The organism is Streptomyces sp. NBC_00249, assembly GCF_026342355.1.
GTDB lineage: Bacteria > Actinomycetota > Actinomycetes > Streptomycetales > Streptomycetaceae > Streptomyces.
In genome coordinates this window covers 562,101-619,771 of the sequence record NZ_JAPEMV010000001.1, presented here as the reverse complement: position 1 = coordinate 619,771, position 57,671 = coordinate 562,101, and the positions used below count along the sequence as shown (strand labels likewise).

Annotated in this window: 47 protein-coding genes and 1 riboswitch (2 of these 48 cut by a window edge); of the genes, 25 read left to right on the top strand and 22 right to left on the bottom strand. The window is 73.6% G+C overall.

Going from position 1 to position 57,671, the window contains the following annotated elements; translation table 11 throughout:
* From OOK31_RS02890 to OOK31_RS02865, 6 genes are all read left to right on the top strand, one after another.
* Positions 1 to 66, top strand: the final stretch of a protein-coding gene (locus OOK31_RS02890) for an agmatine/peptidylarginine deiminase (protein ID WP_267010726.1). It extends 948 nt beyond the left edge of the window; only the last 66 of its 1,014 coding nucleotides appear in the window; its start codon lies off the left edge, out of view; its stop codon occupies positions 64 to 66.
* A gap of 104 nt (positions 67 to 170) precedes the next feature.
* Positions 171 to 1,838 (top strand): ABC transporter substrate-binding protein, encoded by a 1,668-nt coding sequence (locus OOK31_RS02885; protein ID WP_267010725.1) that lies wholly within the window; start codon positions 171 to 173, stop codon positions 1,836 to 1,838.
* Entirely contained in the window at positions 1,835 to 2,794 is a 960-nt protein-coding gene (locus tag OOK31_RS02880; RefSeq protein ID WP_267010724.1) for an ABC transporter permease, read from the top strand. Before OOK31_RS02885 ends, OOK31_RS02880 begins: the two co-directional genes overlap by 4 nt.
* Positions 2,791 to 3,645 (top strand): ABC transporter permease, encoded by an 855-nt coding sequence (locus tag OOK31_RS02875; RefSeq protein ID WP_267010723.1) that lies wholly within the window; start codon positions 2,791 to 2,793, stop codon positions 3,643 to 3,645. The genes OOK31_RS02880 and OOK31_RS02875 overlap by 4 nt, the downstream gene beginning before the upstream one ends.
* Positions 3,642 to 4,622: an ABC transporter ATP-binding protein gene (locus tag OOK31_RS02870; RefSeq protein WP_267010722.1), complete on the top strand. Its 981-nt coding sequence runs from the start codon at positions 3,642 to 3,644 to the stop codon at positions 4,620 to 4,622. Before OOK31_RS02875 ends, OOK31_RS02870 begins: the two co-directional genes overlap by 4 nt.
* Complete coding sequence (locus OOK31_RS02865; protein WP_267010721.1) at positions 4,612 to 5,409, top strand: ABC transporter ATP-binding protein; 798 nt, start codon at positions 4,612 to 4,614, stop codon at positions 5,407 to 5,409. Before OOK31_RS02870 ends, OOK31_RS02865 begins: the two co-directional genes overlap by 11 nt.
* 7 nt (positions 5,410 to 5,416) lie before the next feature.
* On the opposite strand, the gene OOK31_RS02860 is transcribed toward OOK31_RS02865, so the two are convergent.
* On the bottom strand, positions 5,417 to 6,064 hold the full coding sequence (locus OOK31_RS02860; protein ID WP_267010720.1) for a TetR/AcrR family transcriptional regulator: 648 nt from the start codon (positions 6,062 to 6,064) through the stop codon (positions 5,417 to 5,419).
* 158 nt (positions 6,065 to 6,222) lie between these two features.
* Between OOK31_RS02860 and OOK31_RS02855 the strand changes: the two genes are divergently transcribed.
* The 5 genes from OOK31_RS02855 (at position 6,223) to OOK31_RS02835 (ending at position 10,540) form a co-directional block, all read left to right on the top strand.
* Positions 6,223 to 7,371 (top strand): agmatine/peptidylarginine deiminase, encoded by a 1,149-nt coding sequence (locus tag OOK31_RS02855; RefSeq protein WP_267010719.1) that lies wholly within the window; start codon positions 6,223 to 6,225, stop codon positions 7,369 to 7,371.
* Positions 7,372 to 7,605: 234 nt separating this feature from the next.
* Positions 7,606 to 8,202 carry a hypothetical protein gene (locus tag OOK31_RS02850; RefSeq protein ID WP_267010718.1) on the top strand — a complete coding sequence of 199 codons (597 nt, stop codon included), beginning with the start codon at positions 7,606 to 7,608 and terminating at the stop codon, positions 8,200 to 8,202.
* A 98-nt stretch (positions 8,203 to 8,300) separates the two neighbouring features.
* On the top strand, positions 8,301 to 8,786 hold the full coding sequence (locus OOK31_RS02845; protein WP_267010717.1) for a hypothetical protein: 486 nt from the start codon (positions 8,301 to 8,303) through the stop codon (positions 8,784 to 8,786).
* A gap of 50 nt (positions 8,787 to 8,836) precedes the next feature.
* A complete protein-coding gene (locus tag OOK31_RS02840; protein WP_267010716.1) occupies positions 8,837 to 9,445 on the top strand; it encodes a hypothetical protein in 609 nt (202 codons plus the stop codon).
* Between the two features lie 114 nt (positions 9,446 to 9,559).
* On the top strand, positions 9,560 to 10,540 hold the full coding sequence (locus tag OOK31_RS02835; RefSeq protein ID WP_267010715.1) for a serine/threonine-protein kinase: 981 nt from the start codon (positions 9,560 to 9,562) through the stop codon (positions 10,538 to 10,540).
* Positions 10,541 to 10,677: 137 nt separating this feature from the next.
* On the opposite strand, the gene OOK31_RS02830 is transcribed toward OOK31_RS02835, so the two are convergent.
* The 10 genes from OOK31_RS02830 to OOK31_RS02785 all read right to left on the bottom strand — a co-directional run bounded on the left by OOK31_RS02830 (position 10,678) and on the right by OOK31_RS02785 (position 28,771).
* A complete protein-coding gene (locus OOK31_RS02830) occupies positions 10,678 to 10,908 on the bottom strand; it encodes a response regulator transcription factor (protein WP_267010714.1) in 231 nt (76 codons plus the stop codon).
* 203 nt (positions 10,909 to 11,111) lie between these two features.
* Positions 11,112 to 13,121, bottom strand: a complete 2,010-nt coding sequence (locus OOK31_RS02825; RefSeq protein ID WP_267010713.1) for a SpoIIE family protein phosphatase — start codon at positions 13,119 to 13,121, stop codon at positions 11,112 to 11,114.
* A 120-nt stretch (positions 13,122 to 13,241) separates the two neighbouring features.
* Entirely contained in the window at positions 13,242 to 13,928 is a 687-nt protein-coding gene (locus OOK31_RS02820; protein ID WP_267010712.1) for a 4'-phosphopantetheinyl transferase superfamily protein, read from the bottom strand.
* A 10-nt stretch (positions 13,929 to 13,938) separates the two neighbouring features.
* Positions 13,939 to 18,699, bottom strand: a complete 4,761-nt coding sequence (locus tag OOK31_RS02815) for a type I polyketide synthase (RefSeq protein WP_267010711.1) — start codon at positions 18,697 to 18,699, stop codon at positions 13,939 to 13,941.
* 101 nt (positions 18,700 to 18,800) lie between these two features.
* Entirely contained in the window at positions 18,801 to 20,975 is a 2,175-nt protein-coding gene (locus OOK31_RS02810) for an MMPL family transporter (RefSeq protein WP_267010710.1), read from the bottom strand.
* Between the two features lie 163 nt (positions 20,976 to 21,138).
* A complete protein-coding gene (locus OOK31_RS02805) occupies positions 21,139 to 22,302 on the bottom strand; it encodes a substrate-binding domain-containing protein (RefSeq protein WP_267010709.1) in 1,164 nt (387 codons plus the stop codon).
* Between the two features lie 42 nt (positions 22,303 to 22,344).
* Positions 22,345 to 23,352: an ABC transporter permease gene (locus OOK31_RS02800; protein WP_267010708.1), complete on the bottom strand. Its 1,008-nt coding sequence runs from the start codon at positions 23,350 to 23,352 to the stop codon at positions 22,345 to 22,347.
* On the bottom strand, positions 23,349 to 24,917 hold the full coding sequence (locus OOK31_RS02795; RefSeq protein WP_267010707.1) for a sugar ABC transporter ATP-binding protein: 1,569 nt from the start codon (positions 24,915 to 24,917) through the stop codon (positions 23,349 to 23,351). The genes OOK31_RS02800 and OOK31_RS02795 overlap by 4 nt, the downstream gene beginning before the upstream one ends.
* A 97-nt stretch (positions 24,918 to 25,014) precedes the next feature.
* On the bottom strand, positions 25,015 to 27,744 hold the full coding sequence (locus OOK31_RS02790; RefSeq protein ID WP_267010706.1) for a SpoIIE family protein phosphatase: 2,730 nt from the start codon (positions 27,742 to 27,744) through the stop codon (positions 25,015 to 25,017).
* A gap of 91 nt (positions 27,745 to 27,835) precedes the next feature.
* Positions 27,836 to 28,771: a cyclase family protein gene (locus OOK31_RS02785; protein WP_267010705.1), complete on the bottom strand. Its 936-nt coding sequence runs from the start codon at positions 28,769 to 28,771 to the stop codon at positions 27,836 to 27,838.
* Positions 28,772 to 28,925: 154 nt separating this feature from the next.
* Here OOK31_RS02785 and OOK31_RS02780 point away from each other — a divergent pair, with 154 nt between their 5' ends.
* The 3 genes from OOK31_RS02780 to OOK31_RS02770 are packed head-to-tail and all read left to right on the top strand — an operon-like array spanning position 28,926 to position 30,974.
* Positions 28,926 to 30,071 carry a PP2C family protein-serine/threonine phosphatase gene (locus tag OOK31_RS02780; RefSeq protein ID WP_267010704.1) on the top strand — a complete coding sequence of 382 codons (1,146 nt, stop codon included), beginning with the start codon at positions 28,926 to 28,928 and terminating at the stop codon, positions 30,069 to 30,071.
* 58 nt (positions 30,072 to 30,129) lie between these two features.
* Entirely contained in the window at positions 30,130 to 30,504 is a 375-nt protein-coding gene (locus tag OOK31_RS02775) for an STAS domain-containing protein (protein ID WP_267010703.1), read from the top strand.
* A 14-nt stretch (positions 30,505 to 30,518) separates the two neighbouring features.
* Positions 30,519 to 30,974, top strand: a complete 456-nt coding sequence (locus OOK31_RS02770) for an ATP-binding protein (protein ID WP_267010702.1) — start codon at positions 30,519 to 30,521, stop codon at positions 30,972 to 30,974.
* 21 nt (positions 30,975 to 30,995) lie between these two features.
* On the opposite strand, the gene OOK31_RS02765 is transcribed toward OOK31_RS02770, so the two are convergent.
* On the bottom strand, positions 30,996 to 31,919 hold the full coding sequence (locus OOK31_RS02765) for a SigB/SigF/SigG family RNA polymerase sigma factor (protein ID WP_267010701.1): 924 nt from the start codon (positions 31,917 to 31,919) through the stop codon (positions 30,996 to 30,998).
* 134 nt (positions 31,920 to 32,053) lie between these two features.
* Positions 32,054 to 32,557 (bottom strand): DUF6328 family protein, encoded by a 504-nt coding sequence (locus OOK31_RS02760; RefSeq protein ID WP_267010700.1) that lies wholly within the window; start codon positions 32,555 to 32,557, stop codon positions 32,054 to 32,056.
* 212 nt (positions 32,558 to 32,769) lie between these two features.
* On the opposite strand from OOK31_RS02760, the gene OOK31_RS02755 reads away from it, so the two are divergent.
* The gene (locus tag OOK31_RS02755; RefSeq protein ID WP_267010699.1) at positions 32,770 to 32,925 is read left to right on the top strand and encodes a DUF6131 family protein; all 156 of its coding nucleotides are present in this window, start codon (positions 32,770 to 32,772) and stop codon (positions 32,923 to 32,925) included.
* Between the two features lie 121 nt (positions 32,926 to 33,046).
* On the opposite strand, the gene OOK31_RS02750 is transcribed toward OOK31_RS02755, so the two are convergent.
* The 6 genes from OOK31_RS02750 to OOK31_RS02725 all read right to left on the bottom strand — a co-directional run bounded on the left by OOK31_RS02750 (position 33,047) and on the right by OOK31_RS02725 (position 38,448).
* Positions 33,047 to 33,412 (bottom strand): hypothetical protein, encoded by a 366-nt coding sequence (locus OOK31_RS02750; protein ID WP_267010698.1) that lies wholly within the window; start codon positions 33,410 to 33,412, stop codon positions 33,047 to 33,049.
* A 24-nt stretch (positions 33,413 to 33,436) separates the two neighbouring features.
* Positions 33,437 to 33,790 (bottom strand): PRC-barrel domain containing protein, encoded by a 354-nt coding sequence (locus tag OOK31_RS02745; protein ID WP_267010697.1) that lies wholly within the window; start codon positions 33,788 to 33,790, stop codon positions 33,437 to 33,439.
* A 355-nt stretch (positions 33,791 to 34,145) separates the two neighbouring features.
* Positions 34,146 to 34,739, bottom strand: coding sequence for a DUF2087 domain-containing protein (locus OOK31_RS02740; RefSeq protein ID WP_267010696.1), 594 nt, complete (start codon positions 34,737 to 34,739; stop codon positions 34,146 to 34,148).
* Entirely contained in the window at positions 34,736 to 36,259 is a 1,524-nt protein-coding gene (locus OOK31_RS02735) for an MFS transporter (RefSeq protein WP_267010695.1), read from the bottom strand. The genes OOK31_RS02740 and OOK31_RS02735 overlap by 4 nt, the downstream gene beginning before the upstream one ends.
* Positions 36,256 to 36,945 (bottom strand): TetR/AcrR family transcriptional regulator, encoded by a 690-nt coding sequence (locus OOK31_RS02730; RefSeq protein WP_267010694.1) that lies wholly within the window; start codon positions 36,943 to 36,945, stop codon positions 36,256 to 36,258. The genes OOK31_RS02735 and OOK31_RS02730 overlap by 4 nt, the downstream gene beginning before the upstream one ends.
* A gap of 78 nt (positions 36,946 to 37,023) precedes the next feature.
* The gene (locus OOK31_RS02725; protein WP_267010693.1) at positions 37,024 to 38,448 is read right to left on the bottom strand and encodes a short-chain fatty acyl-CoA regulator family protein; all 1,425 of its coding nucleotides are present in this window, start codon (positions 38,446 to 38,448) and stop codon (positions 37,024 to 37,026) included.
* A gap of 336 nt (positions 38,449 to 38,784) precedes the next feature.
* Here OOK31_RS02725 and aceA point away from each other — a divergent pair, with 336 nt between their 5' ends.
* The 7 genes from aceA to OOK31_RS02690 all read left to right on the top strand — a co-directional run bounded on the left by aceA (position 38,785) and on the right by OOK31_RS02690 (position 49,699).
* Positions 38,785 to 40,074: an isocitrate lyase gene (aceA, locus tag OOK31_RS02720; protein ID WP_267010692.1), complete on the top strand. Its 1,290-nt coding sequence runs from the start codon at positions 38,785 to 38,787 to the stop codon at positions 40,072 to 40,074.
* Between the two features lie 93 nt (positions 40,075 to 40,167).
* Positions 40,168 to 41,784 (top strand): malate synthase A, encoded by a 1,617-nt coding sequence (gene aceB / locus OOK31_RS02715; RefSeq protein ID WP_267010691.1) that lies wholly within the window; start codon positions 40,168 to 40,170, stop codon positions 41,782 to 41,784.
* Positions 41,781 to 42,665 carry a 3-hydroxybutyryl-CoA dehydrogenase gene (locus OOK31_RS02710; protein WP_267010690.1) on the top strand — a complete coding sequence of 295 codons (885 nt, stop codon included), beginning with the start codon at positions 41,781 to 41,783 and terminating at the stop codon, positions 42,663 to 42,665. The genes aceB and OOK31_RS02710 overlap by 4 nt, the downstream gene beginning before the upstream one ends.
* 194 nt (positions 42,666 to 42,859) lie before the next feature.
* A riboswitch (cobalamin riboswitch) is annotated at positions 42,860 to 43,085 on the top strand.
* Positions 43,086 to 43,261: 176 nt separating this feature from the next.
* A complete protein-coding gene (metE, locus tag OOK31_RS02705; RefSeq protein WP_267010689.1) occupies positions 43,262 to 45,586 on the top strand; it encodes a 5-methyltetrahydropteroyltriglutamate--homocysteine S-methyltransferase in 2,325 nt (774 codons plus the stop codon).
* 297 nt (positions 45,587 to 45,883) lie between these two features.
* Positions 45,884 to 46,213, top strand: a complete 330-nt coding sequence (locus tag OOK31_RS02700; RefSeq protein WP_267010688.1) for an SAV_915 family protein — start codon at positions 45,884 to 45,886, stop codon at positions 46,211 to 46,213.
* Between the two features lie 12 nt (positions 46,214 to 46,225).
* Entirely contained in the window at positions 46,226 to 47,566 is a 1,341-nt protein-coding gene (lysA, locus tag OOK31_RS02695; protein WP_267010687.1) for a diaminopimelate decarboxylase, read from the top strand.
* A 144-nt stretch (positions 47,567 to 47,710) separates the two neighbouring features.
* Entirely contained in the window at positions 47,711 to 49,699 is a 1,989-nt protein-coding gene (locus OOK31_RS02690) for a calcium-binding protein (protein ID WP_267010686.1), read from the top strand.
* On the opposite strand, the gene OOK31_RS02685 is transcribed toward OOK31_RS02690, so the two are convergent.
* Both OOK31_RS02685 and OOK31_RS02680 read right to left on the bottom strand, forming a co-directional pair.
* Entirely contained in the window at positions 49,696 to 51,063 is a 1,368-nt protein-coding gene (locus OOK31_RS02685; RefSeq protein ID WP_267011807.1) for a cell wall metabolism sensor histidine kinase WalK, read from the bottom strand. The two genes, OOK31_RS02690 and OOK31_RS02685, sit on opposite strands and share 4 nt — an antisense overlap.
* An 88-nt stretch (positions 51,064 to 51,151) precedes the next feature.
* Positions 51,152 to 51,829, bottom strand: a complete 678-nt coding sequence (locus OOK31_RS02680) for a response regulator transcription factor (RefSeq protein ID WP_267010685.1) — start codon at positions 51,827 to 51,829, stop codon at positions 51,152 to 51,154.
* 136 nt (positions 51,830 to 51,965) lie between these two features.
* Between OOK31_RS02680 and OOK31_RS02675 the strand changes: the two genes are divergently transcribed.
* Both OOK31_RS02675 and OOK31_RS02670 read left to right on the top strand, forming a co-directional pair.
* Positions 51,966 to 52,559, top strand: a complete 594-nt coding sequence (locus OOK31_RS02675; RefSeq protein WP_267010684.1) for a hypothetical protein — start codon at positions 51,966 to 51,968, stop codon at positions 52,557 to 52,559.
* A 615-nt stretch (positions 52,560 to 53,174) separates the two neighbouring features.
* Complete coding sequence (locus OOK31_RS02670; protein WP_267010683.1) at positions 53,175 to 55,229, top strand: SpoIIE family protein phosphatase; 2,055 nt, start codon at positions 53,175 to 53,177, stop codon at positions 55,227 to 55,229.
* Between the two features lie 44 nt (positions 55,230 to 55,273).
* Here the strand turns inward: OOK31_RS02670 and OOK31_RS02665 are convergent, their stop codons facing one another.
* Positions 55,274 to 56,899 (bottom strand): AMP-binding protein, encoded by a 1,626-nt coding sequence (locus OOK31_RS02665; protein ID WP_267010682.1) that lies wholly within the window; start codon positions 56,897 to 56,899, stop codon positions 55,274 to 55,276.
* Positions 56,900 to 57,083: 184 nt separating this feature from the next.
* Here OOK31_RS02665 and OOK31_RS02660 point away from each other — a divergent pair, with 184 nt between their 5' ends.
* A protein-coding gene (locus OOK31_RS02660) for an alpha-ketoglutarate-dependent dioxygenase AlkB (protein ID WP_267010681.1) crosses the window boundary here: on the top strand, positions 57,084 to 57,671 show its 5' portion. It continues 39 nt past the right edge of the window; the window shows 588 of its 627 coding nt (coding positions 1-588); the start codon lies at positions 57,084 to 57,086; its stop codon lies off the right edge, out of view.

Here is a 57,671-nt window from a genome sequence, read left to right as displayed (position 1 = left end):
GCCTTCGGCGGGGGCGGCGTGCACTGCATCACCCAGCAGATCCCCGCGGCGCCCACCGCCGGCTGAGCAGGGCACGCACCACCGACCGCCCCGGCGGACCGCACCACCGACCGCCCCAGCGGTCCGCCCGCTCCTCCCCCCGCATCCCTCACGGAAAAGAGAGCGCGACGATGACCACCTCCCCACCCCGCACCGGCAGACGCCCCCACCGCCGGCCCGGCCGCCGCGCCGCAGCCCTCACCACCGCCGCCCTGACCTCCCTCGCCCTGCTCACGGCCTGTGCGGGCCCGCCCAAGGGCAAGGCCGGCGAGGTCACCGAGGTCCGCCTCTCCGCCTCCACACCCCCGGCGCGCGGCGAGATCGACTCCTTCAGCTGGGCCGTCTACGCCGAACCGCCCACCCTCGACTACACGGTGGCCTTCGACTACCCGCAGAACACGGTCCTGTCCAACGTGTGCGAGAGCCTGATGCGCTGGACCCCGGCCCTCACCACCGAACCGGGCCTCGCCCAGAAGGCGTCCAACCCCGACCCCACCACCTGGGTCTACGACCTGCGCCCCGGCGTGCGCTTCCACGACGGCAAGGAGATGACCGCGGACGACGTGGTCTTCAGCCTCGGCCGGCAGATGGACCCCGACAACGCCGCCGCCTGGGCCCAGGTCTTCCAGAACGTCGCCTCCGTCACCGGCACCGGCCCCCTCCAGGTCACCGTCAAACTGAAGAAGCCCGACTCCCAGTTCCCGCAGTACATGGCGACCGCCGCCGGAGTGGTGGCCTCCAAGGCCGGCGTCGAGGCGGCCGGCAAGGACTACGGCACCACCGGCGGCCTCGCCTGCACCGGCCCCTTCGCCCTCGGCACCTGGAACAAGGGCCAGTCGATCGAGCTCGACCGCTTCGACGGCTACTGGGGCACCAAGGCCAAGGCGAAGAAGGCCGTCTTCCGCATCCTCACCGACCCCTCCGCCCGCACCAACGCCATGCTCAGCGGCGAGGTCGACGGCGGCTACCTCATCCCCACCGAGAGCTACGCCCGCCTGCGCGACAGCGGCGCCGGAACCCTCTTCTTCGGCGAGGGCCTGAGCACCGTCAACGTCAACGTCACCGACATGAAGGGCCCCCTCGGCGACCTCCGCGTCCGCCGGGCCCTGTCCCTGGCGCTCGACCGCACCGGATTCGTCAAGGCCGGACTCGCGGGCGCCGGCACCGTCACCAACTCCCTCACCACCAAGGCCGCATGGGCCGCGGCCCCCGAGCAGACCCGCAAGGCCGCCTTCGACGGACTCCCGCCCACCGGCCAGGACATCGAGCAGGCCAAGGCCCTCGTCAAGGAGGCCGGGGCCACCGGCAAGACCCTGACCATGGCCACCAGCTCCATCGGCCAGGACGTCTCCCTCCTCGCCACCGCCGTCCAGGCCGCCGGCACCCGCATCGGCCTCGACATCCGGCTCAAGACCATCGCCCCCAACGCCTTCACCGCGCTGTTCACCGACCCCGAGGCCCGCCAGGGCATCGACATGTTCCCGCTGACCTACTACGACTCGATCACCGACCCCCTCGACCTGCTGTCGAACTTCAAGACCGGCGCCTACATGAACTTCGCCGGCTACAGCAACCCCCAATACGACCAGCTCGTCGACCAGGCCGCCGCCCTCTACCCGGCCGAGGAACGGACGGCCGTCGAGGCGAAGCTCCAGCGCCACGCGTCCGAGCAGCTCCTGTGGATCCCCGTCGCCGAGTGGCCGACCGCGCTGTTCCAGGGCAAGCGGATCACCGGAGCGCCCACCACGATCTCGTACATGTACTACCCGTGGGCCGCCGACGTGGGGGCCGCGCAGTGAGCTTCGTCCGCTTCGCCGTACGACGGGTGGCGGAAATGGCCGCCACCCTGCTCGCCGCCTCGTTCGTGGTCTTCGGCGCCATGTACCTGGCGCCGGGCAACCCGGCGAGCTTCCTGCTCGCCGGCCGCTCGGCCTCCCCGGAGGCCCTCGCCGCGATCAACGCCCAGTACCACCTGGACGACCCGTTCCTCGTCCGGTACTTCCGCTGGCTCGGGGACGTACTGCACGGCGACTTCGGGCGGTCGATCACCTACCGCACCGACGTCTCGCGCCTCCTCGCGGACCGGCTCCCCGTGACGCTCCTGCTGATCGCCATGGCCCTCGTCGTGGTCGTCGCGGTCGGACTGCTGCTCGGCCGGATCGCCGCCGTCCGCGGCGGAGCCACCGACTCCGCCATCCTCGTCACCACGACCTTCGCGGTGGGCACCCCGTCCTTCGTCGCGGCCGTCCTCCTCCAGGGACTCTTCGCCGTGCAACTCGGCTGGTTCCCCAGCAGCGGCGGCGGCGAAGGCCTCGCCGACATGCTCTGGCACCTCACGCTCCCCGCGGTCGCCCTCGCCCTCTACCTGATCGGCATGCTGGCCCGGGTCACCCGCTCGGCCATGCTCGAAGCCCTCGACAGCGAACACGTCACCGTCGCCCGCAGCCGCGGCGTCCCCGAACGCCAGGTCATCCGCCGCCACGTCTTCCGCAACTCCCTCGGGACGGTCCTGACCACCGGCGGACTGATCGTCTCCACCCTCCTGGTGTGCACCATCCTCGTCGAGACCGCCTTCAGCATCGGCGGGATCGGCCAGCTCCTCGAACTGTCCACCACCACCAAGGACTTCCCGACCGTCCAGGCGATCTCCCTGATCATCGTGGCCCTCTTCATGACCGTGAACCTGGTCGTGGACCTGGTCCTGCCCCTGGTCGACCCCCGGGTCACCCTCGGATCCAGGAAGGCCGCCGCATGACCGCCGTCCTGACGCGCCGCCCCGGCCTCGCCCGGATCCGCGCCAACGGCTCCGCCCTCCACCTCGTCTGCCTGGCCCTCGTCGCCCTCGTCGTCCTCGCCGCGCTCCTCGCGCCCTGGCTGGTGCCCGAGGACCCCAATGCCGTCGACCTGGGCGACGCCCTCGCCGGACCCTCCGCCACGCACCCGCTCGGCGTGGACGCCGCCGGCCGCGACACCCTCTCCCGGCTGCTGCTCGGAGCGCGCACCTCCCTGCTCGGCCCGCTGGGCGTCGTCGTCTTCTCCACCGTCGCCGGCATCGCCATCGGTACGGCCGCCGCCTGGCGGGGCGGCTGGATCGACTCCGTCCTGTCCCGCAGCACCGAGCTGGTCTTCGCCTTCCCCGGCATGCTGCTGGCCATCCTGATCATCTCGGTCTACGGCGAGGGGCTGCTCGCCCCCGTCCTCGCGCTCGCCGTCGCCTACCTGCCCTACGTCAGCCGGCTCACCCGCTCCCTGGTCCTGGCCGAGCGGGCCCGCCCGTACGTCAGCGCCTACCAGGTCCAGGGCCACTCGGCCCTGCAGATCTGCCTGCGCCACATCCTGCCCAACATCGCCCCCGTCGTCCTCGCCCAGTCCACCGTCAACTTCGGCTACGCCCTGATGGACCTCGCCGGCCTGTCGTTCCTCGGCCTCGGCGTCCCCGCGCTCACCCCCGACTGGGGCCGCATGGTCTTCGACGGGCAGACCGCCATCCAGCACGGCTACCCGCTGTCCGCGATCCTGCCCTGCGCCTTCATCGTGCTGACCGTGGTCGCCTTCAACGTCGTGGGCGAGCGCTGGGCCGACCGTGTCGCCAGGAGAGACAGATGAACACCCTCGACATCCAGGGCCTGCGGATCACCCTGCCCGGCACCGCCCGGCCCGTCCTCGACGGCGTCGACCTCACCGTCGCCGCCGCCGAGACCGTCGCCCTCGTCGGCGAGTCCGGCTCCGGCAAGACCCTCACCTCCCGCAGCGCGCTGCGACTGCTGCCGCCCGGCGCGGCCGTCGAGGGCACGGTGCGGGTCGGCGGCCACGACGTGCTCGCCATGGACCCCGGCCGGCTGCGCGACGTACGCGCCGGCACCGCCGCCATGGTCTTCCAGGACCCGCGCGCCGCCGTCAACCCGCTGCGCCGCATCGGCGACTTCCTCACCGAGAGCGTCACCCTCACCGGGGCCATGGACCGCCCGCGGGCCACCACCCGGGCGACCGAGCTGCTGCGGGCCGTGGGCCTGGACGGGTCCGTGCTGCGCAAGTACCCCGGCCAGGTGTCCGGCGGCATGCTCCAGCGCGTCGTGATCGCGGCGGCCCTCATGGGGGACCCCGTGCTCCTGCTGGCCGACGAGCCCACCACGGCCCTGGACGTCACCAGCCAGGCCGAGGTGATCGCCCTGCTGGCCGCGCTCCGCGAGCGCTTCGGCACCGGCCTGCTGTTCGTCACCCACGACCTGGAACTCGCCGCCGCCATCAGCGACCGCGTCTACGTCATGTACGCCGGACGGATCGTGGAGACCGGCCCCGCCGAGGTCCTCTTCGCCCGCCCCCGCCACCCGTACACGGCCGCCCTCCTCGCCTCCACCCCGCGGATGGACGGCCCCCCGGGCCGGCTCGCCGCCATCGAGGGGCAGCCGCCGGACCTGCGGGAGCCGCTGCCCGGCTGCGCCTTCGCCGCCCGCTGCCCCCTCGCCACGGAGGTCTGCGACGAGCGGGCCCCGCTGCCGTCCCCGGCCCCGGACCGGCCCGACCACCACGCCGCCTGCCACCACAGCGACCTGCTCGAAGGGAGCGCCGTCGATGCCCGATGACGTACTGGAGGTCAGGGGCCTGCGCCGGTCCTTCGGGGCCGTCCGCGCGGTCGACGACGTGTCCTTCACCCTCCCCGAGGGCGGCTCGCTGGGCATCGTGGGGGAGTCCGGCTCCGGCAAGACGACCACCGCCCGCATCGTCGTCGGCCTGGAGCACGCCGACGAAGGGGAGGTCCTGGTCCGCGGCCGGTCCCGGACCGGCCGCACCCGGGGCCGGGCCGCGCGCCTGGCCCGCGCCCGCGAGATCCAGATGGTCTTCCAGGACCCGTACCTCTCCCTCGACCCGCGCACCAGCGTCGAGGCGACCCTCCGCGAGAGCCTGAGCCTGCACTTCCCGGGCCGCGACCACGCGAAGCGGGTACGGGAACTGCTCGACCAGGTGGGCCTGGGCACCCGGGCCGCCGACGCCCTGCCGCGCCGCCTCTCCGGCGGCCAGCGCCAGCGCGTCGCCATCGCCCGGGCCCTCGCCGTCGAACCGGCCGTCCTCATCCTGGACGAGGCCGTGGCCGCGCTCGACGTCTCCGTGCAGGCGCAGATCCTCAACCTGCTGGCCGACATCAGGGAGCAGACCGGGATCGGGTTCCTCTTCATCACCCACGACCTCGGGGTCGTCCGGTGCGTGACCGACGAGATCGTCGTGATGCGGCACGGGGCCGTGGTCGAACAGGGCGGGACGCGGGAGGTGCTCGCCTCGCCCCGGCACCCGTACACCCGGCTGCTGCTGGAATCCGTCCCCCGGCCCGGCTGGGACCCGGAGGCGATCGCCGCGGCCCGGCGGGCGCTCTAGCCGGAGGTCAGCCGCCGGGGCGGGTCCCGGCGGCGAGCGTGCTGATCAGCGTACGCAGCACCGCACCGGAGTCGACCTCGGAGCCCAGTGACTCGGCGGCGGCCAGGCCGTCCACGGCGGCGGCGACGGCCTCGCCCAGCGGGCGCGGGTCCACGCCCCCGCCCCGCTCCTGGGCCAGCACCTGGAACAGCGCGACGAAACAGGCCCGCCAGCGCCGGTACTCCGCCTCCAGGCTCTCCCGGACCCGGGAGTCGTTCAGGGCGTGCCAGTGCAGTGCCGAGTGGAGCTGGGAGAGCTCCGCGCCCTCGGGCCGGCCGAGCAGCTCGACGACCCGCTCGGCCCGCTCCGCGAACGGCCCGGGAGCGGAGACCGCCTCCTCCAGGGGGTGGATCCACTCCGGGCGGATGTCCGCGACGACCGCCAGGACGAGATCGGTCCGGTCCTGGAAGTGGTAGTGGCACATCCCGTGCGAGACCCCGCACAGCGCCGCCACGTTGCGGGTGGTGAACCGTTCGCTCATCCCGCCGGACAGGAGGGTCCGCGCGGCGGCGATCAGCCGCGCCCGGGTCTGTTCGCCCTTCGCCGAGGCCCGGGGCCGCCGGGCGGGGACCGGGGGAGCGGACAGGTCAGGGGAGTCCTGCGCGGAAGCTGCCATGGCGTCACCCTAACGAGCCCGCCCGCCTCCACCTGCGGCTTTCCCCGATCCTGTGAAACACCTCCGTCCACACTATTGACCGAGCGCTTGGCCAGTTCTAGCTTTCCGGTCAACTCCGCATTCCCTGCGGTGAGTTGGAACCCCCAAGGAGACCCCTCGTGAACGATCACGCAGTGAACCCGGCCCCCGCGGGCATGGGCAGACGCAGGTTCCTGGCAGCGGCGGGCCTCACCGCCGCCGGCGCCGCCCTCGCGGCGGCCGAGGGGCGGGCACGGGCCGCGGGCCGCCCCGCCGCGGCGGGCGCCCTCCGGGTGCCGATCGAGGACGTACGCCACACCCGCACCTGGATGGCCTGGCCCGACAGCACCGCCATCTGGGGCGGCAAGCTCGGCGGCGTCCAGTCGGACATCGCGCTCATCGCCCGCACCATCGCCACGTACGAGCCCGTCTACCTCTGCGCCAACTCCGCCAGCGCCGCGAAGGCCCGCTCGATGTGCGGCCAGGCCGTCACCGTCGTCACCACCGTCCCCGTCGACGACTGCTGGATGCGCGACACCGGCCCGGTCTTCCGCACCGACGGCGCCGGCGGTCTCGACGCGGTCGGCCTGAACTTCAACGGCTGGGGCAACAAGCAGGCCCACGCCAAGGACGCCCTGGTCGCGGGCCGGATCGCCGCGTACGTCGGCGTCCCCTTCACCTCCGCCGCCCTGGTCGGCGAGGGCGGCGCCGTCGAGCAGGACGGCGCGGGCACCCTGATGGCCACCCGCAGCAGCCTGATCAACCGCAACCGCAACCCCGGCATGTCGCAGGCACAGGTCGAGGCCGCGCTGCGCACCGCCTACGGCGCCTCCAAGGTCATCTGGTTCGACGGCGTGACCGGCCAGGACATCACCGACGACCACGTCGACGCGACCTCCCGCTTCCTCGCCCCCGGCAAGGCCCTGGTCCAGATGCCGCTGGCCTCGGACACCGACGTGTACGCCAAGGACGCGCGCAAGCAGTACCAGGTCCTCTCCGCGGCCACGACCGCGGGCGGCGCCCGGATGGCCGTCGAGCAGCTCCAGGGCCCCGACTACTACAAGATCCGCTCCACCCACCGGGACTTCCTCGCCTCCTACGCCAACTACTACGTCTGCAACGGAGCCGTCATCAGCGGCCAGTTCGGCGACACCCGGGCCGACACCGCGGCCAGGGCCACCCTGGCCCGCCTCTTCCCGGGCCGGGTCGTCGAACAGCTCGACATCGACCGCCTCGGTACGGGGGGCGGCGGGATCCACTGCGTGACCCAGCAGCAACCGGTGCCGTAGCCCTGCCCGTGCGGTGACAGCACCCGACCCTGGCCTCCTTCCCGGAGGCCGGGGTCTTTTACTTTGCGCTCACGGGCGTGTCAAGTCCCGAATCTCCGGAACATGACCCGCCCCCACCCCCCGGGGCTTACTTGTGGTGCGGGCCTCACCGGAAACAAAACGAGGCGAAACCACCGCACCGACCCGGAACTCCGGATCGGAACACATATCCCTTTCAATCGGTAGGAGAAAGTCATGAACCGCAAGATTCGCACCAACAAGGTCGTCCGTCCCCACCGTCGCGGTTTCCGCCTCGCCACGCTGATCGCATCGGCCACGGTGGTTGCGGGAGGCGTGGTCCTCCCGGCCTCGATGGCATCGGCGGCCCCCATGCCGGCATCGGTCTCCTACGCCTTCCCCTCCGGGGGCGGCGCCGGCGGTGACGGCGGGGAAGGCGGCGGCGGGCTCGTCGGCGGCGGCGGTGGCTCCGGCGGCTCCGGTGGTGCCAGCGTCACCGGTGTCGGCGGCAACGGCGGCAACGGCGGCAAGGGCGGCGCCGGCATCCTCTCCGGCGGTGGCGGCGGCGGGGGCGGCGGCGGCGGTGAGGGCGTGATCGGCGGCGACGGCGGCAAGGGCGGAGACGGTGGTACCGGCCTCTTCGGCGGCAGCGCCGGCAACGGCGGCGGCGGCGGTGACGGCACCCTGGTCGGCGGCAACGGCGGCAAGGGTGGCAAGGGCGGCAACGGCGTCTTCCAGGGCGGCAACGGCGGCAAGGGCGGGAAGGGCGGCTTCGGCGGCATCTTCGGTGGCCTCGGCGGCGGTGGCGGCGCCGGAGGCACCAGCATCTTCTAAACCGCACGCAGCCTGACCAGTCCAACCGGGTGGAGGCCCCCAGGGGCCTCCACCCCCCCCCCCCAGCAACACCCTGATCAAGAAAACGGAGAAACCCCATGTTCACGAACACCTGGCAGCGTCCGCTCATCCTGGCCGCGGTCTCCCTGGCTTTCGTCACCGGTACGGCGTGCGCCGCGCAGGCTTCGCCGTCCCACACCCCGGCCGGCGTCAGCTCCTCGGTCCTGGCCGACCAGTCCGGGCACTGCACGGCGGGCGGCGCGGGCGGCGAAGGCGGCGAGGGCGGCAAGGGCGGAGCGGGCGGCAGGGGCGGTGAGCCCGGTCAGCCCGGTGAGCCCGGCAAGCCCGGCGGAGTGGGCTGCTTCCGGTTCGACGACCTGCCCGACAAGCCCAAGGCCGAACTGACCGTGGTGGACAAGGTCCACATCGTGATGGCCCTGCTGGCCGACGACTCGGACAAGACGAAGGACAAGCTCGTCAAGAAGTACAAGATCTCGCAGGACCAGATCGACACCTGGAAGAAGTACTACCTGGAGCGCAACTGGTTCGCCCTGATGGAAGGCAGCTACCCGCTCAACCCGTGACCCGCGGAAAACCGGCCAGCAATTACCCGCAGAAGTCGAAGGAGAATCCCATGAGCGTGCGATCCCGGTCCTGGAAATTCAGTCTCGGTTTTGTCATATCGACCACGGTGATCGGTGCCGCCGCGATGACTCCGGCCGCCATGGCGGCGCCGTCCGCCCTCCCGGGCCAGGCCGTCCACCAGTCGCTCGGCGGCGGGCACCAGGGCTACGGCGGCGGAAGCGGCGGCAGCGGACCCGGTACGGGCCGACTCGGCAGCGGAGTGCTCGGCGGCCTCAAATCGGGTACCGGCAGTGTGAAGGTGGGCAACGGCAGCGTCCGCGTCGGTGACAAGGTGTGCGCGGGCAACTGCAACGGAACGGTCAACGGCACGAACGGCGGCAACGGCGGAATCTGCGCCGGCCTCTGCAACGGCAGTGCCAACGGAGGCAACGGCACCAACGGCGGCCCGGCCGGCAACGGCCAGAACGGCGGCAAGGGCGGCATCTGCGCCGGGGTCTGCAACGGCAGTGCCAACGGAGGCAACGGAGGCAACGGCGGGGCCGCTCCGCCCGGCGGCGACGGAGGCAACGGCGGCAACGGTGGAGGCGGCGGCACCTGCGCCGGCACCTGCGGGGGCAGCGGCCAGGGCGGCCGCGGCGGCGACGGCGGCGACGGCTGACCGGCACCGGCCGGAGCCGAGAAGGCCCGGCCGGTGTCCCGCGGACCCGTGACGAACGGGCATACGTGTGGATCACTGGTTAGACTTTCAGGTACGGAAAGGCGGGGTCGCCTGATGGGAACGTCGTCGAACCTGCGCCCCTACGCGGGACGGCCCTCCGGCCTGATCGGGCAGCAGATCGCGGGCTATCGGATCGAGCGCCTGATCGGTCGCGGCGGCATGGCCGTCGTCTACTGCGCCAAGGACCTGCGCCTGGACCGTACGGTCGCCCTCAAGCTGATCACCCCTGAGCGGGCCAGTGACGAGACCTTCCGGGCCCGCTTCACCCACGAATCGCGCGTCGCGGCGAAGATCGACCACCCGCACATCGTGCCGATCTTCGAAGCCGGTGAGACCGACGGCGTCCTGTACATCGCCATGCGCTACGTCTCCGGGCTGGACCTGCGCGCCCTGCTGGACCGGGAGGGACCCCTCCCCGTCGCGACGGCGCTGCGCATCGCCGCCCAGGTGGCGTCCGCGCTCGACGCGGCCCACGAGCACGATCTCGTCCACCGGGACGTCAAGCCCGCCAACATCCTGGTCGCCGCGGGCACCGACAGCGACCACCCCGAACACGTCTACCTCACGGACTTCGGCCTGACGAAGAAATCGCTGTCGCTCAGCGGGTTCACCACGGCCGGCGAGTTCGTCGGCACCCTCGACTACATGGCCCCGGAACAGATCTCCGGCCGTCCCGTGGACGGCAGGTGCGATCTCTACAGCCTCGCCTGCGTGGTCTACGAGTCCCTCGCCGGCGGGCCGCCCTTCGTACGCGACGAGGACATGGCGCTGCTGTGGGCGCACCAGTACGACCAGCCCCCTCCCCTGACCGAGCGGCGGCCGGGCATCGAGCCCGCCGTCGCCGACGTGCTGACGAAGGCCCTGTCGAAGCTGCCCGAGGACCGCTACGACTCCTGCCTGGAGTTCGTGGCGGCCCTGCGCGCCGCCGTCGGGAACGGCAACGGCGCCGCCCGGTCCGCCGACGCGACGCCCCGTGACGACTCCGCGGCGCAGCCGCCCGCCGAGCCGCCGGCCTGGGCCCGGCCGGTCTTCTAGTGCCGTGCCGGGCGCCGTGACACGGTGAACCTTTCCGGTCACAGCACTAGAGTGCGCCCCGGCACGCAGAAGACCCGGTATCCGCTCCTCGGAAGCGGATACCGGGTCTTCTGCGTGCCGGGTGAGGGGGCCGGGGGTCACAGGCCCATGGAGACGGCCAGTCGGGTCATCTCGGCCGTGGTGTTGATGCCCAGCTTGGCCCGGATGCGGCGCAGGTACGCGTCGACGGTGTGCTTGGAGAGTCCCATGGAGCGCGCCGCCTGGGCGTAGGTGCAGCCCGCGGCGATGTGGCGCAGGGCCTCCTGCTCACGCGGGGCGAGAGCGGTCGAGGGGGCTTCGACGTGCGGCATGACGAGTGTGAGGCTCATGGGATTTCCTCCGACGTATCGGCTCGGTCATCTCTGCTCACGACCTCGGAAGCAGTGGGGACAAATCCAGGAATGTGGATGTATGTCCGTGTTAAAGAGCCTGTCGGGGGGAGTTCATGAAGGTGTCCGTCGACTGTCACGGGCGTGTCACAGGGGACGTCGCACGCGTGTCAGCGGCGCACATGGAGGTAGGGCGGGGCTCCTCAGAAGTCGACGAGGGACTGCTCGGCCCAGATGGTCTTGCCGATCGCGGCGTGCCGGGTGCCCCAGCGCTTGGCCAGCTGGGCGACCAGCAGCAGGCCCCGGCCTCCCTCGTCGAAGATCCGGGCCCGCCGCATGTGCGGGGCCGTGTTGCTCGCGTCGGAGACCTCGCAGATCAGGGTGGTCTTGTCGTGGATCAGCCGCAGCTGCACGGGTGGGGTGCCGTAGCGGATGGCGTTGGTGACCAGTTCGCTGACCACGAGCTCGGTGACGAAGGCCGCCTCGTCCAGTCCCCAGGCCGTCAGCTGCTCGGTGGCCAGCCGGCGGGCGTCGGCGACGACGGAGGGGTCGGACCGCAGGTCCCAGACGACGACCTGGTCGGAGTGCAGCGTCTGGGTCCGGGCCACGAGCAGCGCGACGTCGTCCTCGGGAACGTGCGTCAGCAGGGCCGTCAGGATCCGGTCGCACACCGCGTCCAGCGAGGACGCGGGCCGGGCCAGGGCCGTGAACAGGCTGTCCAGCGCCTCGTCGATGTCGTGGTCGCGGGCCTGCAGCAGGCCGTCGGTGTACAGGGCGAGCACACTGCCCTCGGGAAGCTCGACCTCGGCGGTCTCGAAGGGCAGGCCGCCCAGGCCCAGCGGAGGCCCGGCCGGGACGTCGAGGAGGTACACCGAGCCCTCCGGGGAGACCACGGCGGGCGGCGGGTGACCGGCCCGGGCGACGGTGCAGCGGCGGGTGACCGGGTCGTAGACCACGTACAGGCAGGTGGTGCCGATGCCCCCGCTGGATTCCCCCGCGGCATCCGGATCGGCCTCGTCGGCGGCCAGGTGGATGATGAGGTCGTCGAGGTGGGTGAGCAGCTCGTCGGGCGGCAGGTCGACATCGGCCAGGGTGCGTACGGCCGTCCGTACCCGGCCCATGGTGGCGGCGGCCCGCATGCCGTGGCCGACGACATCGCCGACCACCAGGGCCACCCGGGCCCCCGACAACGGGATCACGTCGAACCAGTCGCCGCCGACCCCCGCCTCGGTGGCGGCGGGCAGGTAGCGCGTGGCGATCTCCAGCGCCGTCTGCTGGGGCAGCGTGTGCGGGAGCAGGCTGCGCTGCAACGCCATCGTGCTGGTGTGCTCCCGGGCGTGGTGGCGCGCGTCGTGGACGCTGACGGCCGCCGTGGCCGCCAGTTCCCCGGCCGGCTCCTGAGCGGTGCGGGCACCGTCCAGCTCCCGCGCGGTGCGGTCGCCGTCCAGGAGCACCCGCTGCCGGTCCTCCCCGGTGGCCGTCCGCTCGTGCGCGGTCAGGAACACCGCGCGCACCCCGCCCTCCGGGTCCCGCACCGGGGTCAGCGAGGTGGCCCAGCCCTGCTGCTCCGTGCCCGCACCGGGCGCGTGGAAGAAACCGTCCACGTGCTGCGGCTCACCCGTCTCCCGTACCAGGCGCATCCGGCGCTGGATCTCCTCGCTCAGGGGATCCGGCACGATCTCCGGCAGGCGCAGCCCGCGCATCTCGGCCTCGGTGAGGGACAGCGCGTGCTCCGTGCAGGTGTTCGCCCGCACCAGCCGCAGGTCCGCGTCGAAGACCGCCTGGACGCAGGGGGACTGGGTGAACGCCCATTCCCGCAACGGTTCGGCCCGGTCCGTACGCGCCCCGCCCGCCACGGCCGACACCACGAACCACTTGGCGTTCCCGCCGGTGGACGTCCAGCGGTGCGCGAGCAGCCCCACCTCCAGCGGCCGCCCGTCCCGGTGCCGCAGGACCGCCGTGCCGCTCCACCGCTCCTGGCCCGGGGGGATCCGCGACGCCGCGTCGCCCGCGCCGTCGGCGAGCAGGCGTACGGCGGGAGTGCCCACGATCTCCTCGGGGACGTACCCGAGCAGCCGCCGGGCGTCCTCGCTCCACTCCGTCACGATGCCCTGCTCGCTGATGGTGGCCGTGGCCGTGTACGCCGCCTCGGGTTCGGCGGAGGCGTCCGACTCCTGCGGCCGCTCACCGGGAGAGGTGGGAAGTTGCTGCATCGCCGCTCATCTCGCCCTCGCTAGTTCCTGTGCAGCCGTCCACGGCAACCACCCGCACGGCCAGGGGTTCCACTGACAAGCATGATCCGGCGGGGCGAGGAGCACCAACGCAGTGCCGTCTCAGCCGGCCGGGGCCGCCAGGACCAGGGCGAGGACCGCGTCCCCGGCCCGCCACACCATCGCGCGGCGCCCCCCGCCGAGTACGGGCGGCCGCAGGCCCAGGATCGGTATGCCGCGCGGCGCGGAGCCGAAGATCCCGCTCCGGTCGGCCTTGACCGCGGCTTCCTTCAGCGCCCAGGCCCCCGCCATGACCTCCGGCCGGTCCGCATCGAGGAGGGCGAGTTCCCCAGGAGTGAAGGCGTGGTCCGCGACGCGGCGTACGGCGTCGGCCGAGGCGGTCTCGCAGAGGTCGACGCCGACCGGCTGCGGGGCGAGGGCCGCGGCGACGTAACCGGCGGTGTGGCTGAGGGAGACGACCGCGCCGGGCATCGGGATGCCGCTGACGGCGACGCGGGGGCTGCCGTCGTCCCGCGGGAGGATCTCCACCTCCTGCGCCGGAACCCCGAGGGCCTCGCCGACCAGGCGCTTGGCGAGCAGCCGGCCGGCCAGCCATTCGGCCTGCCGCCGGGCCGGCAGCGCGTCGGCCACCCGCTGTTCGGCCGGCGAGAGGTGCGGCGCCCGGCACAGACCCGAGCGGTGGGCCACGACGATCCCGGCTCCGCCCCACCGGTGGGTGCGCCCCGGGGTGATCGACGGGAAGGCGGCGTCCATGACGGGGTCCATGGCGTAGCGCACGACGGTGTCCATGACGGGGTCCTCAGGCGGCGGCCGGAGCCGTGTCCAGGAGCCGCAGCGCGCTCTCCAGCACGGTCACCGTGTGGCGGATCTGCTCGGGCGTGTGCTCGGAGGTGATGAAGAACCGCAGCCGGGCCAGTTCCTCGGGGACGGCCGGGTACAGGATCGGATTGACGCTGATGCCCTGCTCGAACAGGGCCTCCGCCAGACGCAGGGCCTTCAGCGAGTCCCCGACGATGCACGGGACGACCGGTGTGCCGTGGCTGTCCCCGATGTCGATGCCCGCCTCCCGCGCGAGGCGGACGAACAGCGCGGCGTTCTCCGCGAGACGGTCCACCCGCTGCGGCTCCGCGCGCAGCAGCCGCAGCGCGGCCAGCGACGCCGCCGTGTCGGCCGGGGTCATGCCCGCGCTGTAGACGAAGCCGGGAGCGGTGTAGCGCAGGTACTCGACGACGGAGCGGTTCCCCGCGACGTACCCGCCACAGCTGGCCAGCGCCTTCGACAAGGTGCCCGACCACAGGTCCACGTCCGAGCGGTCGACGCCGAAGTGCTCGCCGATGCCGCGCCCCGTCGCGCCGATGGTGCCGACGCTGTGCGCCTCGTCGATCATCAGCAGCGCGCCGTGCCGCCGCTTGACCTCGACGAGGGCGGGCAGGTCGGCGATGTCTCCGTCCATGCTGTACACGCCCTCGACGACGACGAGGACCCGCCGGTACTGGTGGCGGACCTGGGCGAGGACGGCGTCCAGGGCGGCCGCGTCGTTGTGGGGGAAGGGCCGCCGGGTCGCGCCGGACAGCTTGCAGCCCTGCAGGATGCTGTCGTGGGCCAGGGAGTCGTGGATGACGAGGTCCCCGGGGCCGACGAGGTGCCCGATCACGGTGACGTTGGTGGCGTGCCCGTTGGCCAGGGTGAGTGCGGACTCGCATCCGAGGAGACCGGCGAGCTCCGACTCCAGCTCCAGGTGGAGCGGGCGGCTGCCGGACAGCAGCCGGCTGGCGGACACCGAGGTGCCGCAGCGGTCGACCGCTTCCTTCGCCGCACCCGTCACTTGCGGGTCCGTCGCCATGCCCAGGTAGTTGTAGCTGGAGAAGGACAGGAGTTCCCGGCCGTCGACGACGGTCGTGTCCGTCATACCGCCCTCGTGGACGAGGAAGTACGGATTGGAGAGCTCCGTCTGCGCCAGGGCGGCGATCCTCTCGCCGTGGGCGGTGACCTCGGGGAAGCACTCGATCCGGGTCTGCTCCTCGGGCAGCGGGGCGGGGGCTTCGGCGACGGCCGGCCCGGCGGGCTCGGGGACCACGCTCAGGTGGACCGGCGGGGACTGCGGGGCCTCCTCGGCGCTCTCGGCGCGGGGTGCGGGGACCGCCGCCGGTGCCACGTCCGCGATCATCGCCGCGATGCGCGCGGTGGTCGGGCGGTCGGCGGCCCGCTCGTCGAACCTCCACTGCGGCCACTGTCGCTTGAGCGCGACGAACAGGTCGGTCAGCATCAGCGAGTCGAAACCGAGGTCGTCGACCAGCAGCTGGTCCGCGCGCAGGGAGTTCACCGGGAACGCGCTGATCCGGGCCACGTGCGCGAGCACGGCCTCGGTGACCTCCTCGAGGCTCCCGGTCGGCGCGGGGCGCTCGGCGGCGGGCGCGGGAGCGGCGGGCGTGGCGGCAGGGGCAGGGGCAGGTGTGGTGACCGGGGCGACGGGCGCAGGTGTGGTGACTGGGGCGGCGGCCGCCGGGGCGGTGACCGGGGCGGCAGCCTCTTCGGCGGGGGCAGCCGTAGCGGCCGGTGCGGCGGGGCTCGCCGCGGTGAGTGCGTCGCCGAGGGACTTCAGCAGGGTGGCCTGCTGCTGGACCAGCTGGAGCAGTTCGTTCATGGAGCCGTTCACCGCGTCGTTCGTGGGGGCGTTCATCGGGGTCTCCTCGGGCAGTGCGGGGGATGCCGGCCGGGGCCGGGGGGAGGTGGGCGGGGTGGGCGAGGCGGCCTTCTTCGCGGGGCGCTTGTCCGTCACCCAGTACGAGCGGGCGTCGAGCCTGGCCACGGGCAGGTCCAGCAGCCGTCGGTCCTCCTGGGGGACCAGGGCGCGCGGGTCGACGGGGGCTCCGAGGACCGCGAGCCGGGCGAGGGCCAGGACGAGGCTGCGGCCGTCGTCCGGCGCGGCCCCTTCGACGGGGACGACGTGCACGTCGCCGTGGCCCGCGAGGTTGCGGCGGACCGAGGTGAGGAGCGAGTTGCCGCCGGTCACCTGGAGGAAGACGCGGGCCCCCTCGTCGTAGGCGGTGCGGACGGCGTCGCTGAACCGGACCGGCGCCGACGCGTGCCGGGCCCACAGTTCGCGCAGCTGCTCGGGGTCGGTGACGGCCTCCGCGTTCACCGAGGACACGAACGCCACGGCGGGGCCGCTGATGCGGCGGGCGGCGAGGGCCGTGCGTACGGCCTCCTCGGCGCCGGCCAGCTGCGGCGAGTGGAAGGCGTTGGACACCTCCAGTGCCACCGTGACGATCCCGGCACCGGCGCAGGCCTGCCGCAGGGCGGCCAGTCCGTGCGGGGTGCCGCTGACCACGACCTGACGCGGCTGGTTGAAGCAGGCGAGCCACACGTCGTCGATGCCGTCCATGAGCTGGCGGCAGGTGTCCTTGTCGGTCTGGACTGCGAGCATCCCGCCCTCCAGGCCCTGCTCGGCCTGCCGCAGCGCCGCACCCCGCTGGGCCAGCAGCCGGACGGTGTCCGCGGCGGCGATCGCCCCGGCCGCCGCGGCCGCCGCGAACTCCCCGACGCTGTGCCCGAGGGCGAGGCCGGGAGTGACGCCGCAGTCGGCGAGGACCCGGGTGGCGGCGATCTGGACGGTACCGAGCAGGGGCTGGCACACCTCGGTGGAGGTGAGCCGCCGCCTGAACTCCTCGGTGTCGCCGCCGGCCGCCGCGGCCTCGCCGTACAGCAGGTCGGCGACGTCGAATCCGGTGTCCCGCCCGGCCACGGCGCCGAGGACGCCGACGGCCGAGCGGAAACCGGCGAACCGCTCGTACAGGTCCCGCATCATGCCGGGCCGCTGACTGCCCTGACCGGGGAAGAGGAAGGCGATGCGGCGCTGCGCTTCCGGCAGGGGGGCGTCGGCGGCGAACGCGCCGTCCCCGAGGTCGCCGCGGACTCCGGTGAGCAACTGCTCACGGGCGCCGCGCAGCCGCTGGACGAAGGCGTCCGTGTCGGCGGCCACGACCGCGAGCCGGGCGGTCAGCGTCTGGCGCCCGCCCAGGGTGTGGGCCAGGGCGGCCAGCGGCGGACGGTCCGCCGGGTCGAGCGCGTCCAGGGCGTCGAGCACGTCACCGATGTGCCGGTCCAGCAGTGCGGGGCTGCCGGCCGAGAGCAGGACGAGCAGCGGCGCGGGCACCGCGGCGGGTGCGGCGGGGGCGGCGGCGGCCGGGGCGGGCGCCTCCTCCAGCACCACGTGGACGTTGGTGCCGCCGAAACCGAAGGAGCTGACGGCGGCCCGGCGCGGGGCGTCCTCGCCCGGCCAGGGCAGCGCGGTGTCGGCGAAGCGCAGGCCGGCGGCGGCGATGTCGAGGTCCGGGTGGGGGGTGGTGCACGGCTGCGGGGCGATGGTGCGGTGGTGGACGACCAGGGTCGTCTTGATCAGTCCCGCGATGCCCGCAGCGGCGAGGGAGTGCCCGATGAGGGCCTTGCCCGAGCCGAGGTAGCACAGGGCGGGGTCCTCGTCGGGGTACTCGGTGCGCAGTCGGCGCAGGGCCTCGGCCTCGGCGCGGTCGCCGGCGGCGGTTCCGGTGCCGTGGGCCTCGAGGAAGCCGATGGAGGAGGGGGCGACGTCCGCGTCGTCGTAGGCGCGGCGCATGGCGCGCAGCTGGCCTTCGGCGGTGGGGACCAGGGGGCCGGGGGAGGCGCCGTCGTTGGCCGAGCCGATGCCCTTGATGACGGCGTAGACGCGGTCTCCGTCGGCGAGCGCGTCGGCGAGCGGCCGCAGGACGACGACACCGGCGCCCTCACCGAGGACGAAGCCGTCCGCCTCCTCGTCGAAGGGGCGGCACACCCCGGCGGCGGACAGGGCGCGGAGCCGGGAGAAACCGACGAGGCTGTCGGGGGTGAGGTTGAGGTACACGCCGCCGACGAGGGCGGTCCGGCAGCCGCCCTGGCGGATCTGGGCGACGGCCTGGTCGAGGGCGACCAGGGAGCCGGAGCAGGCGGCGTCGACGGTGAAGCTGGGGCCGCCGAGGCCGAACTGCCGGCTGACGGTCCCGGCCGCCATGTTGAGGAGGCTGCCCGGGAGGGTGAAGCTCTGCACCGCGCCGAGGGCTCCCGCCCGCTCCTTGACGGCGTCGCGGCCCTCGCGGTCGTCCGCGTCGAGGGCGTCCTCGGCCAGGGTGATGGCCCGGATGGGGGCCGACATGAGGTCCTTGTAGTCGGACACCGACACTCCGAAGAAGACGCCGGTGTTCTCCCGGTCGAAGTCGCCGCGGCCCAGTCCGGCGTCGTCGAGGGCCTCGCGGGAGACGTCGAGCATCATCCGGTGCTGCGGGTCCATGGCCCGGGCCCGGGCGGGCGGTACCCCGTAGTGCTGGGCGTCGAAGAGGTCCACGTCGGGGAGGAAGGCGACCTGGTCGGTGTAGGCGGCGTTGGGGGCCGAGCGGTTCACCGGTTCGTGGAAGGTCTCGTGGTTCCAGCGGGACGCGGGGACGGCGGCGAACTGTCGTTCCCCGCTGGTCAGGAGGTTCCAGTAGGCGCGGATGTCGGGGGCTCCGGGGAAGCGGCAGGCGAGTCCGGTGATGGCGATGTCGTTCATGGGGGTCTTCCCTTGTCTTGGTGGCCCGGCCGGGTGGTGGCCGGGGCGGTGGGGGCGGGGGTGAGGAGTGGGGTGAGGGGTGGGGGTGTGCGCCGGTGCGGTCAGCGGCGCGCGTGCGCGTGGGGGCGGACGGGGATCCGGCCCGGGGGGCACCGGCCGGGGGGCCGTCTCCCGGCGGGGGCCGGGGCCGGCCGGGGCGCCGGGGGCGGTGTCCGCCGCCTCAGGGCCTTCGGCGCCCACCAGTTCAGGCCGCCGGCCAGGCGCATGAGCGCCGGTACGAGGACGCCCCGGACGAGCGTGGCGTCGAGGAGGACGCCGAGGCCCGCGCCGATCCCGAAGAACTGGAGGAGGGAGACCTGGGAGGTGCCGAAGCTCAGGAGGGTGAAGGCGAGCAGGGCGCCGGCCGTCGTCACCATGCCGCCGGTGCGGGAGATGCCCGTGACGATCGAGGTGGCGTCGTCCTCCCCGGCGTCGTGGGCTTCCTTGATCCGCGCCAGGACGAACACCTCGTAGTCCACGGAGAGCCCGAAGACGATGCAGAACAGCAGCACCGGCATGGTCGTGCTGAGCGGTCCGGGCGTGAAGCCGAGCAGCCCGCTCAGATGACCCGTCTGGAAGATCCACACCATGGCCCCGAGGACCGCCGTCAGGCTCAGGGCGTTCAGTGCGATGGCCTTCAGCGGCAGCAGCACACTGCGCGTGAAACCGAACAGCAGGACGAAGGTGGTGACGGTGATGACGGAGAGCGCCAGCGGGAGCCGGTCGCCCACCGTGGCCTTGGCGTCGACCAGGACCGCGCTCGGTCCGCCGACGAGGACCTCGGTGCCCGCCGGGGCGGGCGTGCGGCGTACGTCGTGCACGAGCTGCTGGGCGGCGCTGGACTGGGGGTCCACCCGCGGCACCACGGACAGCCGGGCCGGGCCGCCGGCGGCGGGCGCCGTGACCTGGGCGACCTGCGGGAGCGCGGACAGCCGGTGGGCGTACTCCTGGCGGGCCTGCGGGGACGGCGTACCCGTCATGATGACGGTCAGCGCGCCGGAGCCCTTCGTGTCGAACGCGCCGCGCACCAGGTCGCCGGTCTGCCGGCTGGACGCGCTCACCGGCAGCGCCCGGTCGTCCGGGGTGGCGAAACCGGCGTGGGTGAACGGCCCGGAGAGCAGCACCAGCAGGCCGATCACCGGCAGCGCCGCGAGCAGCGGACGGCGTACGACGATCCGCGCCAGCCCCTCCCAGAAGCGGGACCGCGAGCCCTCCTGGACCCGGCGGCGCCCCGGCACGGGCCAGGCGTTGACCCGCTTGCCGAGCAGCGTCAGCAGCGCGGGCAGTACGGTCATGGCGCTCACCGCCGCGATCACGACGACGGCGATGCCGGCGTAGGCGAAGGAGCGCAGGAAGTACGGGGGGAACACCAGCAGCGTCGCGAGCGCGGCGCAGACCGTGGCGGCGCTGAAGGCGATCGTGTGGCCGGCGGTGCGCACGGTGCGGATGGCCGCGTTGCGCGGGTGGTAGCCGGCGGCGAGCTCCTCGCGGAACCGCGAGACGACCAGCAGGCCGTAGTCGATGCCCAGCCCCAGACCGAGCGCCGTGGTGAGGTTCAGGGCGAACACGGACACGTCGGTGACGGAGCCCAGGACGCTCAGGACCAGCAGCGTCCCGGCGACGGCCAGGACCCCGATCAGCAGGGGCAGCGCGGCGGCCACCACACTGCCGAAGACCAGGACCAGCAGGATCAGGGTGCCCGGCAGGACCACGGACTCGGCCCGCTTCAGGTCGGACTCGGAGAGGTCCTGGAGCTCGGCGTCGACGAGGGCGGAGCCGCCCACGTGCACCGACAGGGCCGTCGTGGAGGGCGAGGGGGTGCTCAGTCCGTCGCGCAGCCGCTCGGCCCGCGCCGCGAGCCGTTCCCCCTCGCCGTCCAGGTGTGCCACGAGCATGGCCGCGCGGCCGTCCCGGCTGCGCAGCCCGGCCGGGTCACCGGTCCAGTACGAGGTCACCGCGCTCACGTGCGGCTCGGCGGCCAGCCGCCGGGTCAGGGCCTCGCCCGCGTCGCGGGCCGCCGGGTCGTCGACGGAGCCGCCGCGGGCCTGTGCGACGACGACCAGGTTGGGGGAGGCCCCCAGGTCCCGGGCCGCGATCTGGGCGGCGCGGCTGGACTCGGACCGCGGGTCGTCGTACCCCTGCGTCTTCAGCCGGCCGGACGCCCCGGCCCCGAACACGCCCGCCACCACGAGGAACAGCAGCGCGGCGAGGAGGACGAGCCGGGGGCGACGGGTCACGAGGACACCTGCGCGGGGGTACATGCTGCCTCCGATGGCGAGGGCGGTTTCCGTCCTCCCGCTCTGTGCGGGAGGGAAGGCTTCCACCGTGCCCGGAGGAGGCGCGGGGCCGTAGCCCCGGCTGTTCGTTACTTGACAGCGGCCGGAATGTCGTTTTCCCAGGTCAGTCCACGTGCCAGAGCTTCCGGTAGGCCTCCTGGTAGCCCTGCGGGTCCCAGGAGGTGGCCCCGCCGCTGTTGTCCGCCGTCACCACGTGCACGGGCGCGACGTACCCGCTGGCGGGCTGGCCGGCGAAGGCCCGGTTGAACTCGTCGACGATCTGCCAGCCCTGCTGGGCCAGCGGCTCGGGGACGGTGGCGGCCTGGTAGCCGTGGCTGTTGACGCGCTGGAAGGCGGAAGGGTCGCCGTCGCCCGCACCGATGTTGAAGGGCGGCCCCGCACCCGGGCGTCCGGCGGCGCGCAGCGCGGGCGCGGCGTCGGCGAAGTAGAGGTCGTTGATCGCGACGGAATGGGTCCAGCGGTGCCCGAAGCGCGACAGCAGGGAGGAGACCTGCTGCGGGGTGCGCTGGCTCGCGTCCGGGATGGGGATGTTCGCGGACGCCAGCAGCCGTACCCCGGGACAGGTGCCCAGCCGCTGTTCGATCAGCTCGGACTTGTGGTGGGCGAACGGGATGGAGTCGTCGGTGAAGACCACGACCCCGGCGTCGCCGCCGGACGTGGCGATGACCCAGTCCGCGCTGATCCCCGCGACCTCCTCCACCTTCGTGGTGATGTTGGTGAAGAGCGGGGGACTGGTGCTCGGCCCCGGCGAGCCGACCGCGTGCCAGCCGATCAGGGGGATGCCCGCGGCCGCCGCCCGCGCCGTCTGCTGCGCCGTGAGCCGGGGGTCGAAACCGCCGATGACGATCCCGGACGGCTTGAGGGTGACCGCCTGGCTGAGCGCGGCCTGGATCCCGGCCGGGGTGCCCTGCCCGTCGATCACCCGGACCTGCCAGCCGATGGCGGCCGCCGCTTCCCGCAGGCCCTTGGCGACTCCGGCGACACCCGGGTTGGTCATGGTCTGCGCGACGAAGACGACGGTCCTGTCGTCCGCCGCCTCGGGCCCGGTCGTGGGGCCGGTCCAGGAGGCGTCCGTACGTTCGGCCCGAGCGACGGCCTCCTTCGCCTTCGCGAGGACCTCCGGGCAGCCGGTGGCCGGGGGCGGGGCGGGGGACGATGCGGCGGCCGGGGGCCGTGGCGGGCTGCCGCCGCAGCCCGCGACGAGGGCGCCGGCGGCGGCCGCCCACAGGGCCGCGGCCGCGAGGAGGGGGTGGCGGTTGCGGTGCACGGTGCTCCTGACGGGGGTGCTCGGGGCAGAGGGGAGTTTGCACTAGGGGACGGCGGCCGGCTGCCGGTCAGCCGTGGCCCGGGCGCGCAGCCGCCGTCGGGCCGCGTAGCCGGCCAGGCCGACCGACACCAGCAGCGTGCCGCCGTTGAACAGGGGGGTGGCCCAGAACTGGGCGCCGAGCTGGCCGATCCCCGCGAGCCCCACGGCGAGCACGCTGACGGCCACCAGGGTGCCCAGCGCGTTGGCCCGGCCCGGCCTGATGGTGGTGGAGCCGAGCAGCGCGCCGACGAAGGCGGGCAGCAGGTAGTCCAGGCCGACGCTCGGGTTGCCGATCTGCTGCTGCGCGGCCAGCAGCACCCCCGAGACGCCCACGACCAGACCCGATCCCGCGAAGGCGTAGACGGAGTACCTGCGGGTGGGGATGCCGATGATGCCGGCGGCGCGCGGGTTGGAGCCGACGACGTACAGGTACCGGCCGAACGGCAGCCGCTCCAGCACCACCCACAGCACGACGACGGCGGCGAGCACGTAGAAGGCGGGCAGCGGCAGACCGAGCAAGGAGGAGTCGTAGAGGGCGGTGAAGGAGGCCGGCAGGCCCTGTGGGCCGGGCACGATCCGGCCGCCGTCGGTGAGCCATCCGGTCAGGGCGTACATGATGCTGCCCGTGCCGAGCGTGGCGATGAAGGAGTCGATCCGGGCGAACTCGACGACCACCCCGTTCAGGGCGCCCACCAGCGCCCCGCCGACGACGACCACGAGGCAGGCGAGCGGCCAGGGCGTCCCGGCGTCGACGATCAGGTACATCACCAGGACGTGCGCCAGGCCCAGCCCGTAGCCGATGGACAGGTCGAACTTGCCGGTGGCGATGGGGATCGTCGCCCCGAGCGCGAGGAGGGCGGGGATCGACTGGTTGGACAGGATCGAGGACACGTTGTCCCGGGTGGGGAAGGTGTCCGGCAGGGCCACGGAGAAGACCAGGAAGAGCAGGACGGTCAGGGCCGGCAGGCCGTAGCTCCCGATGAAGTGCCCGCGCGGGGACCAGCGCGTCACGGGGCGGCCGTGCTTCCGGTGATCGCGGGCATGGCCGAGGCGGCGCGGGTGAGCGCGGCCGGTGTCAGGGCGGCGCCCGCCTGCTCGGCCGCCACCGCACCGCCCACGAAGACCAGCGCACGGTGGCACAGGTCCGCGACCTCCTCGAAGTCGGTGGACACCAGCAGGACCGCCAGACCGCCGGCGGCCGCGTCGTCGATCAGCCGGTGGATCGCCGCCTTGGCCCCGACGTCCACGCTCGCCGTCGGCTCCTCCAGGACCAGCAGCCGCAGCCGAGCCCGCAGCGCCCGGCCGAGCACGACCTTCTGCTGATGACCGCCCGACAGGGTGGCGAGGGGTACCTCGCTGTCACGGGGCCGCACCGAGAACCGTTCGATCAGCGCCGCGGCCTCGCGCCGCTCGCCCCGGGGACCGAGCCAGCGCCACGCCGGGACCCCGGCCGCCCGCGGGTTGGCCAGGAAGTTCTCCCGGACCGTCAGATCGGGGGCGCAGCCCTCCTCCTGACGGTCGGCGGCCACGAGCCCCACGCCCCGGCCGAGGGCGGCCGCCACACCCCGCGGCCGGTACGGGCGGCCGTCGAGCAGCACCCGCCCGCCGAGCAGCGGCTCCGCGCCGGCCAGGGCGCGGCCCAGGTGGGTGTGCCCGGCGCCGGTCAGCCCGACCATGCCGAGGATCTCCCCGGGCGCCAGTTCCAGGCTGACGGGCCCGGTCCGCCGCGTCGTCACGGAGTCCAGCCGCAGCACGGGAGCACGGCCGGACGCGGGCATTGCGGCGTCCGGCCCGCGTCCGGCCGGTACGCCTCCCGCGATGTCGTGGACCAGGCGGGAGGGGCCGTACCCGGCGAGCGGACCCTCGCTGACCAGGCGGCCGTCGCGCAGGACGGCGAAGGAGTCCGCGACCCGGTACACCTCGTCGAGCCGGTGGGTGACGTACAGGATGCCGTGGCCCCGGTCGCGCAGGGTGTGCAGGACACCGAAGAGGCGGGCGCAGTCCGCGGCGGGGAGGGTGGCCGTCGGCTCGTCGAGGACGAACAGCTCCGCGCGCCGCGCGAGGGCCCGGGCGATGGCCACCAGGGACCGTTCGGCGGGCGCGAGGTCCGCGACCGGGGTGTCGGCGTCCAGGTGCCCGGCGACGATGCCCAGTGCCTCGGCGCACTGTTCGCGGGTCCGCCGCCAGGAGATCAGGCCGTGGCGGCGCGGGTAGCCGGTGCCCAGGGCGATGTTCTCGGCGACCGTCATCCACTCGACGAGGCCGGGGTCCTGGTGGATGAAGGACATCTTCCCGGCGGCGGCCTCCGACCCGAGCGGGTGCCCGGCCACCGTGACCTCGCCCTCGTCGGCGTGGTGGACCCCGGCGAGCACCTTGATGAGCGTGGACTTCCCGGCGCCGTTGGGGCCGAGGAGCGCGAGGACGCTGCCGCGGTGCAGGTCCAGGCCCACCGCGTCGAGCGCGACGGTGCCGCCGAACCGCTTGCCGAGACCGCGGATCCGTACGAGCGGTTCCCCGCCGGGGCGCCGGGGCGGGCGGCTCGTCGAGGTGTCGGATGTGTCATGGGCGTCATGCACGGACGTCTCCGGGGCCGACCTCGGATCCCCCTCCGGTGAGGGTGGGACAGAGAGGATGCTAAGCGGAGTGGAGCGGCAATCCGGTGCATGACGGCCGTTACGCCGCGTCCAGGGCGCATTCGGCCCAGATGACCTTGCCGCGGGGGGTGTAGCGGGTGCCCCACGCCTGGGCCAGCTGCGCGACGAGGAACAGGCCGCGCCCGCCCTCGTCGGTGCTGGCGGCCCGCCGCATGTGCGGGGCGGTACTGCTGCCGTCGGAGACCTCGCAGATCAGGGCGCGGTCGTGGATCAGGCGGACCTGGATCGGCTCGGTGCCGTAGCGGATCGCGTTGGTGACCAGCTCGCTCAGCAGCAGTTCGGCGGCGAACGCGAGCTCCTCCAGCCCCCAGTCGGCCAGCCGCGCGGTGGCGGCGGCGCGGATGTCGCAGACCCGCGCGGGGTCGGAGGGCAGGTCCCAGGTCGCGATCCGGTCGGCGGGCAGGGTGTGGGTGCGGGCGACGAGCAGGGCGATGTCGTCGGCGGGGTGCTCGGGCGCCATCGCGTCCATGACCGCCCGACAGGTGTCCTCGGGGGTCCGGCCCCGGTGGGCCAGGGTGCGCTGGAGCTGTTCGAGGGCGACGTCGATGTCGCGGTGGCGGTCCTCGACGAGCCCGTCGGTGTAGAGGACGAGCGTGCTGTCCTCGGGGAGCTCGATCTCGGCCGTCTCGAAGGGCAGGCCGCCCAGGCCCAGCGGGGGCCCGGCGGGCAGGTCGGGGAAGGACGCGGTGCCGTCGGGGTGGACCACGGCCGGCGGGAGGTGGCCGGCCCGGGCCATGGTGCACAGCCGCGAGGTGGGGTCGTAGATCGCGTACAGGCAGGTGGCGCCGACGATGCCGTTGCTGCCCGTGGGGTGGTCGTCCCCCTCCTCCCGGTCCAGGCGGACCAGGAGGTTGTCCAGGTGGGTGAGCAGCTCGTCCGGGGCCAGTTCCAGTTCGGCGAAGTTGCGTGCCGCGGTCCGCAGCCGGCCCATCGTGGCGGCGGCGTGCAGCCCGTGGCCGACGACGTCGCCCACCAGGAGGGCGACGCGGGCACCCGACAGCGGGATGACGTCGAACCAGTCGCCGCCCACCCCGGACTCGGCCGGCAGGTAGCGGTGGGCGACCTCCACGGCGCCCTGCTCGGGCAGGCCGCGCGGGAGCAGGCTCCGCTGCAGCGCCAGGGCCAGGGCGTGCTCCCGGGTGTAGCGGCGGGCGTTGTCGATGCACAGGGCGGCGCGCGCCGAGAGTTCCTGGGCCAGCCGGGTGTCGTCGTCCCCGAAGGGGGCGGGGTCCGTCGCGCGGTAGAAGCTGGCGATGCCCAGCAGCACCCCGCGGGCGAGCAGCGGGACGGCGATGAGGGAGTGCACGCCGTGCGCGAGGACCGACCGGGAGCGCTCGGGACTCTGGGCGAGCCAGCCCGCCGCCGACCTCAGCTCGGGTTCCAGGACGGGCTGCCCGCTGGTCAGACAACGCAGCTGGGGAGTGGCCGGCCCGAGCTCCACGTGCCGTCCGGCCGGGTAGAAGGGGCAATCGTCGCGGATGCCGTGGACCACCGCGCGGAACAGCTCCCCGCCGGGACCGCCCGGTTCGTCGCCGCGCAGCACGGCTTCGGGCAGGTCGACGGTGACGTAGTCGGCCAGGGCCGGTACCGCCGTCTCGGCGAGCTCCATGGCGGTGCGGCTCACGTCCAGGGTGGTGCCGATGCGGCTGCTGGCATCGACCAGCAGCTCCAGGCGCCGCCGCGCCTCGACGGCGTACTTCCCGACCTCCGGCTCGCCCACCAGCACCAGGCCGCGGACCGTTCCGGGACGGGGCCCGGCGGCCGTGGGCGGCTCCTGCCTGCCGGACGGCCCGGGGCGGGGCGGGACCGGCAGGTCGTGGCCCCCCGGCGGGCCGCCGCTGAGCACGGCCTCGACGACCATCCCCGCCACCCCGGAGCGGCTCGTGACCGGGCGGCTCAGCAAGGTGGCCTCCCGGCCGTGGCGCAGGGCCACGTCGACGGTCGCCCGCTGTGAGGCGGCGATCAGCTCGGTCGCCTTCTCCTTCAGGACCCGCTGGTCGTGCGCGTCCAGCGCCAGGGGGACCCGCTCCTGCGGCGCGCCCGCCCCGGCGGGCTGCCCGTCCAGGGCGCCCCCGCCCGGCAGGGACCCGCGCTCGGCGTCGAGGTACGTCCGCAGGAGCCCCCGCTCGCGGGCCGAGCTCTGCTCCATCAGCCGCCGCTCGATGCTCTCCGCCGCCCGGCGGAGCAGCACGGGGAGGGCGGGATGCTCGTAGGCGTGCGGGTAGCCGAAGCAGAGCACTCCCACGATGCGCCCGCTGAGCTGGTCGCGGATGGGGACGGCGCAGCAGGCGCTCGCCTGGGCGCGCTGGGCGAAGTGCTCGGCGCCGTACACCTGGATGGGGCCCCGTTCGGCCAGGGCGAGGCCGATGCCGTTGGTCCCGGCGAACCGCTCGGCGAAGACGAAGCCGGGCACGGTCTGGATGGGGGGCAGGCTCCGCGCGAGGGAGGGCTCGCCGAACCGGCGTTGCAGCACCGTGCCGTCGGCGTCGGCCACGGAGACGTTCATCTGGCTGCCCGAGAACCGGGACTGCAGCCGGTCCAGGACGGGAGCGGCGGCCCGCACGAGGCGGCTGTCCGGGTCGAAGTCGTCCCGGTAGGGCAGCTCCGTCTGGTCCGCGGACAGTCCCAGCAGCCGGCAGCGCAGCCACGAGTTCAGGATCGGGCTCCGTACCCCGGTCTCGACCGACTCGCCGACCAGGAACCGCTCACGGGAGCGTGCGGGGCCTATCTGCTCTCCCGTGACCCCCATCTGCATCACTTCCCCTGGCCGGTGCGCCCTCGGGCGTACCGGGATGACGGTTGAATCGGCATCTTGAGTATATTCCTGGCGATTTGTCGCTTCACAGCAGAGCGACCGGATTGACGGGCGACCCCGTCCCGCCGGGGACGTCGAGGGGCGACACGACGATCATGAACTCGTAGCGTCCCGCCCCGGCGCACGCGGCGGACAGCGCCTCCAGGTCCAGGTTGTCCAGCAGCGGCACCCCCATCGCGGCGACGGCGAGGGCGTGGACGGGGGAGTGGACGCCCTCCACCGGGGAGGGGCGTACGTCGCTGTCCCCGTCCGCGCCCAGCAGGCTCACCGCACGCTCGGCCAGCAGAGGCAGCGCGTCCACGTACAGGCCCGCACTCGCGGCGTCGCAGTCCCACGGGCCCAGCTCGCGGCGCCGCCGGAACCGGCCGGAGCGCAGCAGCACCGCACACCCGTCGTCGATCCGCACCCCGAGCTCCCGCTCGGCGGCGAGGACGTCCCGGGCCCGGACCGCCCGCCCGGGCTCCAGCCAGTCGGTCCCGAGGACGGCGGGCAGGTCGAGGAGCACGCCCTTGGTGACGAGCGGGCCGAGCGCCGCCACCGAACCGAAGCGGGCGCCGCCCGCGCCGATCAGCTCGCGCGCCGGACGGCCGTCGTAGAGCCGCCCCCGGTAGGCGACGTGGGACAGCGCGTCGAGGTGGCTGACGCCCTTGCCGTGGTAGTCGGCGGCGAGGAAGTCCTTGTGGGTGGACGGTTCCGGGGGTTCCACGTCACCGAGGTCGGTCATGTGGTGCAGGGCGGGCCGCGCGTTGTCGGGGCCCGCCCGGGTGTTCCAGGGCAGCCCGAGCGGCACCGTCGTCCCGTCGCGGACCAGGGCGGCCGCCCGGCGCACGTGGTCCGGGGTCACCCGGTTCCAGGCCCCCCGGTCGGCCGGGTCCCAGCGGCCCCACGTACGGAGCGAGGCGAAGAGGGCGTCGAATTCCTCACGGGAGACCCGGGGAACCTCCGCGGGGTCGGTGCTCATGGGCGTACGGGGCTCCAGACGGCCGGGGGCGGGCCGCGGGGCGGGCCCGCCGTCCGCGCATCCCTACCCGCTCCGGCCGCCGGACCGGCACCAGCCGGGGGTGCACCGCACCGATGAGTGGCGGCCGTGCGCCCGGGGGATGCAGGCTGTACTCATGAGAGCGCCCGTGCGCTCGCCCCCGGGAGCGGGAGCCGGCGGCCACCACCAGGTCCTTTTCGCCCTCGCGGAGTGCGTGCCCTTCGCGATAGCCCTGCTCGTGCTGATCGTCGAACTCACACCGGCCCACTTCGTGTACACCGGCCCGCTGCTCGTCGCCACGCCCGCGCTGGCCGCGGTGACGATGGGCCCCAGGGGCACCCTCGCGGCGGCGGGCGTGGCCGTCGCCGTCAGCGTCACCACCGCCACCCACAACCACGCCTGGGGCGGCCAGCAGGTCTACACGAACCTCGTCGCCCTCGCCCTGGTCACGACGGCCAGCTTCATGACGAGCCGCACCGCGCGCACGCGCCAGGAGAACGAGCTCAACCAGATCCGCCGGATCGCCACCGCGGCCCAGGAGGTCCTGCTGCGGCCCGTACCGGCCCGGCTGGGCCCCCTACGGGCCGCCAGCATGTACCTGGCGGCCGAGGAGGGCGCGCAGATCGGCGGCGACCTCTACGACGCGGTCCAGACCCGGTACGGGGTCCGGATGATCGTCGGGGACGTCCGCGGCAAGGGACTGCCCGCCGTCCGGGCCGCCGCGGTGGTGCTCGGCGCCTTCCGGGAGTCCGTGCACTACGAGGACGACCTGGCCGAGGTGGTCAACCACTGCGGAGCGGCCCTGCGGCGCGACGCCCTCGTCGCGCGCGGACGCACGGGCTTCGGCGACGACGACCTCCTGGAGGGCTTCGTCACCGCCCTCGTCGCCCAGATCCCGGACGGTCACCAGGTCGAACTGATCAACCGGGGCCATCCGCCGCCCCTGCTGCTGAGCGACGGCACGGTCCGGTCCCTGGTACCCGCGGCCCCCCTGCCGCCGCTCGGCCTGGAGGAGTTCATCGGCGGCCCTCCCGGGCCCCCCGACAGCTACCCGTTCGCCCCGGGGGACCGGCTGCTGCTGCACACCGACGGGGTGATCGAGGCCCGCGACGGGAACCGCACCTTCTTCGACCTGCCCGCGGCCATGAGCGCCATGCGCGGCCACACCCGGCGGGCGTTCCTGGAAGGCCTGCGCCAGGCCCTGGTCCGGCACACCCAGGGCCGCCTGGCGGACGACGTGGCGGTCGTCCTCGTCGACCGGTACGAGGACGAGCGCGAGTGAGCGACCCGCACCCGGGGTAGGCGGCGGACGGAAGCAGGATGCGAAGAGGTGGTGCCCGATGGCTCCGACAGGTGCGGCGGACCGGTTCACGGTCGACGTACGACACGTGGGGGACGCCGTCGTCCTCGCCCTGGCCGGGGAACTGGACCACGATACGATCGGGCCGCTCCGGGAGGCCCTGGACGCCGCCCTCGCCGGGGACGGCGAGCGGCTGCTCGTCGACTTCTCGGACGTGGGCTTCTGCGATTCCACCGGCCTGAACATCCTGCTGCGCGGCCGTCTCGCCGCCCGGGAATCCGGCAGCTCGATCGAGCTGGTCGGCCTGGGCCGGCCGGTCGAGCGGATGTTCCGGATCACCGGGGCGGACACGGTGTTCACGGTGTACCCCGACGTGGAGCGGGCACTCGCGGAGCGTCCCGGACACGACGGTTGAAACGGAGGAGCCAGATGAACGAGCCCCGGTCACCGGCTCGCAGTCGGGGCCTGGTGCTCGACGGCATACCGGACGCCGTCAGCCGCTGCCGTGACTTCACCCGGCGGACGCTGACCGAGTGGGGCTGGCCCGCACCGGCCGGCCCCGGTGACGGAGGCTTCGACGACGGTGCCGAGACCGAGGACGTCCTCCTGCTGGTGGCGGAGGTGGTGGGCAACGCCTGCCTGCACGGGGGCGGGCCGCGCTCGCTCGTGCTGCGCAGCACCCCGGAGGTGCTGCGGATCGAGGTGACCGACCACAGCCCCGTCGCCCCCGATTTCACGCTCCGCTCCGTTCCCGGGCGGCCCGGGGGCCACGGGCTGGTCATCGTACGGAGCCTCGCGAAGGTCTGGGGGTCCGAGGCGGTGGCGGGCGGGAAGTGCGTCTGGGTCGAGTTCGCGCCGGTGGCGACGCGCCGGGTGGCACCCTGAGGGGTCACCCGGCCTGAGGGGTCACCCGGCGGACGGGCCCCCGCCCTCCTCGGAGCCGCAGCCGCAGGTGGCCTCGTCGCCCTTGTCACCCTCGTCGTCGCCCTCGTCGTCGCCGTCCGTCAGCAGGCCGGTCCGCAGGGTCTCCATGATCTGGCTCAGCAGCCGCGACACGTGCATCTGCGAGATGCCCAGGCGCTCGCCGATCTCCCGCTGCGTGAGTTCGCCGCCGAAGCGCAGCGAGAGGATCACCCGGTCCCGGTCGGAGAGCCCGGCCAGCAGCGGCTTGAGCGTCTCCAGGCATTCGATCAGGTCGTACGCCTCCTCCTCGACGCCCAGCGACTGCTTCAGGGACCTCTTGCCCTCCGCGTCGTCGTCGGCCGGGATCTCGAGGGAGCCGGCGGTGTACCCGTTGGCGGCCACGAGGCCCTCGGTCAGCTCCTCGTCACTGATGCCCAGGTGCTCCGCGAGCTCGTGCTCGGTGGGTCGGCGGCCAAGCCGCTGCTCCAGCACGTCATGGGCCTTGGCGATGTCGAGCCGCAGTTCCTGCAGCCGTCGCGGCACCTTGACCGACCAGGTGCTGTCCCGGAAGAAACGCCGGATCTCGCCCGTGATCGTGGGCAGCGCGAAGGTGGCGAACTCGACGCCGCGCTCGACGTCGTACCGGTTGATGGCCTTGATCAGACCGACCGTTCCCACCTGGACGATGTCCTCCAGGGGATCGCTGCGGTGGCGGAACCGGTGGGCCGCGTACTTGACGAGGCTCAGATTGAGTTCGACGAGCGTATTGCGCACGTACGAATACTCGGGCGTGCCCTCCTTGAGCGAGCCGAGCCGCCGGAACAGCACGGCGGACAGGGTCCGCGCATCGTCCGTGCTGACCCCGAGCGGATTCTCGGGAATGTCCAGGGCGTCGTGCGCGATGTCCGTGGCGGCGGCTGGTCTCATGGTTTCGACGGGAATCCGGCACATGCGGGAAGTGGCTGACATGTGAATCCTCCGACGGGTAGGTCCGGCGCCCCTTCCGGCGCAACGGGACCGTCGTGGTCTTCGAAAGGGGATATACCCGCTCGCGTACGGAGTTACTTCTCGGCGGTGTGGCGGATCCTCACCCACAGGGGCAGCGCGAACCAGCACAGCAGGTACCAGGCCAGCACCCCGCCCACCAGCCACGGGACGAAGGGGTCGTGCGTCGCCACCCGCAGGACCAGGAACAGGGCCGAGGTGCAGGTGGCCAGCAGCAGGACCAGCCCCGTGAAGGTCAGCCGCGCGGCCCAGGCGACCGCCTCGGGTTTGACCCGGCGGCCTGCGACGACGCGGTGGAAGGCCACCGGCCCGATCAGCGCGCCCGTGGCCAGCGATCCCAGGACCACGGTGACGACGTAGAGCTTCTTCTCCGTGGGGGGCAGGCCCGCGAACGCGGGGGTGAAGGCGACGGTGAGCAGGAATCCGAAGAGGATCTGCACTCCCGTCTGGGCGACGCGGATCTCCTGGATGAGCTCCTGCCACTGCCGGTCCGCGCGTTCCTCCGGGCTTTCGTCGCGTCCGGAGCCCGTGCCGTTCGCGCCCTTCGTGCCACCGGGCATCACGCCTCCTCGGAACACCTCGTACGGGGCGCCTACCCGGGACCCGTCGCGCCATGCGCAGCCCCGACTACGGACCGCCGTGAAAGGCGGGCCGGGGGAATTCGAGGGGGCTGCGGCCCGATGAGAACGGAACCTGCGGGTAGACGCCCACCGAAACACCAAGGCGGTCCACGCGGTTCCGCCGTATTTCCTGAAGAGGAACGAGGGGCATCATGCTTGTCGTCGGACTCATCCTCCTGCTCATCGGATTCCTGACCGGAATCTCCATCCTGTGGACCATCGGAATCGTCCTGCTCGTGGTGGGGGCGGTGCTGTGGATCCTGGGCTCGATGGGGCACGCGGTCGGCGGCCGGCGCCACTACTGGTAGCCGGCTGCCCCTCGGCCCCGGGGGGCCTGGAAGGCCGGAAGGCGGGCCCGGCGGATCGAGATGATCCGCCGGGCCCGCCTTCCCCTGCTCCTGCGGGGGCCCTTCCCGGGGGCTTGCCGCCTCACGAGTCCTCGTCGTAGGTTCCCGCCTCGATCTCCAGGGCGAGTTCCTGGAGGACTTCCATCGAGGAGAGGTCCGTCCGGCCGTCGTCGTGGACCATCGCCAGGCTGGTGAACGCGAGACTGAAGCCGGAGACCATCGTGTGCAGGGCCGGCCCGAGCGCCTCGGCGACCAGCGCGGCCACCTCCCGGGGCGTCGCGTCGGCCGGGACACTGATCGACGGCAGCATCTCGTTCAGCAGCTGCGTCGCGACCCCGGCCCCGGCGTCGCCGTCGTGCTCGTCCTCTCCCGCCTCGGCGGTCCGACGGATCTCCTGTGCCTCGGTCAGGATGCCGATCACTCGCTTGAGAACCTCCGCGCGTTCCATGTCGGGAGCGTAGCCCGCGCGGTCCTACATGTGGGGCTGGCCGTAATAGCGGGCGAACTGCTCGAGGTAGTCGGACTCGCCCGCGTACTTGGCCCGGTCGAACTCCGGTGCGTTCTTGATCTGTTCCTTGGTGCGGTCGACGTAGACCTTCTCCTCGACCGTGTCGATCAGCCGGATCGTCCCCGCGGGAAGCAGTACGTGCTTGCCGAAGATCCAGACACCGGTGTCGACGACGAGGTGGGACGCCCCCACGTCCTCGGAATGCTTGTCGATCTTCCCGATGGCGCCGTCCGTGGCCTCGACCTTGTAGCCGGTCAGGTCGATCCCCTCCCGGTGGCCGACGCCCTGCCCGTAGCCCCAGATACCTGACTCACCCATGGCTCCCGCCTCGATTCCGTTCGTCCGCCTCGTTCGCCTCGTCCCGCGGGCCCGTCCAACGCCTGCGCCCGCCCCGGGGGTTCGGGGCCGGCCGGTCCAGTCGGCTCGCCTCGTCGGTGTCGGCCGCGGCCGTTCGCTCCTCGTCGCGCCGCACGGGGTGCGGCGTCGGCCGTCGGGATCCGTGTCCGTCGTGCGGAGGGACGCCTCCGGCGCCGCCCTGCTCGTCCATGGCTGCCTCCTCTTTCGTGGGGTACCTCTCTCCGCGGCGGCTGCCCGGCCCGTGGCGGGCGAAACGCGGAGGGCGCACGTCACGGGCCGGCGCTGTTGCGTTCGGTCATGGTTCGGATCCGATGTGTCACGATCGAGAGTGGGACGGTGTGCTGGGCTCGACGTCGCACGAGGCGCTGGACGAGGCGGCGGTCAGGCCGTACAGCCCCGACCCACGGCGCAGGACGCCGGCGTCGACCAGGGCCCGGCGCAGCGACACGGCGTCCAGGACGCCGCTCTCGCACCAGGGCTCCAGACGCTCCGTCACGGCCCGTTCCCCGTACTCCTCGCCGGGCGTGAAGGTGGCCTCCCCGACGTGCCGCAGCACGCCGCGCCGGGCCTCGTGGTCGGCCTCCTCGGGCAGCGCCACCAGCACCCGGTCGCGGACGAAGCCGCGCAGCCGGGCGTCGGGCTGCTCGGCGGCGGCCTCCTCGTCCCGGCGGCGCGCGGCGGTCTCCGCCACGGCCCCCAGGACTCCTTCGCTCAGCACGAGCCGGCTGCGCCCCTCGGGCACGAGCAGCCCGTTGCGGGTCAGCTGCCCGATGGCCTTGGCCGCCACCGGGGTGTCGAGCCCGGCCGCCGCGAGGATCTCGGAGGAGGTCGCCGAGCCGAGCGCCACCGCGGCGAAGACGCGGCGCAGGGCCGGGTCGGACAGGACGAGGGTGAATTCGTCAGGTGTCACCTCGATGCCCTTTCCTCGCGCCGGACCCGGTGGTGCGGCAGGAGCAGTACGAGGGCCGTGACCGGTACGAGGCCGCCGGCCGTCCAGTACAGCGTCTCGCTGTAGGTGGACACGAACGTCTTCGCGCGGACGGTGGGGGCGACCCGTTCGGCCTGCGGGCCCGCGTTGCCGGCGAGCGCCGCGAAGAAGAGGCTGCCGATGACCGCCACGCCGAGCGCGGCGCCGAGCTGGCCGGTGGCGTTGATGATGCCGGAAGCGGCGCCCGCCTCCTGCGGCTTGACCTCCCGCAGGACCAGCGCCGTCAGCGGGGGCATGAGCAGACCCATGCCGGAGCCGATCAGGAGCATGGAGGGGACCGCGTGCCAGGAGGTGATGTCCGTGCCGAAGTGGCCGGCCGCCCAGGCGTAGGAGAGGATGCCCGCGAGCATCAGGAGCGCGCCCGCCAGCAGGCAGTAACGGCCGTAGAGCGGGGAGAACTTGCGCACGGCGAGACCGCCGACGACCGGCACGCACAGCGAGAACGGGATCGCGGTCAGGCCGGTGTGCAGGGCCGACCAGCCGAGTCCGGCCTGGAGGTAGAGGGTCCAGCTGAGGAAGAAACCGGCGGGGATGGCGCTGAACAGCAGCTGCACACCGATGCCGGCGCCGAACGCGCGGACCTTGAACAGGGACAGGGCCACCAGCGGCGAGCCGTCCTTGCGGGTCTTGTGGCGTTCGTAGACCACGAACAGGACGAGGACGGGGAGCGCGGCGACGAGCGAGACGATGCTCCACACCGGCCAGTGGAGTTCACGGCCGAGGGTCAGCGGCACCATGAGCATCAGCAGTCCGAGGATCACCAGCAGCATGCCGACGATGTCCAGGCGCTTGGCGTACGGGGAGCTCGACTCGCGCATCCACTTCGAGGCGCCGGCCAGGGCCATGATGCCGACGGGCAGGTTCACCACGAAGATGCCGCGCCAGCCCAGGTCGAAGGGGCTCCAGCTGATGAGCGCGCCGCCGATGAGGGGGCCGGAGACGATGGCGAGGCCGACCATGCCCGCGTAGAGGGTGACGACGCGGCCGATCTCCTGCGGAGCGAAGGAGACGTGGATCAGCGCGAGGACCTGCGGCACCATGATGGCGGCGGTGAGTCCCTGGAGGGCCCGGGCGGCGACGAGTAACTCGGTGCTGGGCGCCGCGGCGCACAGGGCGGACGCGAGGACGAACCCGCTGACGCCGATGAGGAACATCCGCTTGCGGCCGAAGATGTCACCGAGCCGGCCGCCGGTGATCAGCAGGACCGCGAAGCTCAGGGTGTAGCCGGCCGTCATCGCCTGGACGGCGACGGTCGAGGCGCCGAGGTCGCGTTGGATGCTCGGGATCGCCACGGTGATGATGTTGGCGTCGAGCAGGTCCATGAAGGTGGCGACCAGCAGGACGGTCAGCGCGAGCCACCGCTTCGGGTCGGGCTCGGGCACGTCGGGGGTGGCAGGTGGGCCGGCGGTCGCCGGCCTTTCTGCCTGTCCTGCCTTGTTCACGGGTTCTTCTCCAGGTTCTCGATCGGGGGTCCGGCCGCGGCGGCGTTGCTGCGGGCGAGCGCGGTCCAGGACTTCATCAGCAGCTCGACCACGTCCACGACGCAGTCGCTGCCGCTCCCGGCGGGGGAGAGCACGCGCTGGATGGACAGTCCGTCGTCCAGGGCGTGCACGATCAGCGCCAGCATCTCCACGGGCGCCGGGGTGCTCACGCCGCGCGCGGTGAAGCCCTGCTCCAGTGCCTGGCCGATCGCCTCCCGCGAGCGGCGTTCGCGGTCGGCCAGGAGCGGGAGCAGCTCCGGGTCGCGCAGGCCGTAGAGCCAGAGTTCGGTGCGCAGCGCGAGCCAGCTGGCGAGGTTCTCGTCCCGCCGGCGGTGCCAGGCGCGGAGGTGGTCGAGCGTCTCCTCGAAGGTGGCGGCCTCGTGGGTCATCGCCTGGATCTCCTCCAGCTCGTGCTGGGTCCGCTCTTCGAGGAGGGCGAGGACGAGCTCGTGCTTGCCCTCGAAGTTGCCGTAGAAGGCGCCCCGGCTGTAGCCGGCGGCCTCGACGATGTGCTCCACCGACGTACCGCTCACCCCTTGCTCGGCGAAGAGCGCGGCCGCCGACTGGAGGAGCTGCTCGCGTGTGATCTGCCGGCTCTGCTGCCGGGTGAGTCGCTTGGTGATGGTGACCGCCTCCTTGACGCGCAAACCGGATACAGAACTGTATTCACATACAGCTCTGTATCCGAAATGCATTTAGGAGGGCGGCGCGCCGGGAGAGACGGCTTAGTTCTCCCCGGTCACCGGGTACGGCACGAACGTGCTGGTGTTCTCGTCGACGGCGAGCGTCCGTCCGAGCGGGGGCGCGGCCCGCTGGGGGCAGTCGAGGCGTTCGCAGATGCGGCAGCCCATGCCGATGGGGGTGGCGGCCGCCGTGTTCTCCAGGTCGAGCCCGTCGGAGTACACCAGCCGGGAGGCGTGCCGGATCTCGCAGCCGAGGCCGATGGCGAAGGTCTTGCCGGGCTCGCCCCAGCCGCCGCGCTGGCGGGTGACCGTCCGCGCCGTCCACAGGTGGCGCTGCCCGTCGGGCATGGCGGCGATCTGGACGTGGATGCGTCCGGGCGAGGCGAAGGCCTCGTAGACGTTCCACAGCGGGCAGGTGCCGCCGGCCCGGGAGAAGTGGAAGCCGGTGGCGGACTGCCGTTTGGACATGTTGCCGGCCCGGTCCACCCGCACGAAGGAGAACGGCACTCCGCGCCGGCGCGGGCGCTGGAGGGTGCTGAGCCGGTGGCAGACCGTCTCGTAGCCCAGCCCGAAGCGGTCGGTGAGGCGCTCGATGTCGTACCGCACCTGCTCGGCCGCCGCGTGGAACGGCTCGTACGGCAGGACCAGCGCGGCCGCGAAGTAGTTGGCGATGCCGATCCGGGCCAGCGGCCAGGCGGCGGACCCCTCGGCGTAGTCCTCGGAGGCGACGGCGGAGAGCCCGTCCCCGTACTCCAGGAGCGCGAGCTGCGTCGCCATCCGGAAGGCCTGCTGGCCGGGGCGCAGCCGGGTGGACAGGTGGAGGGTGCGCGAGGCGGGGTCGTAGTGGTGCAGGCGGTCCGCGCCGGACCCGGCCCTGCCCTGCGCCGCCAGGCGTACGCCGTGCCGCTCGGCCAGCCGCGCGGACAGTGCGGGCAGTACCTCGCCGGGCCGGATGCCGATCTCGCGGGCCAGGGCCTCGGCGGCGAGGTCGGTGGTGTGGAGGTAGTTCTGGCGGCGGTAGAAGAACTCCCGGATCTCCTCGTGCGGGGGCCGTACCCGGGCGGGTTCGGGCAGTCCCGCCCGGCCGTCGGCCGCGAGCGCCAGCTGTTCGGTGAGGGTCTGGTTGCGCCGGCCCAGCTCCAGGAGGACCGAGGCGACGGCCGGCAGCCGGTTCGCCAGCTCGGCCAGGTCGGTGGCCGAGATCCGGGATCCGGTGACGTCCTCGGCGAGGGCCTCGCGCAGGTCGGCGAGGACCCGGCTGGTGTCGCGTTCCGCGAAGAAGCCGGGGTCGACGCCGAAGGCCTCGGTCAGCCGCAGCAGCACCGGCACGGTCAGGGGCCGTGAGTCGTGCTCCATCTGGTTGAGGTAGCTGGGGGAGATGGCCAGGATCCGGGCCAGTTCGGCCTGGCTGAGCCGCCGTTCCTCGCGGAGCCTGCGCAGCCGCGTCCCCGCGTAGGTCTTGCTCACCACAGCCTCCCGGTGGGTCTCGTGCCCGCACGCTCCCGGCTGTTACCCGCGAGTAGTGGCGAGTGTATGCGGTGCGGACCGGCCGGAGGCCTTCGCAACCTTGGCAATCCGGCCCCGGAAGATTCGCACAACTTGGCATACGTCCACGGTTGTTGGCACTCGGTGCCACTGCCAGAGTCGTGGTGCGGCCCCCGGACCTTCACCGGAAGCATTGCTCACCGCTCCACCTCTCGCCGGACGGTCAGGCAGGGCCGCACCTCACTCGTGTCACTCAGTGACATGGATCCGCACAGTTCACACGTACCACGGGGTACCTCCGACTCAGGGAGACAGCACATGGCGCAGGCAGGGACGACGACGGCGGCCGCACAGGAGCTGGCGCGGCGGTGGGCGGACGACCCCCGCTGGGCGGGGATCGAGCGGACCTACGGCGCCGAGGACGTGGTCCGCCTCTCGGGTAGCGTCCGCGAGGAGCACACCCTGGCCCGGCGCGGCGCCGAGCGGCTGTGGCGCCAGCTGCACGAGCGGGACTACGTCCACGCGCTCGGCGCGCTCACCGGCGGCCAGGCCGTCCAGCAGGTGCGGGCCGGCCTCCAGGCGATCTACCTCTCGGGCTGGCAGGTCGCCGCCGACGCCAACCAGGCCGGCCACACCTACCCCGACCAGAGCCTGTACCCGGTCAACTCCGTTCCCCAGGTGGTCCGCCGGATCAACAACGCCCTGCTGCGCGCCGACCAGATCGCCACCGCCGAGGGCGGCTCCGACACGACCGACTGGCTGGCGCCGATCGTCGCGGACGCCGAGGCCGGCTTCGGCGGCCCGCTCAACGCCTTCGAACTGACCAAGGCGATGATCGCGGCCGGCGCCGCCGGCATCCACTACGAGGACCAGCTCGCCTCCGAGAAGAAGTGCGGCCACCTCGGCGGCAAGGTCCTCGTCCCCACCTCCCAGCACATCCGCACCCTCAACGCGGCCCGCCTGGCCGCCGACATCGCCGACACCCCGACCGTGATCATCGCCCGGACCGACGCCCTCGCCGCGAACCTGCTGACCAGCGACGTCGACGAGCGCGACGCCGAGTTCGTGACGGGCGAGCGCACGGCGGAGGGCTTCTACCGCGTGCGCAACGGCATGGCCCCCGTCATCGCCCGCGGCCTGGCCTACGCCCCGTACGCCGACCTCATCTGGGTCGAGACCGGCACCCCGGACCTGGCCCAGGCCCGCGAGTTCGCCGAGTCGATCCACGCCCGGTACCCGGACCAGATGCTCGCCTACAACTGCTCGCCCTCCTTCAACTGGAAGGCGGCCCTGGACGACGACCAGATCGCCAAGTTCCAGCGCGAACTGGGCGCCATGGGCTACCGGTTCCAGTTCATCACCCTGGCCGGCTTCCACTCCCTCAACCACGGCATGTTCGACCTCGCCCGCGGCTACGCCGAGTACGGCATGACCGCGTACGTCGACCTCCAGGAACGCGAATTCGCCGCGCAGGCCCAGGGGTTCACCGCCGTCAAGCACCAGCGCGAGGTCGGCACCGGGTACTTCGACCTGGTGTCCACCGCCGTCAACCCGGCCTCCTCCACGACCGCGCTCTCCGGCTCCACCGAGGAAGAGCAGTTCCACTAGGAACCCCGGGAACCCCTGTCGTCCGTAGCCCGACGGCGCCCGAGAGGCCTTCCCCCTCGGGCGCCCGCCGCCCACGCCGAGGAGAAGAACCGCATGTCACTCACGTCCCTGACCGGCAGCGTCCGGGTCCTCGGCGCGCCGGGTGAGCGCCACGAGGAGATCCTGACCGCCGAGGCCCTGGAGTTCGTCGGCCGGCTCGACGCCGCGTTCGCGGACCGCCGCCTGGAGATCCTGAGGGAGCGCCGCCGCCGCTCCGCCCACCTGGCCTCCGGCTCACCGCTGGACTTCTCCCGCGCCACCGCCGGCGTCCGCGCCGACGCCGCATGGCGGGTCGCCCCGCCCGCCCCCGGGCTGACCGACCGCAGGGTGGAGATCACCGGCCCCCCGGAGCGCCGTATGACGGTCAACGCGCTGAACTCCGGGGCGAAGGTCTGGATGGCGGACTTCGAGGACGCCACGGCCCCCACCTGGGACAACGTCATCGGCGGCCAGATCGCCCTGCTCGACGCCGTCGAGCGCCGCATCGACTTCACCGCGCCCGGGGGCAAGGAGTACCGGCTCGGGGCGGCGCTCGCCACGATCATGGTGCGCCCGCGCGGCTGGCACCTCCTCGAAGAGCACCTGGAGATCGACGGCCGGCCCCTGTCCGCCTCGCTCGTGGACTTCGGCCTGTACTTCTTCCACTGCGCCCAGCGGCAGATCGACGCCGGGTACGGCCCGTACTTCTATCTCCCCAAACTGGAGAACCGGTACGAGGCCCGCCTCTGGAACGACGTCTTCGTCCTGGCGCAGGAACTCCTCGGCATCCCCCGCGGCACGGTCCGCGCCACCGTCCTCATCGAGACGATCACCGCCGCCTTCGAGATGGAGGAGATCCTCTACGAGCTGCGCGAGCACAGCGCGGGACTCAACGCGGGCCGCTGGGACTACCTGTTCAGCCTGATCAAGACCTTCGGCCACCGCACCGACTTCCAGCTGCCCGACCGGGCCGCGGTCACCATGACGGCCCCCTTCATGCGGGCCTACACCGAACTCCTCGTCCGGACCTGCCACCGGCGCGGAGCCCACGCCATCGGCGGGATGGCCGCCCACGTCCCGGGCAAGGACCCCGACGCCAACGCCGCCGCGTCCGCGAAGGTGCGCCTCGACAAGGAACGGGAGGCCGAGGACGGCTTCGACGGCTCCTGGGTCGCCCACCCCGCACTCGTCCCCGTCTGCCGGCAGGTCTTCGACGGGGTCCTGGGGGAGCGGCCGAACCAGCTGGACCGGCTGAACCAGATGGACCGCGCGGGCGAGGACATCGAGGTCACCGCCGCCGACCTGCTGTCCGTCCGCCGCACCGCCGCCCCGCCCACCCCGGAGGGCATCCGCTCCAACGTGGCCGTGGCGCTGCGCTACTTCGACGCCTGGCTGCGCGGCAGCGGCGCCGTCGCCCTGAACGGGCTGATGGAGGACGCCGCGACCGCCGAGATCGCCCGCGTCCAGATCTGGCAGTGGCTCCGCCACGACCGGGTCGACCGGGGCACGGTCACCGACCTCCTCGACGCCGAATGCGCCGCCCTGGCGGACGAGGACCCGCAGGCCCTCGTCGTGGAGGCCCGGGAAGTCTTCGTGGACACCGCGCTCTCCGTGCGGCTGCCCGCCTTCTTCACCCCCGAGGCCTACACCCGCCACCTCGTCCGCCGCGCCCCCGCACGGGACGACGCGTGAACGCCCCGGCAGGGTCCGCCCGCATCCGGCGCGTCGGCGTCGTCGGCGGCGGCCAGATGGGCGCCGGGATCGCCGAGGTGTGCGCCCGCGCCGGACTCGACACCGTCGTCGCGGAGGCGGACGCCACCGCCGCCCGCGCCGCCCGGGACCGCGTCGCGGTCTCCCTGGAGCGGGCCGTGCAGCGGGGCAAACTCGACCGGATCTCCGCCGAGGACGCCCTCGCCCGGCTCGTGTTCACCGGGGACCTCGAGGACCTCGCCGACCGGCAGCTCGTCATGGAGGCCGTCACCGAGGACCCGGACGCCAAGACGGCCGTCTTCACCGCCCTCGACAAGATCGTCGAGGATCCGGAGGCCGTCCTCGCCACGAACACCTCCGCCATCCCCGTCATGCGCCTCGGCACGGCCACCGGCCGCGCCGACCGCGTGGTGGGCCTGCACTTCTTCAACCCGGTGCCCGTCCTGCCGCTGGTGGAGGTCGTCCCCTCGCTGCACACCTCGGCCGACACCCTCCGGGCCGTCGAGGAGTTCGCCCGCGACACCCTGGGCAAGACCACCGTCCGCTCCCAGGACCGGGCCGGCTTCGTCGTCAACGCCCTGCTGATCCCCTACCTGCTCTCGGCCGTCCGCATGGCCGAATCCGGCTTCGCCAGTGCCGCGGACGTGGACGCCGGGATGGAGCTGGGCTGCGCCCACCCCATGGGCCCCCTCAAGCTCGCCGACCTGATCGGCCTGGACACGGTCGAGGCCATCGCCGAGTCGCTCTACGAGGAGTTCAAGGAACCCCTGTACGCCCCGCCGCCGCTGCTCCGGCGGATGGTGCAGGCGGGGCTGCTGGGCCGCAAGAGCGGCCGCGGGTTCCACACGTACGGCCGGGACTGAGGGGTCCCGGCGCGTCTCCGGGCCGAGGGTGCGCCGGGGGCGGGTGAACACGGCGCGGGTACGGCGAGTGGTGTCGCCGCACCCGCGCCGTGTCTCGTGTCCTGTCCCATGTCCGTTGCCCCTGCAGCGTGTTCGCGTCTCATGCCCGCGTCCGGTATGCGAGATGGACTTGCCCGCCCGCCGTCCGGGCCGCCTAGTCTGGACCCGCAGCTGGTTCGCCCCGTCCGCCAGGCGGGATGCGTCGTAAGAGGGAACCCGGTGGGAATCCGGGACTGCCCCGCAGCGGTGAGCGGGAACGACCGCCGTCATACGCACTGGGACCGGAACCGGTCCTGGGAAGCGACGGCCAGTAGGTGCCGCCTCCTCAGGAGGCCGGCGTGCCCGCGAGTCCGAAGACCTGCCCGTTGCCCGTGCGCGATCGACCGCGCACGGCTTCCCGGTGACCTCGTGGGCGGGTCGGCGTGCACCTCAGGCGGATCCTCCCCGTCGCGTACCCGTAAGGACGTACGCGAATCCGGCGGTCCGCCCGCCGCTGCACCCCTTCGCGCCCTCGACCCCACCGGGTCCATGGAGACACGCTCGCGAAGGAGAGTTCCATGACCACCCAGTCCGCAGCCGCGGCAGTACGGGCCACCGTGTACGGCTACCCCCGCCAGGGACCGAACCGCGAACTGAAGAAGGCGATCGAGGGCTACTGGAAGGGCCGCGTCAGCGCCGAAGCCCTCCGGGACACCGCCCGCGAACTGCGCCGGGCCAACCGGTCCCAGCTGGCCGAGGCCGGCATCACCGAGGTCCCCACCGGCGACTTCTCGTACTACGACCACGTCCTGGACACCACCCTCATGGTCGGCGCGATCCCGGCCCGCCACCGGGCCGCCGTCGAAGCGGACGCCCTGGACGGCTACTTCGCGATGGCCCGCGGCACCCAGGACGTGGCCCCGCTGGAGATGACCAAGTGGTTCGACACCAACTACCACTACCTGGTCCCCGAACTCGGCCCCGGCACCGTCTTCACCGCCGACTCCACCCGGCAGGTCGCCGAACTCCAGGAGGCGCTCTCCTCGGGGCACGCGGCCCGGCCCGTACTGGTCGGCCCGGTGACCTACCTGCTCCTGGCCAAGCCCGCCCCGGGCGTCGCCGCCGACTTCGAACCGCTGACCCTCCTCGACCGGCTGCTCCCGGTCTACGCGCAGGTGCTGGCCGACCTGCGGGCCGCCGGTGCCGAGTGGGTCCAGCTCGACGAGCCCGCCCTCGTCCAGGACCGCACCCCCGCCGAACTGAACGCCGCCGCCCGCACCTACCGGGAGCTCGGCGCCCTGACCGAACGCCCGAAGCTCCTCGTCGCCTCCTACTTCGACCGGCTCGGCGAGGCCCTGCCCGTCCTCGCCAAGGCCCCCGTCGAGGGACTCGCCCTGGACTTCACCGGGCCCGCCGCCGCGAACCTCGCCGACCTCGCGGCCGTCGGCGGCCTCCCCGGCAAGCGCCTGGTCGCCGGCGTGGTCGACGGCCGCAACATCTGGATCAACGACCACCAGAAGTCACTGACCACCCTCGCCACCCTGCTCGGCCTCGCCGACCGCGTCGACGTCGCCGCGTCCTGCTCGCTGCTGCACGTCCCCCTGGACGCCGACGCCGAGCGAGACATCGACCCGCAGATCCGGCGCTGGCTCGCCTTCGCCCGCCAGAAGACCACCGAGATCACCACCCTGGCCCGCGGACTCGCCCGCGGGACCGACACGATCGCCGCCGAACTCGCCGCCAACCGCGCCGACCTGGCGTCCCGCGCCGCGTCCCCGCTCACCCACGACCCGGCCGTCCGCGCCCGCACCGCCGCGATCACCGACGCCGACGCCCGCCGCTCCCTGCCCCACCCCGCCCGCGCCGCCGCCCAGCGGACCCGCCTGGGGCTGCCGCCCCTGCCCACCACCACCATCGGGTCCTTCCCGCAGACCGACGAGCTGCGCGTGGCCCGCGCCGACCTGCGGGCCGGCCGCATCGACACCGCCGGGTACGAGGAGCGCATCGAGGCCGAGATCCGCGAGGTGCTCGCCTTCCAGGAGAAGACCGGCGTCGACGTCCTCGTGCACGGCGAACCCGAACGCAACGACATGGTCCAGTACTTCGCCGAACAGCTGACGGGCTACCTCGCCACCCAGCACGGCTGGGTCCAGTCCTACGGCACCCGCTACGTTCGCCCGCCGGTCCTGGCCGGGGACATCTCCCGCCCCGAACCGATGACCGTCCGCTGGACGGCGTACGCCCAGGCGCAGACCTCCAAGCCGGTCAAGGGCATGCTGACCGGCCCCGTCACCATGCTCGCCTGGTCCTTCGTACGCGACGACCAGCCCCTCGCCGAGACCGCCCGGCAGGTCGGACTCGCCCTGCGCGACGAGGTCCACGACCTCGAAGCGGCGGGTACCCCGGTCATCCAGGTCGACGAACCGGCACTGCGCGAGACCCTGCCGCTGCGCGCCGCCGGACACGCCGACTACCTGGCCTGGGCCACCGAGTCCTTCCGCCTCACCACCGGCGGGGTCCGTCCGGACACCCAGATCCACACCCACATGTGCTACGCGGAGTTCGGGGACATCGTCCAGGCCATCGACGACCTCGACGCCGACGTCATCAGCCTGGAGGCGGCCCGCTCCCACATGCAGGTCGCACGCGAACTCGCCGCGCACGGCTACCCGCGCGAAGCCGGACCGGGCGTGTGGGACATCCACTCCCCGCGCGTGCCCTCCGTCGACGGGGCGGCCGCCCTGCTCCGCGAGGGACTCGCGGCGATCGGGGCCGAACGGCTCTGGGTGAACCCGGACTGCGGCCTGAAGACCCGCGGCTGGCCCGAAACCCGCGCCTCCCTGGAGAACCTGGTGGCGGCGGCCCGGCGGGTACGCGCCGAGGTCACGCCGACCGACGGCTGACACCCCCGCCGGCCGGGGCGGGGGGACAACACCCCCGCCCCGGCCGCGCATACGAGTCGTACGACCCGATCAACACGCGGGCAGGGCTCCGGCCACCCGTCCGGGTGGACCTTCCGTCAGCGATCCGTACGGACCGGCGGCCCGGCCGTCAAGGTCCCGTCAGGGGACGGCGCGCACGGCCCCGCACCGGGCATAGCTTCGACCCAGGCCGTCTCTTCCGGGTCAGGCAGGATCCGGGGGAGACGGCCCAGCCCCGGCCGGGCCCTCCGGCCGCGGCCCGCGTCCAGGAGGACCCCCATGTGCCTGTTCCAGTACGCCGACGACCCCGAACCCGAGGAACCGGTCCCGGCCGGACTCCTGTACGTGCCCGTCCGGCCGGGAGGACCGGTCACCGCGATCCGGCTGTTCCGCACACCCCTCGGCGAGCGGACCGCCGTCGGCTTCACCGGCACGGAACCCCTGACGGCCACCCTGGGCGCCGCACAGCCCTGGATCCGGCTCTCCGAGACCGCGCTGCGCGCCCTGGCCGCGCCGCTCGGCGTACGGCTGCTCACCGTCGACCCGGCGCTGTCGGCCCCCGCCGTCACCCCGGTGCCGGCGCCCGAGCCCGCCGTACGGACCGCCTGAGGGGAGACGGCCATGACCCTCACCACCGCCACCGCCCCGGAGGCCGCCGCCGACGGGGACGACCTGCGCGTCTGGCCCGCCTCCACCGCCCGCCTCCCGCACGGCGGCCTGGCCGTGGGCGGCGTACCGCTCACGGAGATCGCCGAGCGCTTCGACACCCCGGCCTACGTCCTGGACGAGGCCGAGGTGCGCGCCCGCTGCCGCGCCTACCGGCAGGCCTTCCCCGACGCCGAAGTGCTGTACGCCGCCAAGGCCTTCCTCTCCCGCGCCATGGTGCGCTGGATCGACGAGGAGGGCCTCGGCCTCGACGTCTGCTCGGCCGGCGAGCTCGAACTCGCCGTCACCGCCGGCTTCCCGCCCGAGCGGACCGTCCTGCACGGCAACGCCAAGTCCCCGCGCGACCTCGCTACGGCCCTGCGGCTCGGCGTCGGCCGCATCGTCATCGACAGCCCGTCCGAGATCGCCCGGATCGCCGCCGCCGTCGGCCCCTCGGGACGGCAGCAGGTGATGGTGCGCGTGGTGCCCGGCGTGTCGGCCGGAGGACACGAGAAGATCCGCACCGGCACCGACGACCAGAAGTTCGGCCTGTCCCTCCAGGACGGCTCCGCGCAGCACGCCGTCACCCGCGTCCTGCGCCAGCCGCAGCTCGAACTCACCGGCCTGCACTGCCACATCGGCTCCCAGATCACCGACACCGCCCCCTACACGGCCGCCGTACGCCGCATGGTGGGCCTCATGGCCCGCATCCGCGACACCCACGGCCACACCCTCCCCGAGCTCGACCTCGGCGGCGGCCACGGCATCGCCTACCGCCCGGGGGAACCGGCCCTCGACCTCCCCGCCCTCGCCCGCGCGGTACGGACCGAACTGTCCCGCAGCTGCGCCGCCGCCCGGCTGCCCGAGCCCCGGCTCCTCGTCGAACCCGGCCGGGCCGTCGCCGGACCGGCCGGCGTGGCCGTCTACCGGGTCCTGGCCGTCAAGCAGACGGGCGACCGGGTGTTCGTGGCCGTCGACGGCGGCATGAGCGACAACCCGCGCCCCGCGCTCTACGGGGTCCGCTACGCACCCCGCCTCGTCGGCCGCACCCCCGGCGCCCCGCCCCGTACGACCACGGTCGTCGGGCGGCACTGCGAGGCGGGCGACATCCTCGCCGCCGACGTACCGCTGCCCGGCGACATCAGGCCCGGCGACCTGCTCGCCGTCCCCGTCGCGGGCGCCTACCAGCTGTCCATGGCCTCCGGCTACAACCTCGTGGGCCGCCCGCCGGTCGTCGCCGTCCACGAGGGCACGGCCCGCCTCCTCGTCCGCCGCGAAACCCTGGAGGACCTCCGCAGCCGCGACATAGGCGCCTGAGGGCCAGGGCCCCGGTCCCCCTCAGGGGTTAAACGCAGGGGTCCAGTGGGGCGCAGACCGGCGCGGCCGTGACGCGGCCGGTGCCCGCGTACCAGAAAGGTGGGGGCGCCCAGGAAGCGGACCGACAGATGGAGTGATCGCCCCATGCCCCTCTCTTCCCCACGGCGCCGGGCCTGGCGCACCGGCGCCGTGACCGCCGCCGGGCTGGCGCTCGTCCTGGGCCTGCCCGGAGTGGCGACGGCCGCCCCCGGCGACCTGGACCCCGCGTTCAGCGGTGACGGCAAGGTCGTCACGAACGTGACCGGCTTCGAGAACATCGCGGGCATGGTCGTGCAGCCGGACGGAAAGATCGTCACGGTCGGCGACGGCTACTTCGACGAGACCTCGGGCGACTTCGTCCTGGTGCGCTACAACACCGACGGCAGCCTGGACACGACCTTCGGCGGCGACGGAATCGTCAACACCGACTTCGACATCAACAACGACGAGGCACGGGCCCTGACCCTGCAGCCCGACGGCAAGATCGTCGCGGTCGGGGGTTCCACCAACTGGGGCGGCTACGGCACGTGGGCGTCGGCCCGCTACAACACCGACGGCACCCTGGACACCAGCTACGGCGACGGCGGCAAGGCGCTCACGGACATCGACGTCGACGCGATCGAGACCGCCCTGGCTGTCGTGGTGCAGCCGAACGGCGCGCTCGTCCTCGGCGGGAGCAGCTTCGGACGCTGGACGGTGGCACGCCTCACCTCCACCGGAGCCCTGGACCCGAGCTTCGACGGCGACGGGTTCGTGATCACCGACTTCGGGAGCGCCGGCTGCTGCGGGGTCAACGACCTGGCGCTGCAGTCCGACGGCAGGATCGTCGCGGCCGGCACCTCCTCCGGCTTCGCGCTGGCCCGTTACAACACCGACGGCAGCCTTGACGCGACCTTCGACGGTGACGGCAAGGTGACCACCGGCTTCGGAAACTACGCCCGGGGCGTGGCCCTGCAGCCCGACGGCAGGATCGTCGCCGCGGGCGTCGCGGGCAACCAGTTCGCACTGGCCCGTTTCACCGCCAACGGCGCCTTCGACCCGACCTTCGACGGCGACGGCCGGGTGACCACCAACTTCGGGCCCGAGAACGGCGGCGCGGCGGACGTGGCGCTGCAGTCCGACGGCAGGATCGTCGCGGCCGGCTCCTACGCGACCGACTTCGCGCTGGCGCGGTACAACACCAACGGCAGCCCGGACCTCGGCTTCGACGGCGACGGCCGCCTGACCACCGACTTCGGCGGCGTCGACGACCAGGCCACGTCCGTGGCCCTGCAGACGGACGGCAAGATCCTCGCCGCCGGCCTCGCCGGCGAGGCCATCAGCTTCAGCGCCGACCGCGCCGTGGCCCGCTACCTGGGCGGCGGGGGCATCGAACCGCCGCCGCCGACCACCGTGGACCTGTCGGTCACCAAGACCGGAACCACCACCGTCAGCATCGGCGACCAGGCCACCTACACCGTGACGGTGAAGAACACGAGCACCACGACGGCGGCCACCGGGGTCACCCTCACCGACACCCTGACCGGGCCCGCCTCCTCCCTCCTGTCCGCCACGCCCGCCCAGGGCACCTGCACCCTCACCGCCACCAGCGCCAACTGCGCCCTGGGCTCCCTCGCACCCGGCGCCCAGACCACGGTGACGCTCGTCGCCGAACCCCGGGCCACGGGCACCCTGACCGACCGGGCCACGGCCGCCGCCACCCAGACGGACCCGGCCACCGCCAACAACACCGCGACCTGGACCACCACCGTCAACAACGCGCGCGGCTGCACGATCATCGGCACCAGCGGCGCGGACACCCTGAACGGGGGCTACTTCAACGACGTGATCTGCGCCCTCAGCGGCAACGACACCGTCCGCGCGAGCTACGGCAACGACACCGTCCACGCGGGCCCCGGCAACGACAACGTCGACGGCGGCTTCGGCGACGACACCCTCAACGGACAGGCCGGCAACGACATCCTCACCGGCTCCTACGGCAACGACCGCCTGACCACCACCGACGGCGTCAGCGGCAACGACACCGCCAACGGCGGGATGGGCACCGACACCTGCACCACCGACCCGGGCGACACCCGCCTGAGCTGCCCCTAAGCTCCCGACCGGACCGGCAGCCTCACCACCAGACGGGCCCCGGCCGGGGCCTCCTCGGCGGTGAGGGTGCCGCCGTGGTGGGCCGTCAGGTCGCGGGCGATGGCCAGGCCCAGCCCGGCGCCGCCGTGATCGCGGCTGCGGGAGTCGTCGAGCCGGGTGAAACGTTCGAAGATCCGCTCCCGGTCGCCCGGCGGCACCCCCCGCCCGTCGTCGGTCACCTCCAGCACGGCGGTCCGCGCCCCCGCCGCGCCGGTCGTGCGCAGCACGACCTCCACCCGCCGGCCGGCGAAACGCTGCGCGTTGTCCAGCAGGTTGGTGACCACCCGGGCCAGCCACAGTTCGCTGCCCGCCACCTCCACGCCCTCCGCCAGCCGCAGCCGTACGGGAACCCGGTCGCCCAGGCGCGCCTCCACCACGTCGCGCACCACCGCCCCCAGGTCCAGCCGGACCGCCGCCACCGGCTGGGCGGCGTCGATCCGGGCGAGCAGCAGCAGGTCGGAGCAGAGCCGCTGGAGCCGTTCGACGTCCTCCATCGCCCCGCCGATCAGCTCGGGCCACAGCTCCGGGTCCCGGACGGCGAGCGCCACCTCCAGCTGGGTCCGCAGCACGGTGAGGGGACTGCGCAGTTCGTGGGAGGCGTCGGCGATGAACTGGCGGTGCCGGATCCCGGAGGACTCCAGCCGGTCGAGGGTGGTGTTCATGGTCCGGGCCAGCCGGGCGACCTCGTCGCGGGTCGGCGGCACCGGGACCCGGCGGTGCAGGTCCCGGTCGGTGATCTCGGCGACCTCGGCGCGGATCGCCTCGACGGGCCCCAGCGCCCGGCCGGTCACCCGCCACGTGACGAGGCCGACGGTGGCCAGCAGCAGCGGCCCCCCGACCGCGAGCGCGGCGGTGGTGGTGTCGTCGGCGGCGTCCACGTCGCGCAGCGAGGTCCCCACCAGGACGGTGACGATGCCCTGCGGGGTGTCCGTGGTCACCTGGACCACCCGCTGCCGGTGCTCCCCGCCGAGCGGGCGGACCCGCCAGGTGTGGAACACCTTCCCGGGGCGCGGCGGACTCACCGGGGCGATCGAGGGCACCCCGGCCAGGTTCGGGGTGGAGCGCAGCACCCGGCCGCGCGCGTTCACCACCTGGACGAAATCGGCCCCGTGCAGCGGCGCCCGCATCCGGTCGAGCTGACCGGCGGCCGCCAGCTGCGCCACGGTCGCGGCCTGCTGCTCGGCGTCGCGCTCGGCGTTGCGCAGCAGGTTGGCCTCCAGCAGCTGGAGCAGGGCGAACGAGGCCAGCGCCAGGGCGGCCGCCACCACCACGCAAGCGCCGACGGTGGCGCGGGCGCGGACGGTGGTGGGCCACAGCCGGCGCACCGGCGGCCACAGCGGGAGCCGCCGCAGCCGCCGCGGGAGCCTGCCCGCGATCCGCCCGCGGGTCCGGTCCTGCCCGGGGAGTGTGCGCTCAGCCACCGTCGGCCGCCAGCCGGTACCCGACGCCGCGCACCGTCTCCAGGGCGGCCCGCCCGAACGGCGCGTCGATCTTCCGGCGGACCGCGCTCACGTGCACCTCGACCACGTTGGGGTCCCCGGCGAAGGCACTGTCCCACACCTGCTCCAGGATCTCCCGCTTGGGCACCACCTCGCCGGGCCGCCGGGCCAGGTACTCCAGGACCGCGAACTCCCGCGCGGTCAGCCGTATCTCCGTCGCGCCCCGGGAGCAGGCGTGCTTCGCCGGGTCGATCCGCAGGTCGCCGAGCTCCATCACCTGCGGGCCGCGCCGGCCCGTACGCCGCCCCAGTGCGCGGAGCCGGGCGACCAGCACGAGGTAGGAGAAGGGCTTGGACAGGAAGTCGTCCGCACCGGTGTCCAGGGCCTCGGCCTCGTCGTACTCCCCGTCCTTCGCGGTGAGCATCAGGATCCCCGCCTCGTTGCCGGCGGCGCGCAGCCGGGCGCAGATCCGGTAGCCGTTGAGGCCGGGCAGCATGATGTCCAGCACGATCAGGTCGTAGTCGTGCTCGGTGGCCATCCACAGCCCCTGCGGCCCGTCGTGGGCCACGTCCACCGTGAACCCCTCCGACCGAAGACCCCGCTGCAGGGCCACGGCGAGCCGCCGTTCGTCCTCCACCACCAGTACGCGCATGCCGCCCAGGGTCTCAGGCCCGGTCCGCGGCCGGCTGAAGGGGTCTTCAGGTGGCTTCAGGTGGGCTTCAGCATCGCCTCGGCATGCTCGGGGGCGAACCGGGTGCGGTGCCCGGTTGCGCCAGAGGAGCACCCGTATGTCTGAGTCCATCCCGTCGTCCGAGCAGCCCGAGACCGCCCCGGAGTCCGGTGCGCGCAAGCGTACGGGCCTGGTCCGCCTGGTTCCCCGGAGCCGGGGCGCCCGCTGGGCGGCGGTGGGCGCGGCCGCCGTGATCGTGGGCGGCGGGGTGGCGGTCGCCGCCGTCGCCGAGCACCACCACGGGCCCAGGGAGCGGGGCATCCGCGCCGCCGTGCCCGGGCCGGGCCACAAGGGCGACGGCAACTTCGAGCGCAAGCTCGAGCGCAAGTTCGAGGACGGGCCCGGGCGCGGCCCCGTCGGCCAGGGCGAGCGCCACGAGGCGCGCAAGGGCGGCCCGAAGGCGGCCGGCCCCGGAGCCGCCGCCCGCAAGGCCCCGGCGCCGCTGCCGTCGCTGGCCATCGGGCAGGCCGCCGACAAGGCCGCCGCGGCCGTACCGGGCGGCAAGGTCGAGGGCCTGCGCGCGGTCGCCCAGGAGGGCGGCGGCAGCGCCTGGCTGGCCGTCGTCCTCGGCTCCGACGGCGTCCGCCACGCGGTCACCGTCTCCGGCACCGACGGCACCATCACCGCGAACGTGACGCTCGACCGCCGCTGAGAAACACCGGTCCGGGGGCAGCGGGCCGGAGAAGATGGGGCATGACCGTCTTCCAGTGCGCCCGCTGCGGCACCCCGGTGTCCGCCGACGTCGAAGAAGCACCGATGCCGGAGCGCGACGGACCCCTGCCGTACGAGGCGGAGGGCGAGTGCCCGCCGCGCGTCGCCCCCGGCTCCTTCGCCTACGACCCCGAGCCCTCCGCCTTCTCCTACGGACCCACCCCCGCCGGGCAGCCGTTCCGCACGAAGGCCGGCCCGCGCGGCAGCGTGCTCCTCGGCCCCGGGGACGCCCGCGGCATGGCCCCGATCGACGATCTGGGCCGCCGCGGCGGTTGCTGCGGCCCGGACGGAGGGGGCGGCGCCAACCTCCGCTGCACGGGCTGCGGGAGCGAACTCGCGATCGAGACCGCGGACTGCTGGACACCCCCAGCAGATCGTCCTCGACCCCCGCCGGGTCGTCGCCGGCCCCGACGGAGCCCTCGGCAGCGCCGCGGCCCCAGGGCCGCCGTGATGTCCGCCCCGCCGATGACGCGCACAATGAGAGGGAGCCCGCCGTCCCGCCCGGGCGGACGGGCCACGCGGCCACGCGGTGCGCCCCGGGCGGAGGAGGCGTGTGGTGCCATCGGAGCGGCCGGGGGAAGCGCAGGCTCCGGGTCCGATCCGGTCCGAGCCGGGGTCCCTGCTGGAGCACGTGGCCGTCGCCGTGTTCGGCATCGACGACGCCGACCGGGTCTGCTACTGGGGCCCGGGCGCCCAGCACCTCTTCGGACACCCGGCCGAAGCCGCCCTCTCCCGCCCCGCCGCGCACCTCTTCCCCCCGGACGCGCCGGACACGGCGGCGCGGCTGACCGAGCAGGCCCGCACCCTCGGCTACTGGCGGGTCCGGGTGCCCGCCCTGCACCGCGACGGCACCGTCTTCGACTGCGGCTTCCGGGTCTTCCCGGTGGCCGGGAGCAGCGGCGGACCGGTGGTCATGGGCCTGGCCAGCAGGGGCGACGAACTCGACCGGGTCAAGACGAACCTCGCCTTCCTCGACGCCCTCTTCGAGACCTGCCCCATCGGCCTGGTCATGCTCGACGAGGAGCTGCGCTACGTCCACCTCAACCAGGCCCTGGCCGACATGGACGGCGTCCCCCTGCGCGAGCACCTCGGACGCCGCACGGCCGAGGTCATGCTCACCTCCGACGGCGGCGAGTTCCAGCGCATGCTGCGCGCGGTCGCCGACGGGGGAGCCCCGCTGGTGAGCGTCCTCGTGGGGCTGCGCACCCCCGGCCGCCCCGACCGGGACCAGGTGCGGTCGGTGAGCCTCTTCCCGCTGAGCGGGGCCGGCGACACCCGCCCCGGGCTGGGCGGCCTGATGGTCGACGTCACCGACCGGGAACAGGCCCTGCTGGAGGCGACGGAGGCCCGCCAGCGCCTGGCCCTGCTGGACCGGGCCGCCGCCCGGATCGGCACCACCCTCGACGTGGGCACCACCGCCCGCGAACTGATCGACGCCGCCGTCCCGGACTTCTGCGACGGCGCCGTCGTGGAGCTGGTGGAGTGGATGAACCCCGCCGAGGCCTTCGACCCCGAACTGCCCCTGGTCACCAACCGGATCGCGGCCCGTACGACCCTCCCGCCTCCCGCCCCCGAACTCGTCGGCGGCCTGGACCGGGTGACGTACCCGCCGGGCTCCAGCATCCACCGCATGCTGAGCACCGGCCGCCCGCTGTGCGTCCCCGTGAACGAGGAGTTCACCAGCCGGACCGTCGTCCACCGCGACCGCGCCCGGCTGCTCCTCGACAGCGGCGTCGCCGACATCCTCATGGCCCCGCTCGTCGCCCGCGGCACCATCCAGGGCATCGCCATGTTCGGCCGCTCCGCCGCCCGCCCCGCCTTCGCCGGGCAGGACCTCAGCCTCGCCGGTGAACTCGCCTCCCGCGCCGCCCTCTGCCTGGACAACGCCCGCCTCTACAGCCGCGTCCAGGACATCGCCCTCACCCTGCAGCGCGCCCTGCTGCCCAGCGCGCTGACGACCGGCCCGTACGTGAGCGTCGCCCACCGCTACCTCCCCGGCAGCCGCGCCACCGAGGTCGGCGGCGACTGGTACGACGTCATCGACCTGCCCACCGGGCGGGTCGCCCTCCTCGTCGGGGACGTGATGGGCCACGGCGTCCCGGCCGCCGCCTCGATGGGCCGGCTGCGCATCACCGCGAAGGCGGTCGCCCGCCACACCCTGGACCCCGTGGCCCTGCTCACCGAACTCGACGCCTGCGCCCAGGAGTCCGGGATCGAACTGGCCACCTGCCTCTGCCTGCTCTACGACCCCCGCACCGGCCGCGCCCGCATCGCGAACGCCGGCCACCCCCCGCCCCTGGTCCGCCGCCCCGACGGCACCGTCGACACCCTCGGCGAGGTCCTGGGCGTCCCCCTCGGGGTCGGCGGTGTCCCCTTCCGCTCGACCGAGACCGAACTCCCGGAGGGCGCCGTCCTGGCCCTGTACACCGACGGCCTCATCGAGACCCGGGGCCAGGACATCGACGCCGGACTCGACGCCCTGCGCCGCCAACTCGCCCAGGCGTCGGGCCCGTTGGAGGAGGCAGCGGACCGCATCCTGGCCGGCCTGCTCCCCGACCCGCCGACCGACGACACGGTCCTGCTCCTCGCCCGCATCCGCCGCGCCCCCTGACGCCGACGCCCTCGGGAGGCGTTCTCCTTCGCCCCGACGCCGCCCTACGGCCGGTCCAGCAGGGCCTCCGCCATCGCCCGCATCTCGATCTTGCGGATCTTGCCGGTGACGGTCATGGGGAGCTCGTCCACGACGTGGACGTAGCGCGGGATCTTGAAGTGGGCGAGCCGGCCCGCGCAGTACGCGCGGACGGCCTCCGCGGTGAGCGGCTCGGCCCCGTCCCGCATCCGCACCCACGCCATCAGCTCCTCCCCGTACTTCGGGTCGGGCACCCCGATGACCTGTACGTCCAGGACGTCGGGGTGGGCGTGGAGGAACTCCTCGATCTCGCGCGGGTAGAGGTTCTCGCCGCCCCGGATCACCATGTCCTTGATCCGGCCGGTGATGGCGAGGTAGCCGTCCTCGTCCATGACCGCCAGGTCGCCGGTGTGCATCCAGCCCTCCGGGTCCACGGCTTCGGCGGTCTTCTCCGGCTCGCCCCAGTAGCCGAGCATCACCGAGTAGCCCCGGGTGCACAGCTCGCCCGGGGTGCCGCGGGGGACCGTCCGGCCGTCCCGCGGGTCGACGACCTTGACCTCCAGGTGCGGCCCGACCCGGCCCACGGTGGAGACCCGCCGCTCGACCGGGTCGTCGGCGCGGGTCTGCGTGGACACCGGCGAGGTCTCGGTCATCCCATAGCAGATCGACACCTCGGTCATCCCCATCCGCTCGATGACCTCGGTCATCACCTCCACCGGACAGGGCGAGCCCGCCATGATCCCGGTCCGCAGGCTGGACAGGTCGTACGCCTCGAAGCCGGGCGCGGCCAGTTCCGCGATGAACATCGTCGGGACCCCGTACAGGGAGGTGCAGGCCTCCGCCTCGACCGCCGCCAGGGTGGCCGCCGGGTCGAAGGCGGGTGCCGGGATCACCATGGCCGCGCCGTGGCTCGTACAGGCCAGGTTCCCCATGACCATGCCGAAGCAGTGGTAGAAGGGCACCGGGACGCACACCCGGTCCAGCTCGGTGTAGCCGCACAACTCCCCGACGAAGAAACCGTTGTTGAGGATGTTGTGGTGCGAGAGGGTCGCCCCTTTGGGGAAGCCGGTCGTCCCCGAGGTGTACTGGATGTTGATCGGGTCCTCGGGGCGCAGGGCCGCCCGCGCGCGGGCCAGTTCCGCCGGATCGCCCTGGCGGCCCCGCTCCAGCAGCGAGTTCCACAGCGGACCGTCCAGCAGGGCGGTGAACTCCAGCTCCGCGCAGTGCGGCCGGACCTCCTCGATCATCGCCGCGTAGTCGGAGGTCTTGAAGCGCTCGGCCGCCACCAGCAGCCGGATCCCCGACTGCTTCAGCACGTACTCCAGCTCGTGCGTGCGGTACGCCGGGTTGACGGTGACGAGGATCGCCCCCATCTTCGCGGTGGCGTACTGGACGAGCGTCCACTCGGCGCGGTTCGGGGCCCAGATCCCCACCCGGTCGCCCCGGACGATCCCGAGGTCCAGCAGCCCGAGGGCGAGGGCGTCCACATCGGCGCCCAGCTCCGCGTACGTCCACCTGCGCCCGGCGGCCCGGTCGACCAGGGCGTCGCGGTCGGGGAACCTGCGGACGGTGCGGTCGAGGTTGTCCCCGATCGTCTCGTGCAGCAGCGGGACCTCGGTGCTCCCGGACGCAGAACTCGACGCGACGGACACACGTACCTCCTGGAAGGGAAGGGGCGGACCCGGGTGCCGCGGCCACGGTGCGGCGGCGCGCGGCCGGCGGGCCCCGGCGTCCGTCCATGATCCCCGCCGGGCGGCCCCCGGACCAGCCCTCCCGCAGTCCTTCCCCCGGACAGTAAATCGAGCAGGTGTTCGGATCCGGGAGTAGGGTGGACGCATGCACGCACTCCAGGGCTCCCTCTTCGACCAGACCGACGAGATCCGGCTCGGCCCGCTCTCACCGGTCCGGCGGACCGAGCTCGGGGCCGGGGCCTGGGTCGACCACCTGCCCGGCTGGCTGACCGGCGCCGACGCCCTGTTCGAACACCTCGCCGCCGAGGTGCCCTGGTACGCCGAACGCCGCCGGATGTACGACCGGGACGTGGAAGTGCCCCGGCTGCTGGCCCACTACCGGGAGGGCGAACCCCTCCCGCACCCCGCGCTCACCGAGGCCCGCGAAGCACTCGGCCGGCACTACGCGGCCGAACTCGGCGAGCCCTTCACCACCGCCGGACTGTGCCTCTACCGCGACGGCCGCGACAGCGTCGCCTGGCACGGCGACCGCACCGGCCGCTCCGCCACCGAGGACACCATGGTCGCCATCCTCTCCGTCGGGGACCCCCGCGACCTGGTCCTGCGCCCCCGCGACGGCGGCCCCACCCTCCTGCGCGTCCCGCTCGGCCACGGCGACCTCGTCGTGATGGGCGGCTCCTGCCAGCGCAGCATGGAACACGCCGTCCCCAAGACGGCCCGCGCCGTCGGCCCC

Excerpts from the sequence above, each read along its gene's own strand:
- aceB (WP_267010691.1), top strand. The coding sequence starts at position 40,168 with ATGTCACTCACGTCCCTGACCGGCAGCGTCCGGGTCCTCGGCGCGCCG.
- OOK31_RS02845 (WP_267010717.1), top strand. The coding sequence starts at position 8,301 with ATGTTCACGAACACCTGGCAGCGTCCGCTCATCCTGGCCGCGGTCTCC.
- OOK31_RS02830 (WP_267010714.1), bottom strand. The coding sequence starts at position 10,908 with ATGAGCCTCACACTCGTCATGCCGCACGTCGAAGCCCCCTCGACCGCT.
- OOK31_RS02790 (WP_267010706.1), bottom strand. The coding sequence starts at position 27,744 with ATGGGGGTCACGGGAGAGCAGATAGGCCCCGCACGCTCCCGTGAGCGG.
- OOK31_RS02860 (WP_267010720.1), bottom strand. The coding sequence starts at position 6,064 with ATGGCAGCTTCCGCGCAGGACTCCCCTGACCTGTCCGCTCCCCCGGTC.
- OOK31_RS02770 (WP_267010702.1), top strand. The coding sequence starts at position 30,519 with ATGAACGAGCCCCGGTCACCGGCTCGCAGTCGGGGCCTGGTGCTCGAC.
- OOK31_RS02815 (WP_267010711.1), bottom strand. The coding sequence starts at position 18,699 with ATGAACGACATCGCCATCACCGGACTCGCCTGCCGCTTCCCCGGAGCC.
- OOK31_RS02675 (WP_267010684.1), top strand. The coding sequence starts at position 51,966 with ATGTCTGAGTCCATCCCGTCGTCCGAGCAGCCCGAGACCGCCCCGGAG.
- lysA (WP_267010687.1), top strand. The coding sequence starts at position 46,226 with ATGACCCTCACCACCGCCACCGCCCCGGAGGCCGCCGCCGACGGGGAC.
- OOK31_RS02835 (WP_267010715.1), top strand. The coding sequence starts at position 9,560 with ATGGGAACGTCGTCGAACCTGCGCCCCTACGCGGGACGGCCCTCCGGC.
- OOK31_RS02760 (WP_267010700.1), bottom strand. The coding sequence starts at position 32,557 with ATGCCCGGTGGCACGAAGGGCGCGAACGGCACGGGCTCCGGACGCGAC.
- OOK31_RS02750 (WP_267010698.1), bottom strand. The coding sequence starts at position 33,412 with ATGGAACGCGCGGAGGTTCTCAAGCGAGTGATCGGCATCCTGACCGAG.
- OOK31_RS02680 (WP_267010685.1), bottom strand. The coding sequence starts at position 51,829 with ATGCGCGTACTGGTGGTGGAGGACGAACGGCGGCTCGCCGTGGCCCTG.
- OOK31_RS02885 (WP_267010725.1), top strand. The coding sequence starts at position 171 with ATGACCACCTCCCCACCCCGCACCGGCAGACGCCCCCACCGCCGGCCC.
- OOK31_RS02850 (WP_267010718.1), top strand. The coding sequence starts at position 7,606 with ATGAACCGCAAGATTCGCACCAACAAGGTCGTCCGTCCCCACCGTCGC.
- OOK31_RS02765 (WP_267010701.1), bottom strand. The coding sequence starts at position 31,919 with ATGAGACCAGCCGCCGCCACGGACATCGCGCACGACGCCCTGGACATT.
- OOK31_RS02820 (WP_267010712.1), bottom strand. The coding sequence starts at position 13,928 with ATGGACACCGTCGTGCGCTACGCCATGGACCCCGTCATGGACGCCGCC.
- OOK31_RS02825 (WP_267010713.1), bottom strand. The coding sequence starts at position 13,121 with ATGCAGCAACTTCCCACCTCTCCCGGTGAGCGGCCGCAGGAGTCGGAC.
- OOK31_RS02775 (WP_267010703.1), top strand. The coding sequence starts at position 30,130 with ATGGCTCCGACAGGTGCGGCGGACCGGTTCACGGTCGACGTACGACAC.
- OOK31_RS02690 (WP_267010686.1), top strand. The coding sequence starts at position 47,711 with ATGCCCCTCTCTTCCCCACGGCGCCGGGCCTGGCGCACCGGCGCCGTG.
- OOK31_RS02870 (WP_267010722.1), top strand. The coding sequence starts at position 3,642 with ATGAACACCCTCGACATCCAGGGCCTGCGGATCACCCTGCCCGGCACC.
- OOK31_RS02700 (WP_267010688.1), top strand. The coding sequence starts at position 45,884 with ATGTGCCTGTTCCAGTACGCCGACGACCCCGAACCCGAGGAACCGGTC.
- OOK31_RS02745 (WP_267010697.1), bottom strand. The coding sequence starts at position 33,790 with ATGGGTGAGTCAGGTATCTGGGGCTACGGGCAGGGCGTCGGCCACCGG.
- aceA (WP_267010692.1), top strand. The coding sequence starts at position 38,785 with ATGGCGCAGGCAGGGACGACGACGGCGGCCGCACAGGAGCTGGCGCGG.
- OOK31_RS02785 (WP_267010705.1), bottom strand. The coding sequence starts at position 28,771 with ATGAGCACCGACCCCGCGGAGGTTCCCCGGGTCTCCCGTGAGGAATTC.
- OOK31_RS02780 (WP_267010704.1), top strand. The coding sequence starts at position 28,926 with ATGAGAGCGCCCGTGCGCTCGCCCCCGGGAGCGGGAGCCGGCGGCCAC.
- OOK31_RS02865 (WP_267010721.1), top strand. The coding sequence starts at position 4,612 with ATGCCCGATGACGTACTGGAGGTCAGGGGCCTGCGCCGGTCCTTCGGG.
- OOK31_RS02840 (WP_267010716.1), top strand. The coding sequence starts at position 8,837 with ATGAGCGTGCGATCCCGGTCCTGGAAATTCAGTCTCGGTTTTGTCATA.
- metE (WP_267010689.1), top strand. The coding sequence starts at position 43,262 with ATGACCACCCAGTCCGCAGCCGCGGCAGTACGGGCCACCGTGTACGGC.
- OOK31_RS02755 (WP_267010699.1), top strand. The coding sequence starts at position 32,770 with ATGCTTGTCGTCGGACTCATCCTCCTGCTCATCGGATTCCTGACCGGA.
- OOK31_RS02875 (WP_267010723.1), top strand. The coding sequence starts at position 2,791 with ATGACCGCCGTCCTGACGCGCCGCCCCGGCCTCGCCCGGATCCGCGCC.